Source organism: Amycolatopsis sp. cmx-4-54 (assembly GCF_046548895.1).
In the GTDB taxonomy this organism is placed as follows: Bacteria; Actinomycetota; Actinomycetes; order Mycobacteriales; family Pseudonocardiaceae; genus Amycolatopsis.
Window position 1 is genome coordinate 221,469 of record NZ_JAEBEJ010000010.1, and the last position, 54,823, is coordinate 276,291.

Below are 54,823 nucleotides of genomic sequence, written 5' to 3' on the forward strand. Positions count from 1 at the left end.
CGGTGGTCAGTTCGCTGGGGACGAGCGGACGGCGGGCCTGCTCGTCGGTGAGGCCGGAGCACTTCCACACGACGGTGGCGCGGAGGAAGTCGAGGAAGCCGTTCAGCTGCGTGCGCTCGTCGCCGGTGAGCGGCGGTTCGGGGCGCTTCGGTTCGTCGGTCATGGTGGTGCAGTCTGCCGGTTTCCTCGGATGACCCGCTAACGAGTTACCCGGGGACGCAGTGTCCACCATCTGCCGCAGAGCCGTGGTCCATGTCCGAACGTGATCCCATCGTTCGAGTGAAACCAGCGGTAGTTAGCGCCGAGGAAACATGACGACCACCCGCCCGTCATGTCAGGCTGGTGCAGTTGTGCCCATCGCCGCCGGTTCCGAGAAAGGTCACTATGTCAGGCCCCCAGCTGAGCGCACTCGATGTCGCTTTCCTTTGCCTGGAAAGCGAAACGACGCCCATGCACATGGGCGCGGTGGTCACCTTCCGGCCGCACGGGCAGGTGCACGCGCGTGAGCTGGTCGCGCTGCTGGCCGAGCGGGCCACACGGCTCCCGAAGCTGCGTCAGCGCCCGCGCACCGCGCTGTTCCCGCTCGGTGCCGCCGTCTGGGCCGAGGACCCGGATTTCGTTGCCAGTGAACATATTTCACATCACCACCTGAGCTCCCTGTACGAACCGGACCCACTCTCCGCCTACGCCTCTCGCTGGATGGGACGGCCGCTCGACACCGGAAAACCCTTGTGGGACTTGCATCTCGTCACCGGCCTGCCGGACGGCGAGTTCGCGCTGCTGCTGAAACTGCACCACGCCCTCACCGACGGGGCGGGCGCGTACGCCGTCGCCGTGGGCCTGCTCGACGAGCTCCCGCGCGCGCCGAGGCGTCCGCGCGGCGGGTGCGTGCCGCCCGCGCCCCGCTCCCCTGTGGACGCTGTCAAGGAGGCCGTCGGCTCGACGCTGGCCCAGGCCGGGATCGCCTCTTCGGTCGTCCGCGCGACCCGTTCGCCGCTGTCGCCGATCAGCGCGCCGCCGTCGACCGAACGACGGCTCGGCCTCGTCCGGCTGGACACCGCCGAGATCCGGCGGATCCGCCGCGCCCACGGCGGGACCGCCAACGACGTCGTGCTGGCGATCCTCAGCGGCGCGCTGCGCGACTGGATGATCAACCGCGGCCAGCGCGCCGACGACCGGACGCTGCGGGCGCTCATCCCGGTCAGCGTGCGCGGGCGCTCCGCCGAGCAACTCGGTGGGAACAAGCTGTCCGGCTATCTCTGCGAGCTGCCGGTCGGCCTCGACGACCCGGTCGAGCGGCTGCTGGCCGTCCAGCGCGAAATGAGCCGGAACAAGGCGGCGGGCCCGGCCCGGGGCGCGGGCGCGTTCCCGCTGCTCGCCGAGCGGATGCCGCCGATGCTGCACCGGCTCGGTTCGAAGGCCGCCGGGCTGGCCGCGCCGCTGCTGTTCGACCTCGTGATCACCACGGTGCCGGTGCCGCCCAACCGGCTCACCCTCGACGGGACGAAGGTCGCCGGCGTGTACCCGTTCGTGCCGCTGGCGCCGCGGCAGGCGATCGGGATCGCGGTGGCGACCTATCGCGACTCGGTCCACATCGGACTGCAGGCGAACGGGGCGGCGGTCTCGGACGTGGGTTCGCTGCGGGACGGCGTGCTCAAGTCGGCTGCGCGGCTGCTCGTCACCGCCTAGCGCGTGCTATGAAAGGCCCCTTCATTGCAAATTTTGCAATGAAGGGGCCTTTCATCTCAATCGTGAGACCGATCAGCCGCGCAGCATCTCCGCGACCAGGAACGCCAGCTCCAGCGACTGCTGCGTGTTCAGCCGCGGGTCGCACGCGGTCTCGTACCGGCCCGAAAGGTCCAGATCCGAGATCTCCTGCGCGCCGCCGAGGCATTCGGTGACGTCCTCACCGGTCAGCTCGACGTGGATGCCGCCCGGGTACGTGCCGAGCTTGCGGTGCACCTCGAAGAAGCCCTGCACCTCGTCCACGATCCGGTCGAAGTGCCGGGTCTTGTAGCCGGTCGACGACTCGTGCGTGTTGCCGTGCATCGGGTCGCACTGCCAGATGACCTTGTGCCCGGACGCCTCGACCTTCTCGATGATCGCGGGCAGCACCTCGCGGACCTTGCCGTTGCCCATCCGGGCGATCAGCGTCAGCCTGCCGGGCTCGTTGCGCGGGTCGAGGCGGCGGACGTACTCGACGGCCTGCTCCGGCGTGGTCGTCGGGCCGATCTTGAGGCCGATCGGGTTGGCCAGCAGTTCGGCGAAGGCGATGTGCGCGCCGTCGAGCTGCCTGGTCCGCTCGCCCACCCACAGGAAGTGCGACGACAGGTTGTACAGCTTGGGGTTCGCCGCGTCCGCGCGATCCATCCGCAGCATGGAGCGCTCGTAGTCCAGCAGGAGCGCCTCGTGGCTGGCGAAGATCTCGGTGGACTGAAGCGAGGCGTCGGTGACGCCGCAGGCCGACATGAACCGCAGGCCGCGGTCGATCTCCGCGGCCAGCGCCTCGTAGCGCTCGCTGGCGGGCGAGGACTTCACGAAGTCCTTGTTCCAGTCGTGCACCTGGTGCAGGTCCGCCATACCGGCGCCGGTGAGCGCGCGGACGAGATTCATCGCGGCGCCCGCGTTCGCGTAGGCGCGGATCATCCGGCCGGGGTCGGGCACGCGGAGTTCGGGCTTGGCGACGAGCGAGTTGATGATGTCGCCGCGGTACACCGGCAGGCCGAGCGCGTCGGTGGACGCCGAACGCGGCTTCGCGTACTGGCCCGCGATCCGGCCGACCTTCACCACCGGCAGGCTCGCGCCGTAGGTGAGGACGACGGCCATCTGCAGCAGGGTGCGCAGGTTGGCGCGGATATGCGGTTCGGTGTTCGACTCGAACGTCTCCGCGCAGTCACCGCCCTGGAGCAGGAACGCCTCACCGCGGGCGACCATGGCGAGCCGGTCGGAGAGGCGGTCGATCTCGGCGGGGACGGTGATCGGCGGCACGCTCTCCAGCACGCCGCGGACGCGCTTCGTCAGCTCCACGTCCGGCCATTCCGGCTGCTGCGCGGCGGGCCGGGAAAGCGCGTCGTCGAGCCGATCACGCAGCTCGGGCGGCAGGGGAGGCAGTTCGGGGAGCGTGTCGACGGGAACGTCCACTGTCCAGTTCACCGGACCAGGATATGCCGCGCCGAAAGCCGCCCGCCCACCGGGACGAAAGTCCCAAAAGGTGGACGGGCGGCGGGCTGATCAGGCGGCCTGCGCCTTGTTGTAGAGGTTCTGCGCGTCCGTGCCGAAGTACGGGCCGAACATGTAACCGGGCAGGAAGGTGTAGCCGAAGCTGTTCACCGAAGCCTGGACGCCCGCGCCGGTCGCCTCGCTGAAGTTGAGGAACCACGGGCCGCCGCTCGAACCACCGGTCATGTCGCAGCTCATCCCGTGGTCCTTGGTGAGCAGGAAGTCGGTGAACGTGCTCCCGCTGCAGTAGATCAGTTTCGAGCCGTCGTACGGTGCCGCCGCCGGATACCCGAACGTGTACATCGACTGGTTGCGCGCCTGGTTGAACGCGATCCCCTGCGCGCCGACCACGTCGGTCAGCTTCTGCCCGTTGAGCGGGCTGACCACGGCCGCGCCGATGTCGTAGTTCATGTCCTCGCTCGCTTCCCACTGCGGAGTGGTCAGCGTGCTCTTCGCGGCCCAGGTGCCGTAGGGCGTGTTGCCGTTGTCGTAGCCCGGCGCGAAGGTCCAGTTCGTGTGCCAGGCGCCCTGGTACTTCACGCAGTGTCCGGCGGTGATCACGACACTGCCGTTGGTGCTGGTGACCGCGTCACCGGAGCACGACGCGTTCCGCCCGCCCATGGTGAAGAACACCCGGCCCGCGGTCTGGACGACCTTGCCGGCCCCGGTCCACGCGCCGCCACCGTTGGGGATGCTCTGGATGATCGTGCTCTTGCCCTTCGCGACATCCTTCGGTGTGAAGGCGGGCGCCTGGACCAGCCGTTCGATCGGCACCGCCGACCGCATCCGCTCGGGCGTCCAGTAGGCCGCCACCGCCTGCGCGTCGACCGCCGCCTGATAGTGGACCGGTCCGGCGTGCGCCGGACTCGCGACGGCGGTCAGCGCCGTCACCGCCAGCCCCACGAGCGCCGCCAGGATCCCCGTCCGGGAAGCCGTCCTCTTCATGGCGTACCACCTTTCGCCACCGGTGAATTGCCGTATGACTTGCACGACATTTCGAAAGTATTTGTCCTGCTACCGGGCGTACAAGCGGCCGTTCGGCCCAACTACGGCGAAGGGCGGCGGGTTAACTTCGCTCGTGGGGATATCGACAGACGGCTTCGCCCGGCTGGGCACGCACGTGGTGGCTCCCGTCGCCTGGACACTCCTGGCACCGATCGCGATCTTCCTCGGCGACGACGGTGGCCTGATCTGGCCGTCACTTCTGACGCTGGCCGGATCGGTGCTCCTGGCATTCGCCGTGGGCTGGGTGATCAAACGAGGGACCGGTTTCGGGATTTCGCCGCACACGTCGCCCGAATCCGCCGCGGTCACCATCCTGGCGCTCACTTTCGGGCCGGTGATGCTCCTCGGCGGACTGCTGGTGGCCTGGGTGTGCTGGGCACGCGTCAGGCTGGGGGAAGACACCTTCGCCGAAGCCACCGCCGGGATCCTGCTGGGAATCCTGGTCGGCGGCCTCGGCTGGATCGGTTTGCTCGTCTTCCTGTTTTCCTGATCAAGCCGGGCACTGCGTGTCGGTGGCCGGGAGGGCCCCGTCCCGCAGATAGCGCACGACGGTGTCGTTGCCGCAGGCGTTCTCCTTGGTGAAGACGCCGTGCCCGCCGTCGTCCACGGTGACGAACTTCGCCCGCGCGCCCAGCGCCGACCGCAGTTCGCGGGCGCCGACGAGCGGCGTCGCCGGGTCGCGGAGGTTCTGCACCAGCAAGATGTTCGACGGGCCGCGGTCGTGGATCCGCACCGGAGGCTCGCGGCGCTCCACCGGCCAGAACGCGCACGGGGTGATGTTCGCCGCGGCCGGGCCGAACATCGGGTGCGTCACGCGGGCCCGTTCGACCGCCTTTTGGTAGTAGCGCACGCTTTCCGGCCAGTCGGAGTCGTTGCAGAGCACGTGGAGCTGAAGCGCGGCGTGGTTGTCGGAGTCGAGCGGGCCGCTCTGCGCCTTCGCCGGCGTAGCGGCCCACTTCTCGGCGAGGCCGGGGAAGTTCACGTCGTCGTACAACGCTCCCCAGGTGGCGGTCCGGATTCCCGGGTGCTTTTCGGCGAGTTCGAGGAACTTCGCCGTCACCTCGGCCTGCGTCCGCCCGAGGTGGTAGACGTCGTCCCGCGCCGCCGCCCAGGCCGTGAAGTCGCCGATGCGGTCGTCGAAGCCCTCCGCGAAGCGCTGGTGCGCGCGGACGTCCAGCCCGTCGGGACCGACGAGGCTGTCCAGGACGATCCGATCCGTGCGCGCGGGGAACATCGACGCGTAGGCGGCGCCGAGATAGCTCCCGTACGAGACGCCGTAGAACGAGATCTTCCGCTCCCCCAACGCCTCGCGGATCCTGTCCATGTCGCGCGCGGTGTTGGCCGTCGTCATCTGCGGAAGGAGTTCCGCTGTCTTCGACTCGGCGCATTGCTTCGCCACCACACGGGACTTCGCCGCCTTCTCGGCGACGTCGCGCGGACCCTCCGCGTACGGGCCGACGAGGATGAACTTCTGCTCCTCGGTGAGGTCGCAGGTCACCGGTGTGCTGTAGGTGGTCCCGCGCGGGTCGAAACCGATGACGTCGTAGCTTTCGAGCAGGCCGGACTGTCCCTGTCGCTCCGCGAGCTGGGTGGGCATCGCCAGGCCGGGGCTACCCGGCCCGCCGGGATTCATCAGCAGCACGCCGCGGCGCTTCGGCGAGTTGCTCGCCTTCCGGGAGACGGTGAGTTCGATGGTCCGACCACCCGGGTCGGCGTAGTCCAGCGGCACCTTGAGTCTCGCGCATTCGAGCCCCGCGGTCGGCGAGGGGGTGACGCCGTAGTCCGGACAGGGAGACGTCCAGCGCAGCGCCGGAGCCGCCTCGGCGGTCGCCGGGATGGCCATGGTCAGTGGCAGGAAAGCCAATATCGCCAACGTTTTTCTCATACGGAGAGCTTGGCGTGACCGGCCGCCCTACCGCGTCGGACCGCGGCCTGATCCGGACCCTCCACCTTGGGTGGGAGCGTCCCCTGCCGTTCGTCGCCCCCGCGGGGGCGTTGCGAAAGCCACTTTCGCAACGTTGAAGGTTGCGAAAGTGGCTTTCGCATCACCGCTTTCGACGCCTCGCGCAGGGAAGGCGCTTAAACGACCGCGAGCGGCAACGCCGTCGGGTGCACCGGAGCCGGCAGGTCCGAAGCACCGGTCAGGTAGGCGTCCACCGCGCTCGCCACCGAGCGTCCCTCGGCGATCGCCCACACGACCAGTGAGGCACCGCGATGCGCGTCGCCGCAGACGAACACGCCGGGCGAGGAGGTTTGCCAGTCCGCGCCGCACGAGAGCGTGCCGCGTTTGGTCAGCGACAGCCCGAGCCCGTCGAGCAGCGGCATGTGCTCGACACCCTCGAATCCGATCGCGAGCAGCACGAGGTCGGCGGGCAGCTCCTCGACCTCGTCGTTGACCGGGGTCACCATGCGCTTGCCGGTCTCCGGGTCCTTGACCACGCGGACCTGCCGGAGCTCGACCGCGCGCACGTTGCCCTCGTCGTCGCCGATGAACCGGGTGACCGCGACGGCGAACTTGCGCTCGCCCGCCTCTTCGTGCGCGGGGTAGGTGCGCAGGATGTACGGCCAGGTCGGCCACGGCGACCGCTCGTCGTCCCTTGTGGACGGTGGCGTCGGGTACTGGTCCAGCTGGGTCACCGAAAGCGCGCCCTGACGGGTCGCGGTGCCGTACGAGTCGGCCCCGGTGTCGCCGCCGCCGATGATGACCACGTGCTTGCCCGCCGCGTCCACCGCCGACGGGCCGTCACCCTCGACGTACTTGTTGGCCGGGACCAGGTGTTCCATCGCCAGGTGGATCCCGGCCAGCTCGCGGCCGGGCGTGATCTTGTCGTCGCGGCCGCGCAGCGCGCCCACGGCGAGGACCACCGCGTCGTAGCCTGCCCGCAGTTCCTCGACGGTCAGGTCGACGCCGACCTCGCAGCCGGTGACGAACTTCGTGCCCTCCTTGCGGAGTTGCGCGAGCCGCCGGTCGAGGACCTTCTTCTCCATTTTGAACTCGGGGATGCCGTACCGCAGCAGGCCGCCGAGCCGGTCGTCCCGTTCGTAGACGGTCACTTCGTGGCCGGCGCGGGTCAGCTGCTGCGCGGCGGCGAGCCCGGCCGGGCCGGAGCCGACGACCGCGACCCGCTGCCCCGACGACACCGCCGAGATCTGCGGCTGCACGTAGCCCGCTTCCCACGACTGGTCGGCGATCGTCTGCTCGACCCGCTTGATGGCGACCGGGCCGCCGGACAACGGCGAGACCGACAGGACACAACCCGCCTCGCACGGCGCGGGGCAGAGCTTCCCGGTGAACTCGGGGAAGTTGTTGGTGGCGTGGAGCCGGTCGCTCGCCGCGGCCCAGTCGCCGCGGCGCACGAGGTCGTTCCACTCCGGGATCAGGTTGCCCAGCGGGCAGCCGGAACCACTGGAATGACAGAACGGGATACCGCAGTCCATGCACCGTGTGGCCTGTTCGCGCACCTTTTCGTTGCGCTCGGCGGGTTCCACGTCGGCGTACACCTCGCCCCAGGTGGCGAGACGGTCCTGCGTGGACTTCTTCTTCGGCTCTTCGCGGTCGTACTTGAGGAAACCCGTCGGATCAGCCACGAGCGGCCTCCATGATCGCTTCGTCGACGTCGCGGCCCGCGGCACGCGCCGCCTTCGCCGCGTCAAGGACACGCTGGTAGTCGCGGGGCATCACCTTGGTGAACGCCGCCGAGCGACGCGGCCAGTCGCCGAGCAGCGACGCGGCCACGGCCGAACGTGTGAGGTCGTAGTGCTTCTGCACGGTCTTCTTGAGCCAGGCGAGATCCTCGGACCTGGGGGTCAGGAGATTCACCATCTCCTCGTTGACCTTGCCGCGGTCGAGGTCGAGCACGTAGGCCTCGCCGCCGGACATGCCCGCCGCGAGGTTGCGCCCGGTCGGGCCGAGCACCACGGCCTGCCCGCCGGTCATGTACTCGAAGGCGTGGTCGCCGACACCCTCGGCGACGACCACCGCGCCGGAGTTGCGCACGCAGAACCGTTCGCCGACCTGGCCGCGCAGGAACATCTCGCCACCGGTGGCGCCGTAAGCGAGCGTGTTCCCGGCGATGGTCTGGCCTTCCGCGGCGAACTTCGCGTCCGGATGCGGGCGCACGATGATCCGCCCGCCGGAAAGACCCTTGCCGACGTAGTCGTTCGCGTCGCCGACCATGTCGAGCGTGATGCCGCGTGGCAGGAACGCGCCGAGCGACTGTCCGGCGGAACCGGTCAGCAGCACGTGGATCGTGTCCTCGGGCAGGCCCTCGCCACCGTAGCGGCGGGTGATCTCGGAACCGAGCAGCGTGCCGACGGTCCGGTTCACATTGCGCACCGGCAGTTCGAGCCGCACCGGATGCGCGTCCTCCAGCGCCGCCTCGGCGAGCTGGATCAGCGTCCGGTCGAGCGCGTGCTCCAGACCGTGGTCCTGCGTCCGCGTGCGCCGCTTCGCCCCGCCGTACGGGGTCTCGGCCGGCATTTCGAAGATCGGCGCGAGGTCGAGACCGGAGGACTTCCAGTGCTCGACCGCCTCGTCGGTGTTCAGCATCTCGGCGTGCCCGATGGCCTCGTCGAGAGTGCGGAAACCGAGCGCCGCCAACGTTTCCCGCACCTCGTCGGCGACGAACCGGAAGTAGTTCACGACGTGGTCGGCCTGGCCGGTGTACCGCTTGCGCAGCTCCGGGCTCTGGGTCGCGACGCCGACCGGGCAGGTGTCGAGGTGGCAGACGCGCATCATGACGCAGCCCTCGACGATCAACGGCGCCGTCGCGAAACCGTACTCCTCCGCGCCGAGCAGCGCGGCGATGACGACGTCCTTGCCGGTCTTCATCGCGCCGTCGACCTGCACGGTGATCCGGTCGCGCAAACCGTTGAGCAGCAACGTCTGCTGCGTCTCGGCGAGCCCGATCTCCCACGGGGTGCCCGCGTGCTTGAGCGAGTTCATCGGGGAGGCGCCGGTGCCGCCGTCGTGGCCGGAGATCAGCACGACGTCCGCGTGCGCCTTGGACACGCCTGCCGCGACCGTGCCGACGCCGAGCGAAGACACCAGCTTCACGTGGATGCGGGCGTTCTCGTTGGCGTTCTTGAGGTCGTGGATCAGCTGGGCGAGATCCTCGATCGAGTAGATGTCGTGGTGCGGCGGCGGCGAGATGAGCCCGACGCCCGGCGTCGAATGCCGCGTGCGCGCGATCCACGGGTAGACCTTGTTGGGCGGCAACTGCCCGCCCTCGCCCGGCTTCGCGCCCTGCGCCATCTTGATCTGGATGTCGTCGGCGTTGACCAGGTACTCGCTCGTGACCCCGAACCGGCCGCTCGCGACCTGCTTGATCGCGCTGCGCCGCGCCGGATCGTAGAGCCGCTCGGGGTCCTCCCCGCCCTCACCGGTGTTGGACCGGCCGCCGATGCGGTTCATCGCGATGGCGAGCGTTTCGTGTGCCTCGGCCGAAATCGAGCCGTAGGACATCGCACCGGTGTTGAAGCGTTTGAAGATCGCCTCGACGGGCTCGACCTCGTCCAGCGGGACGTGCTCGCGTGTGCCCTCGCGGAAGGAGAACAGCCCGCGCAGCGCGCCACCCTGGCGGTACAGGCGGTGCACCTCGTCGGAGTACTTCTTGTACACCTCTTCGCGGCCGGTCTTCGTCGCGTGCTGCAACAGGAAGACGGTCTCCGGGGTGAACAGGTGCAGTTCGCCCTCGCGGCGGTACGCGTACTCGCCGCCGGTCTCGAGTCCACGGTGGACCCGGTCGGTCGGATTGTCCGGGTACGCCCGGCGGTGGCGTGTGGCGACCTCTTCGGCGAGCACGCTCAGCCCGACGCCGCCGAGCTTCGACGACGTCCCGGTGAAGTACTCGTCGAGCAGATCCTGGGCCAGGCCGAAGGATTCGAAGACCTGCGCCGCGGTGTACGCGCCGACGGTCGAGATGCCCATCTTCGACATGATCTTCAGGACACCCTTCACGAGCGCCTTGACGTAATTGCGGATCGCCTTGGCAGGCTCGATGCCGGTGACCGCACCGGTCGAGATCATGTCCTCGATGGTCTCGAAGGCCAGGTACGGGTTCACCGCCGCGGCGCCGTAGCCCAGCAGCAGCGCGATGTGGTGGACCTCGCGGGCGTCGCCCGTCTCGACGACCAGCGCGACACGAAGCCTTTCCTTGGTGCGCACCAGATGGTGGTGGACCGCGGAGACCAGGAGCAGCGACGGGATCGGCGCCATGCGGTGGTCGGAGTCGCGATCGGACAGTACGAGCGTGCGCGCGCCCGCCGCGATCGCCTCGGAGGCCTCGCGCCGGACCCGCTCGATCGCCGACGCCAGCGCGTCGGCCCCACCGTCCACTTCGTACAGTCCGGAAAGGACACTGCACGCGAAGCCGGGTAGGTCGCCGTCGTCGTTGATGTGGATCAGCTTGGCGAGCTCGTCGTTGTCGATCACCGGATACGGCAGCTGCACGTGACGGCAGGAGGCCGGGCCGGGGGCGAGCAGGTTCCGCTCCGGGCCCATGATCCGGCTCATCGAGGTGACGAGCTCTTCGCGGATCGCGTCCAGCGGTGGGTTGGTGACCTGCGCGAAGTTCTGCTTGAAGTAATCGTAGAGCAGCCGCGAACGCTGCGACAGCACCGCGGGCGGGGTGTCGGAACCCATCGAGCCGATCGGCTCGGCGGCCTTGAGCACCATCGGCGCGAGGAGGATCTTCAGCTCTTCTTCGGTGTAGCCGAAGGAAAGCTGGCGCCGCAGCACGGAATCGTGGCTCTGCACGATATGGTCGCGGTCCGGGAGGTCGGCGATCTGCAGCAGACCGGCGTGCAGCCAGCCCTCGTACGGGAGTTGCTTCGCCAGCTCCGACTTGACCTCTTCGTCGTCGACGATCCGGCCTGCCTCGGTGTCCACCAGGAACATGCGGCCGGGCTTGAGACGCCCCTTGGCCACGACGTCCGCGGGGGCGACGTCGAGCACGCCCGCCTCGCTGGCCAGCACGACCCGGTCGTCCGCGGTACGCCACCAGCGGGCGGGGCGCAGGCCGTTGCGGTCCAGTACCGCGCCGACGAGGGTGCCGTCGGTGAAGGTGACGCAGGCCGGGCCGTCCCACGGCTCCATGAGGCTGGCGTGGAACCGGTAGAACGCACGACGCTGTGCGTCCATCCCGGCGTGGTTCTCCCACGCTTCGGGGATCATCATCAGCACCGCGTGCGGCAGCGACCGGCCGCCGAGATGCAGCAGCTCCAGCACCTCGTCGAAGGAGGCGGAGTCCGACGCGTCGGCCGAGCAGATCGGGTACAGGCGGGTCAGGTCGCCGGGGATGAGGTCCGATTCGAGCAGCGCCTCACGGGCGCGCATCCGGTTGCGGTTGCCCCGGATGGTGTTGATCTCGCCGTTGTGCGCGACGAACCGGAACGGATGCGCCAGCGGCCACGACGGGAAGGTGTTGGTGGAGAACCGGGAGTGCACGAGCGCGATGGCGCTGGTGAGCCGGGTGTCGGTCAGGTCGGCGAAGAAGAGCGGGAGCTGCTCGGGGGTCAGCATTCCCTTGTAGACGATGGTCCGCGAGGACAGCGACGGGAAGTACGTGCCGCAGCCCGCGGTCACGCTCTCGTTCTCGACGCGTTTGCGGAGACAGAAGGCGAGGCGGTCCAGCTCGAGCCCGGAGGGACATCGCCCGTCGGCCTCGGCGCCCGCGACGAACAGCATCACGAAATGCGGCATCACCGAACGCGCCGTCGGGCCGATACCGGCGCGGTCGACGTCGATCGGGACCTCACGCCAGCCGAGGACGTCGAGGCCCTCTTCACCGGCGATCCGCTCGATCAGAGCGACGGCCTTGTTCCGCTCCTCGAGGTCCGAGGGCAGGAAACCGATCCCGGTCGCGTATGTCTGGTGACCGTCGGCGTCCGCCTCGGGCAGGATGAAGTCCACTTCGGCCCGCAGGAGCTCGTCCGGGAGCTGCAGCAGGATACCCGCGCCGTCACCACTGGTCGGCTCCGCGCCGGCGGCACCGCGGTGGTCGAGGTTCGTCAGCGCGGAGAGGCCGTCGGTGACGATGCCGTGCGAACGCCGCCCGCGAATGTCGGCCACCATGGCCACCCCGCAGGAGTCCTGTTCGGATTCGGGATCGTAGAGACCCTGTTTGCCTGGAATGGCGGAGAAGATCATGAAGGGACCTCCTTCGTCGTCTGTGCTCAGCGGCCGGACGGGGCCGGCCGGGGGAATGCGCACGGGACGACGATGGCCCGTTCGTTAGCGCGACTTTAACACCTGTGAAACACGTCGGCATCAGTTCGGCGGACGGGAAAGCCCGCCGATGGGTAACGATATGGACGCCCGGAACGACACAGTTCCTGATGAGGTCACAGTAGTTCGTTCCGCTAAGTATATGTCCCGTTCCGGGATGTCACGAGACGCGGTGAGGCGACCCTAGTCACTCCGGGCGCCGGGCGCGAGCCCCGATCCTGTTGGGCCGTCCGGCGCAATCCCGGACTTCACGGCAACCTGACACCGTCCCGGATCGACCTTGAGGTGAAATCACCTCTCCTCTGGGGGCTTGATGCTCCAGTCCATCCGAAGAACCGTGATTCTCGGCGCCGCCGCGCTCACGTCCTCCGCCTGCTCACGGCCACGCCCGCGCTGGCCACCTCCGAGACGGTCACTTCGGCGCCTTCATCGTGAACGGCTGGCCGGAGCCGGTCCCGCTCCTCGCGAGCGGGACCGGCTTCAGCTAGAACGTGTTACAGTTCCGCGCATGATCCTGGACCGTTTCCGGCTCACCGATCAGGTCGCCGTGGTCACCGGCGCCGGACGCGGGATCGGCGCGGCGACGGCCGTGGCGCTCGCCGAGGCCGGTGCCGACGTGGTGATCTCCTCCCGCACCGAAACCCAGCTCGCCGACGTGGCCGCCCTGGTCGCCGCCACCGGCCGCCGTGCGCACGTGGTGCCCGCCGACCTGAGCGATCCGGCGGCCGCGGGCGAGCTGGCGCGGATCGCGACGGCCGAGTTCGGGCGGCTGGACCTGGTGGTCAACAACCTCGGCGGCACCTATCCCCGGCCGCTGCTGGAAACCACCGCCGATTTCCTCGAAGAAGCCTTTCGTTTCAACGTCTCCACCGCCCACGCGCTGACCGTCGCGGCGGCCCCGTCGCTACTGGAGACGGGCGGATCGGTCGTCAACATCTCGTCGGTCATGGGCCGCGTGACCGGACGTGGCTTCGCCGCGTACGGGACGGCGAAGGCCGCGCTGGCGCACTACACCCGGCTCGCGGCGGCCGATCTCGCGCCGAAGGTGCGGGTGAACGCGATCTCGGTCGGCTCGGTGACGACGTCCGCGCTCGAAGTGGTGGTGGGCAACGACGAAGTGCGCGGCCGGACGGAGGCCGCCACTCCCCTGCGCCGGATCGGCGAGGCCGAGGACATCGCGGCGACCGTCGTGTTCCTGGCGTCGGGCGCGGGCCGGTACGTCACCGGCAAGATCATCGAAGTCGACGGTGGATTGCAGGCCCCGAACCTCGACCTTGGCCTGCCCGATCTGTAGGAAACCGTCGGCGGAGCCGAGAGATATCGGGAAAATGACCATACGTGTGAACCCGCCCCGGCCGTGACGTGGTCTTCCAGGCAGCGTCCTGCCGACGTCGATCGCGGACGCGGGTTCACCAACCAGACATCAGGAGGCGAACGCCGTGCGCGTGGTCCAGTGGAGTACCGGGAACGTCGGCCGACACGCGCTGGCGGGAATAGCCGCGCGGCCCGATCTCGAACTCGCCGGGGTCTGGGTCTCGAGCGAGGCCAAGGCGGGTGTGGACGCCGGGGAACTGGCCGGGCTCGGGCGCCCGCTCGGGGTCTCCGCGACGACCGACGCGGACGCGCTCATCGCGCTGAAGCCCGATTGCGTGCTGTACACGGCGATGGCCGACGACCGGCTGCTCGAAGCCGTCGAAGACCTGAAACGCTTCCTGCGCGCGGGGATCAACGTGGTGTCCAGCAGCCCCGTGTTCCTCCAGTACCCCGAAGGCGTCGTCCCGCCGGAGATGATCGAGCCGATCCGGGAGGCCGCCCGCGAAGGCGGCGCTTCGCTGTGGGTCAACGGTGTCGACCCCGGCTTCGCCAACGACTGGCTGCCACTGGTGCTCACCGGCGTGTGCGAGCGGATCGACGAGGTGCGATGCCTGGAGATCCTCGACTATTCGACATACGACAACGGCAAGGTGCTGTTCGACATCATGGGCTTCGGCCGGGAAATGGACGATCTGCCGCTTTTGCTCCAACCCGGCGTGCTGTCGCTGGCCTGGGGCAGCGTCGTGCGGCAGCTCGCGGCCGGGCTGGACGTCGAACTCGACGCCGTCGAGGAGGTCTACGAACGGCTTCCGGCTCCCGAGACGTTCGAGATCGCTTCGGGAACGATCAAAGAAGGCACCGCGGCGGCGTTGCGGTTCGAGGTGCGCGGCATGCGCGGCGGGCGGGCGGTATGCGTGCTGGAGCACATCACGCGCCTGCGTGGCGACCTCGGGCCGGACTGGCCGCAGCCGACCGGGCAGGGCTGCTACCGCGTCCAGGTGACCGGCGAACCTCGGTACGAACTGGACCTGCGCTTGGTCGGCACGGACGGCGACCACAACACGGCCGGGCTGAAGGCGACCGCGATGCGGCTGGTGAACGCGATCCCGGCGGTGGTGGCGGCTCCGCCCGGGCTGCTGACGGCGCTGGATCTGCCCTTGGTGACGGGGCGAGGCCTGGTCGCTCGCTGAGGTGCTCGGTCCGTGAAGGCCTCCTTGAGGGACTCTGGGTCCCTCAAGGAGGCCTTCACGGACTCGAGGCGCCCGGATGCTATGAAGGGGCCTTTCCTTGCGAAATTTGCAAGGAAAGGCCCCTTCATAGCGCTTGAGAGAGAGCTGGCAAGTCCGTGAAGGGGGCCTTCACGGACTTGGACCGGCCGGAGCGCTACTTCTCCGCGTCGGGCTTCGGGTCCTCGGTCGCCTTGTCGGCGGCCGAGTCCCGTACGGTGTCCGGAGCCGCCGCGACCTCCGCGTGCGTCTCCTCAGCGGAAGGGTCGGCGGCCGAGGAGTCCTCCCGCGGCACGTCCTTGCTCCACAACGTTTCCGGCGCTTCCCGCGGCCCACGCTTGGCCGCCAGCACGAAGTACACGATCGCCGCGGCGAACAGCAGGATCGAGGTCCACACGTTGACCCGCAGGCCGAAGATGTGGTTCGCGGTGTCGGTCCGCATCATCTCGATCCAGAACCGGCCCGCGGTGTACCCGGCGACGTACAGCGCGAACACGCGCCCGTGGCCGAGGCGGAACTTCTTGTCCGCCCAGATGATCAGCAGCGCGACACCGAGGTTCCAGATCAGCTCGTAGAGGAACGTCGGGTGCACCGGGCTGTCCGGCAGCGGGACGTGCCCGATCGCGATGCCGTTCAGGAAGTCGTCCGGGTTGGTCGGGTTGTAGCGCTGGTAGATCTCCAGGCCCCACGGCAGGTCGGTGTGCGCGCCGTAGAGCTCCTGGTTGAAGTAGTTGCCGACCCGACCGATCGCCTGCGCGATCACGATGCCCGGCGCGAGCGCGTCGGCCATCGCGGGCAGCGGGATCCCCTTGCGGCGGCAGGCGATCAGCGCGCCGACCGCGCCGAGCGCGATGGCGCCCCAGATCCCGAGGCCACCGTCCCAGATCTTCAGCGCGTCGAGCGGGTTCTTGCCCTCGCCGAAGTACAGCTGGTTGTCGGTGATGACGTGGTACAACCGCCCGCCGACCAGGCCGAACGGCACCGCGAAGACCGCGATGTCGATGACCGTGCCCTTGGTGCCGCCGCGGTTCACCCAGCGCCGCTCGCCCAGCCAGATCGCCACGATGATGCCGGCGATGATGCAGAGCGCGTAGGCCCGGATCGGGACCGGCCCGATATGCCAGACGCCCTGGTCGGGACTGGGGATGGTCGCGAGGAACGCTGCCGAGGCGGTATTCACGTCGGCCACCGTAGCGCTTCATCCGCTTCTTGGGGGCGTCAGCCCTCGACGGCGGCCAAATAGCCCGCGATCAGCGCGGACGCGACGTGCCCGATGGCGGCGTCGGGCGGCAGGAACACCTCGTCGTGGAGACTGGGCGCGCCCGCGGTGTCGCCGAGGCCGACGAACATCATCAGCCCGCGCGTCATCCCGCAGTAGTGCGCGAAGTCGTCGGCGCCGAACGACCGGAAATCGGTGTCGACGCGCACCCCGGTCCGGATGAGCCGCCGGTGCGCGCGCTGGGTGAGCCCGGCGTCGTTGTGCAACACCGGTTCGCACGGGCTGATCTCCAGCTCCGCCCGGCAGCCGTGTGCCTGCGCGGTGCCGTGGACGACCTCGGCGATCCCTTCCAGGGCGAGGTCGCGGTCTTCGGCGCGCATCAGCCGCAGCGAGCCCGACAGGCGGGCCTCGTTCGGCACGACGTTCGCCGTCGTCCCGGCTTCGATCCGCCCGACCGAGCAGACCGCGCCGAACACCGGGTCGACCCGGCGGCTCGCGAGCTGCTGCAGGCTCACCACGATCTGGCTGAGCGCGAGGATCGGATCCCGCAGCAGATGCGGGTAGCCGGCGTGCCCGCCCTGACCGCGGACGACGACGTCGAACTCGTCGGTGGAGGCGTTGACCGGCCCCGGTACCGCCGAAACCACCCCCGCCGCGAGCCTGGGCTGCACGTGGGCGCCGATGACCGACTCGACGCCGTACTCGGCGAGCACGCCGGAGTCGACGATGTCCAGCGCGCCGGACGGCGACGTCTCCTCTCGCGGTTGCAGGAGCGCGAGGAGCGGCCGGGGCACCCCGACGGCGGCGGCCGCGCGGCAGGTGGCGACGAGCGCGGCCAGGTGGACGTCGTGCCCGCACGCGTGCATCAGCGGTGTCTCCGAGGCCCACGGGATCCCCGTGCGCTCGGTGACCGGCAGCGCGTCCAGTTCGGCGCGCAGCGCCACGGCCGGTCCCGGCGCGGTACCGGGGAGCAGCACGGCGCGCCCGGTCTTGGCGACCGGGACCCCTTCGTCGAGGCCCAGCACCTCGGCGACGACCCGCGCGGTGTCCTCCTCGTCCCCCGACGCGCGCGGATCGGCGTGCACCCGGTGCCGCAGTTCGATCGCGGCCGGCAGTTCCGCCTCGACGGCGGCCTCCCACCGGTCCTGCAGTTCGTCCAGTTCCGTCATGTCCCCTCCAGCCCGTAAACCCGTTCGGCGTTGCGGTGGCCCACCAGCGCCGCTATCCGATGCGCGTCCACTTCGGACAGTACGTCCGAAGTGAGCCCCGCGTACAGGAAGTCGGACAGTCCTTGCCGGAACAGCGCGGTGCCGAGGTGGTACAGCTCGGCCAGCCCGAACGCGTCCGTGGAGAACAGCAGCTTCCCGAACGGCACGATCTCCATTGTCTCCGCGATGATCGCGGGCGCACGATGACCGGCGTTGTGCGTCGCGAGTCCCACGTCGACGAACACGTGCTCGAAGACCTGCGCCAGATACGCGGCGTTCCGGTGGAAGGGGTAGTTGTGCAGCAGCATGATCGGCACCCCGTGTGACCGGGTGGCCCGCAGCAGCGCGGTGAGCAGCAGCGGATCGCAGCGGTGCAGGTCCACGTCGGAATCGCCGAAGCCGACGTGGAACTGGATCGGCAGGGCCAGGTCGATCCCGGTCCAGATCAGGAACCGGTGCAGCACCTCGTCCGCGAGCCGGACCGGTTCACCCGCCTCGATCCGCGCGAGCCAGCGGCCCGCCGCCTCGGTGACTTCGGTGTCCGTCGGCCGCTCCCCCGCCAGGTCGAGGCCGACCCGGTAGGCGGCGATGGACTTGAACCCGACCGCGGTCGTGGCGCGTCTCGCCAGTTCCGTGGCGAACGACGGCGCGAAGCCGGCCGCGGTCGTGGAGCCGATCACCGTTTCGGCGACCTGTTCGAGCCGGACGATGTCCCGCGCGCGGGCGCCGGACAGGGCCGCGAACTGCTCGGTCGTGGTCAGCGTGTCCGGCAGGAAGCCGCCGTCGAGCAGGAACTCGGTCGTGCCGGTGGCGCGCAGGAACCGCGCGTTGACCTCGGTGGCGCCCAGTTCGGCGCGGCGGGCCAGGTAGACCTCGGCCGGGACGTGCGGCGGCAGGTCGAGCACCGGGGCGCAGCGGGCCCGGACCGCGAGCCCGATCAGCGAGTCGAACAGGGTCGTGCCCAGTGACGAGACGGTGTCGGCCTCGGTGAGCAGCTGTTCGAACTCGATCCGGCCCAGATCACCGGTGACGACGCCGTGGCAATGGTGGTCCACCAGCCTTGTCCGGGCGACGAACGGCAGGATCGGGGTTCCCGGCATGAGCGCGTCCCTTCTCGTGGTCGACGAGTGCGGCCTCACCCTATGACCGGATCCGGGCGTGGCAAGGGGCTCCGATCGGGGCCAGGATGAGGAACCATGGTGAACCGGGAAGCACTGACCGCCCGCGCGACCGCCCTCACCGGGGAGCTCCGGGCACGGGGTGTCGAGCTCGTGGCGCTGACCTTCGTGGACAACGCCGGGATCGCGCGCGTGAAGGCGGTGCCGCTGCGGACGTTGCCGTCCGCGGCGGCGTGGGGTGTCGGTGCTTCGAAGTCCTTCGACTTCTTCGGCTCGGACGACGTCATCACCGGCGGTGAGCATTCCCTCGGCCCGGTCGGTGACCTGCGGCTTCATCCGGACCTCGACGCGCTGACCGTGCTCGCCGGGCAGCCCGGCTGGGCCTGGGCACCGGTGACGAAATTCGACCAGGATGGCGAACCGCATCCGCAGGATCCGCGTGCTCTCCTGGCGAGGGCGGTGGATCGGCTCGCCGCCCGCGGGCACCGGGCACGGATGAGCTTCGAAATCGAATGGGTGATCACCGCGGCGGGCGCCCCGGACGATCCGACGTCGGCCACCGCGGGTCCGGCTTACGGCTACGCGAGACTATCCGAGCACGCGGACTATCTCCGTGCCCTGGTGTCCACTTTGGACCAACAGGGGGCCGGGGTGGAGCAGATCCATCCCGAGTACGCCGACGGTCAGTTCGAGCTGTCCGTCACCGCGGCCGACCCGGTCCGCGCGGCCGACGTCGCCGTCCTGACGAAGGAGACGATCCGCGCGCTCAGCCACCGGCACGGGCTGAAGGCGTCCTTCACCCCGAAGTTCGCGCCCGCCGGCGTCGGGAACGGCGGGCATGTGCATCTGAGCGTCTGGGACGGCGCGCGGAACCTTTTCTCCGGCGGGGAAAGGGTTTTCGGGCTGACGCCGGTCGCCGAGTCGTTCAGCGCGGGCATCCTGCGGCGGCTGCCGGCGCTGCTCGCGATCGGGGCGCCGTCGGTCGTCAGCTATCTGCGGCTGGAGCCGCACCATTGGGCCGGGGTGTACGCCGCGTGGGGGCTGGAGAACCGGGAGACGCCGCTGCGGCTGGTGCGCGGCGTCGCCGGGAACCGTCACTCGGCGGCGAACCTCGAGGTCAAATGCTTCGACCTGACCGCGAATCCGTATCTGCTGGCGGCCGCGCTGCTGTTCGCCGGAATGGCCGGAACCGACGAGGCAGCGTCACTACCGGAGCCGCTCGACGTCGACCCTGGCACCTTGACCGAGGAGGATCGCGCCGCCCGCGGGATCGAGCGGCTGCCCCAGCGGCTGGAGGAGGCCGTCGCGGCCTTCGAGGCGGACAAGGACCTGGCGGCCGCGTTCGGCGCTCCGCTGGCGACGACGATCGTGGACGTGCGGCGGGCGGAGATCGAGCGGTTCGCGCACGCGAGCCCGGCGGAGATCACCGAAGCGCAGCGGTGGCGGCACTGAGACCACCGCCGCGCCTTCGATCAAGCGGGGGCGACGGTCTTCCGCACACCAGCGGCCAGCTCGGCCGAAAGCTCCCGGACCGCGTCCAGGCCGCTCGCGGCGGCGGTCACCAGCGCGGAGCCGACGATGACGCCGTCCGCGAATCCGGCGACCTGCGCCGCCTGCTCGCCGGAACGGACGCCGAGCCCGACGCCGATCGGCAGGTCAGTGTGCGCGCGGGTGCGCGCGACCAGGTCCTCGGCGTGTACGCCGACCTGGTCACGGGCGCCGGTCACGCCCATCACGGCGGTCGCGTACACGAAACCCGAGGAGGCTTCGACGGTCTTGGCGATCCGCTCCTCCGAGGAGGACGGCGCGACCAGGAAGATCCGGTCCAGACCGTGCTGCTCGGAGGCGGCCATCCACTCGTCGGCCTCGTCCGGGATCAGGTCCGGGGTGATCAGTCCGAGCCCGCCCGCGGCGGCCAGGTCCCGCGCGAAGCGGTCGACGCCGTAGCGGTGCACCGGGTTCCAGTACGTCATCACGACGGCCTTGCCGCCACGCGACGACACCGACTCGACGACCTCGAACAGGTGCTTGAGCTTGAAACCGCCGGAGAGCGCGCTCACCGACGCGGCCTGGATCGTCGGGCCGTCCATGACCGGGTCGGAGTAGGGCACGCCCACCTCGACCAGATCGGCGCCGCCGTCGACCACCGCGGCCAGCAGGTCCTTGGACCCGTCGACCGTCGGGAAGCCCGCCGGGAGGTACCCGATCAGGGCTCCGCGACGCTCCTCGCGCGTCTTGGCGAAGAGTTCGTCCAACCCACTCATGCGTTCTCCACCAGGCCGAAGTACTTCGCGGCCGTGTCCATGTCCTTGTCGCCACGACCGGACAGGTTCACGATGATCAGCCCCTCGGGGCCGAGTTCGCGGCCGAGCACCAGCGCGCCGGCCAGCGCGTGCGCCGACTCGATCGCCGGGATGATGCCCTCGGTGCGCGACAGCAGCTTGAACGCGTCCATCGCCTCGGCGTCGGTCACCGGCCGGTACTCGGCACGGCCGCTGTCCTTGAGCCACGAGTGCTCCGGGCCGACGCCCGGGTAGTCCAGGCCAGCGGAGATCGAGTGCGACTCGACGGTCTGGCCGTCCTCGTCCTGCAGGAGGTACGTCATCGCGCCGTGCAGGTTGCCCGGGGTGCCCTTGGTCAGCGTGGCGCCGTGGCGGTTGCCCTCGATGCCCTCACCGCCCGGCTCGAGCCCGACCAGGCGCACGGAGGCGTCGTCGATGAAGCCGTGGAAGATGCCGATCGCGTTCGACCCGCCGCCGACACAGGCCGCGACGGCGTCCGGCAGGCGCCCGGCCTGCTCCAGGATCTGGACGCGGGCCTCCTCGCCGATGATCTTGTGGAAGTTCCGCACCATCATCGGGAACGGGTACGGGCCCGCCGCCGTGCCGAACAGGTAGTGCGTGGTGTCGGCGTTGGTGACCCAGTCGCGCAGGGCCTCGTTGATCGCGTCCTTGAGCGTGCGCGAACCGGTCTTCACCGGGACGACCTCGGCGCCGAGCAGCTTCATGCGCGCCACGTTCAGCGCCTGCCGCTCGGTGTCGACCTGGCCCATGTAGACGATGCATTCCAGGTCCAGCAGCGCGCAGGCGGTGGCGGTGGCCACGCCGTGCTGCCCGGCCCCGGTCTCGGCGATGACCCGCTTCTTGCCCATCCGTTTGGTGAGCAACGCCTGGCCAAGCACGTTGTTGATCTTGTGCGAACCGGTGTGGTTCAGATCTTCGCGCTTGAGGAAGATCCGGGCGCCGCCGGCGTGCTCACCGAAGCGCTTGGCCTCGGTGAGCAGCGACGGACGTCCGGCGTAGTCACGCAGAAGACGCCGGAACTCGTTGACGAATTCCGGATCGTGCCGCGCCTTGTCGTATTCGGCCGCGACCTCGTCGACGACGCCGATCAGGGCCTCGGGCATGAACCGGCCGCCGTACGGGCCGTAGTAGCCCCGGCCGTCCGGATCGTGCTCGCCGTGCGGTGTCTCGGTGTACTCCACGCTCATCGAGAAGGCCTCGGGCAAGCGGGGTGCGAACCGGCGGTGACCAGCTTGACCAGCGCGCCCTTCGGGTCACCCGAAGCGACGAGCCCTTCGCCCACGAGGACGGCGTCGGCGCCGTGACCCGCGTAGGACATCAGGTCGCCGGGGCCGCGCACGCCGGACTCGGCGATCTTGAAGACGTCCATCGGCAGGCCGGGGGCCAGCCGCGAGAAGACGTCCCGGTCGACCTCGAGGGTGTGCAGGTTGCGGGCGTTGACGCCGATCACCTTCGCGCCGGCTTCGAGGGCCTTGTCGGCCTCTTCGGCGTTGTGGATCTCGACCAGCGCGGTCATCCCGAGGGATTCGACCCGGTCCAGCAACGCGATCAGGGCGTTCTGCTCCAGGGCCGCCACGATCAGCAGGACCATGTCCGCGCCGTGCAGCCGCGCCTCGTGGACCTGGTACGGGCTGACGATGAAGTCCTTGCGCAGCACCGGGATGTCGACCGCCGCGCGGACCGCGTCGAGGTCGGCGAGCGAACCGCCGAACCGGCGCTGCTCGGTCAGCACGCTGATCACCCTGGCGCCGCCGTCGGCGTAGTCCTTCGCCAGCGCGGCCGGATCGGGGATCTCAGCCAGGTCACCCTTGGAGGGGCTGCGCCGCTTCACCTCGGCGATGACGCCGATACCGGACTCACGCAGGGCCGCGAGCACGTCACGTGGGGGCGCGACCTGGGTCGCGCGCTTCTTCAGTTCGTCGAACGGCAGAACCGCCTCGCGCTCGGCGAGATCGGCACGGACGCCGGCGACGATGTCTTCGAGCACGCTCACCGGAGTTCCTCACCGGCCGTCGTACTCACGGATTCCTTCGCAAGGTCGCTCACAAAAACCTTCCCCTTCCCGCCGAAACGATGCTAACCCCCGCACGGATACGGCCTGGTTCCGGGTATGTCCGTTACTCCGAATGCCAACCGTGTCATCTTTCGCGGCGAAGATCTCGAAAACGCGCGTTTTCCGCGGCCATCACCGGGTCGCGGTGGGATCTTCGCCTTCGGACAGCGCCTCCCACAGCTCGGTCTCCGGATCCTTGGCGGCCTTCTTCTTCGCCCCCGGCGCCGAGTACTTCGTGCCGAGGCGAGGCATCCGGCCCGCGCCCTTGATGGCTGCCAACCCGCCCGCCGTCACGAGAATTCCCCCGAGGATCGCGAGACCGCGGGCTCCCAGCATCTGGCCGACCGGGAGGCCCTCGGCGAACCCGCTCAGCGAGCCGCCGGCCACGCCGATCCACACCGCGGCGACACCGGCCACGGCGAGTACCACGCCGAGCACCCGGCGTGGCCAGCCGCCGGTGGCGATCAGCCCCGCCGTGCCGGCGAGCGCCAGCAACGCCAGGGGAATCAGCGCAACCGCACGCTGTGAACCGGTTTCCGTGTACAGCACCGTGCCGCGCACACCACCGTCGCGGAACTCCGCGAACCAGACGAGCTGCGAAGAACCCCACAGCGCGACCGCGCCCAGCAGCAGGCCCACCACGGCGATCCACAGTGGACGCTTGGCCTTCTTCGCGGGGGCCTCAGACACGAGTGCTGTCACCCGCCGGGTCGAGTTCGTCCGCCGCGATCATCGTCTGCGCCGCCGCGACGGCGGACAGCACGGTGCGGGCCTTGTTGAGCGACTCGTTGTCCTCGTAGTCGGCCACCGAATCCGCGACGACTCCCCCGCCTGCCTGGACGTACGCGGTGCCGTCCTTCATCAGCGCGGTGCGGATCGCGATCGCGGTGTCGGCGTCACCGGCGAAGTCGAGATACCCGACGACGCCGCCGTAGAGCGCCCTGCGGGTCGGCTCCAGTTCCTCGATCAGCTGCATCGCGCGGACCTTCGGCGCACCCGAGAGCGTCCCCGCCGGGAAGCAGGCGGTGACGGCGTCGAAAGCCGTCTTGTCGTCGAGGAGTTCGCCGGTGACCGTGGAGACGATGTGCATGACGTGGCTGTAGCGCTCGACGTCGAAGAAGTCGACGACGCGCACCGTGCCGGGCTTGCAGACCTTGCCGAGGTCGTTGCGGCCGAGGTCGACGAGCATCAGGTGCTCGGCGCGTTCCTTCTCGTCCGCGAGCAGGTCCTTGGCCAGCTGCGCGTCCTCCTCCGGGTCGGCGCCGCGCCAGCGGGTGCCCGCGATCGGATGCGTTGTCGCGCGGCCGTCCCGCACGGTGACCAGCGACTCCGGGCTGGATCCCACGATGTCGAAGCCGTCCAGGCGCAGCAGGTACATGTACGGGCTCGGATTGGACGTGCGCAGTACGCGGTAGACGTCCAGCGCGTCGGCCTGGGTCTCGATCTCGAATCGTTGCGACGGCACGATCTGGAACGCTTCGCCCGCCTTGATCGCCTCGACGGCCTTCTCGACGGCCGCGTGAAAGTCCGGCTTGGAGCGGCGGCGGGTGAATTCGGGCGCGGGACGGTCGAAGACGGCGGCCGTGGCCGGGGCCGCGACGTGCAGCTGCTTGGTCATCGCGTTCAACCGCGCGACGGCGTCGTCGTACGCGGCGTCGACACGCTCGGGCGAGTCGTCCCAGTTGACCGCGTTGGCGATCAGCGTGACGGTGCCCTCGTGGTGGTCGAAGGCGGCCAGATCGGTCGCCAGGAGCATGGTGAGCTCGGGGATGTCGAGGTCGCGCTCGGCGAGTTCGGGGAGCCGTTCGAGCCAGCGGACGGCGTCGTAGCCGATGTAGCCGACCATGCCGCCGGTGAGCGGCGGCATCCCGGGCAGCTGCTCGGTGTGGAGCGCGGCGACCGTCTCCCGCAGCACGGTGAGCGGGTCGCCTTCGGTCGGCAGGCCGACCGGCGGGGTGCCGGTCCACACGGCCTTGCCGTCACGCACGGTCAGGGCGGCGGGGCTGTCGACGCCGATGAACGACCATCGGCTCCAGGACGCGCCGTTCTCCGCCGATTCGAACAGGAACGTCCCCGGCCGGTCGGCGGCGAGCTTGCGGTAGACCCCGATGGGGGTCTCACCGTCGGCGAGCACGCGGCGGACGACGGGGATAACGCGACGGCCCTCGGCGAGCGCGCGGAACTCGTCGCGCGAAGGGCTGACCGAGCCGAGCCCCGACGGGCTGGCATTTGCGGCGCTGACCATGTCGCTCATTGTGCTGCAACGCCCGTGCGGGCGAGGACGCGGGGATGAATTCAAAGGATGTTGAATTTCGGGCCTGGTCCGTTCATGATGACGCCATGGCTGCTGACGACACTACCGCGCGGCGCCGGGGACGGCGCCCCGGCGGACAGGACACCCGCACCGCACTGCTCGAAGCGGCCCGCGCGGTGTTCGGCGAGAGCGGCTTCGACGGCGCGACGGTGCGCGCGATCGCGACGCGGGCCGGGGTCGACGCGGCGATGGTCAACCACTGGTTCGGCAGCAAGGAAGGCCTCTTCGGGCAAGCCATCCTGAAGCTCCCCTTCGACCCGCGCGAACTCGTCGCCGAGCTGAAAGACGGCCCCGACGACGAATTCGGGCAGCGGATCGTGCGGACCTTCCTCACCCGGTGGGACGGCGCGGGCGGCGACGTGTTTCAGGCGCTCGTCCGCAGCGTCGCCGGGCACGAGCAGGCGGCCCAGGTGCTGCGCGGGTTCTTCCAGAACTTCTTCACCAAGGTGATCGGCGACATCGGCTCCGACGACATCGAACTGCGGACGACCCTGTGCGCGTCCCAGCTGGTCGGCATGGGCATGGTCCGGTACGTCGCGAAATTCGAGCCGATGGCTTCGAGCGAGATCGAGCCGCTGGTGACCGCGATCGCGCCGACGATGCAGCGGTATCTGACCGGGAAGGTCGACTGAGCCGACGGACGACTCGCGTGTCGTCCGTCCGATCAGTCCGTGTCCGGCTCGTTCTCCTTGACGGGCACCGTGTGGAGCCTGCCCTTGAAGAACCGCCCGCTCGGGAAGATCACGATCATGTCGGTTTCCTCGCCGCCGACGAAAACGGGAGCCTTCCGGACCCGGGGAGCGATCCGCAGCGACCGTCGCGTCTGGAGCAACTTGTGGTCATGCTCGAGATGGACGTCGATCTTGGCGCCCAGGCACGCCGGAATGCTCAAAAAAGCGGAGAAAGACAGCGGAGTCGACGACGTGCCCATCGAACGCCACCAGCTTCGTGGGATCTCCTGGCGCGTAGGCCAGAGACCTGCCCGCGGATAGGTGAGCGTGATCTTGTCGCGCTTCGGTTTGGACGACAGCTCGACCTTTTCCACCGTGCCCTCCACGTGGATCCGGTCTTCGCCGGCTCCACGGCCGCCTTCCGGGAAAGATCGATACGTACCTGGTAAGCGACGAAGAAAGCCGGCCACAGCACCGTGAACGCCGGCGCGCGTACCTTGAAGTGCGACAGTTTCCTGATCAGCGGGCGGCCACGGCTTCGGGTATCAGCGGGCCATGCCTTCGGTGACGTCACCGTCCGAAGTGGACCGCGGCCGCCCGGCGACGTGCGGACGTCTTCTCGGCCGGTCGGGCTTACCCGGCCTTCTCTTCCCCCGCCCCGGTTTCATGCGGCGAGAATAACCGCCGGACACCGGCGTTTCCGGACAACGAGTTCACTGTCTCTCGGGGGGGGGGAACCGCGAGCCTCGGCCGAGCGTACGAGTGAGCGGGCCGGGAGGCCGCTATCAGACGGAGAGCACCCGGATCACGCGATCCCGGTAGTCCCAGTACCCAGCGGGCATGAGCACGACCACCCGGTTGCCGGAACCACCGACCTTGATCGGTTTCGGGGCGAGGTCCAGGTACTCGGTCACCTTTTTCGGCGAGACGCAGACCTCCAGCAGCACCCTGGTTCCATCGGCCCGAGCAGCCGTGATGTAGAGACCGCTGCCCATGGTTCCGAGGGTCGCCATGGCGTCGCTCCACCCCGTCGCCCGCACAGACCGGTACCGGCGCTGCCACATGATCAAGGAACAGAAGCCGTACCCGATCGCGCCCACCCCGGCGAGGATCGCGTACGCGCTGAAATCGTCGAGGATCGCGTAGGCCGCGTCAGTGAGGCCGGGGAGCACACCCTGCACGAAGACCCCCACACCGATCAGGACGGCTCCGGCGAAACCGATCACGGCGGCACAAGCCGACCGCGCCCGCATCACCACGAACGGATCTCGGACGGGGAACTCCTCGTCACCGGACGTGTCCGGCGACGAGGACCACATCGTCACTCCGTCAGGGCGCGCTCCACGCCGCCGTCTCAGCCCGGCCCGGTCACGTCGTTCGTCTTCTTCCCGCCCCAGATCCATCTGCCGAGTGTAGAGCCGGGGAAGCGACTCACCCGTCGGCCAGCAGCAGCCGTTCGCCGGTGTCGAAGCAGGTGTGCGTGCCGGTGTGACAGGCCGGACCGGTCTGGTCGACGCGGAGGAGGACCGTGTCGCCGTCGCAGTCGATCCGCACCTCGCGCACGTGCTGGACGTGGCCGGAGGTCTCGCCCTTGACCCACAGTTCCTTGCGGCTGCGCGAATAGTAGGTGCCGCGCCGCGTCGTGAGGGTGCGCTCGAGCGCCTCGTCGTCCATCCACGCCATCATCAGGACGTCTGAGGTGGAGTGTTCGACGACGACGGCCGCGATCAGCCCGTCGGCGTTGCGCTTCAAGCGATCCGAGAGGGCGGGGTCAAGCGTCATTCGTGGCTCCGAGAAGGTGCCGTTTCACCGGCGTCGAGTTGAGCAGGACCGCCGTGTAGATGTACCCGGCGAACAGCAGACCGGAGACGATCTTCACCCAGAAGAGTTCCGCCGCCAGCATGGACAGCGCGTGCAGCAACCCGAACAGGAAGCTGACGCCGAAACCGGCGAACCGCGCCGAAGACATCTTCAGCACCAGTCCCGCCACGACGAGTCCGCCGAGCACCAGCGACGTCCCCGGCAGCAGGAACGTCCGCGCGGTGGAGTACGGCGCGAACATCAGGATCGCGGCCATCGCGAGGTAGGCGAGGGCGAGCCCGAGCAGCAGCGCGCAGACGACCTTGACCTCGGCGGAGTCCTTCCATTTGGCCATGATCACCGGACCACGACTCCCCCGGCGCGCAGCGCGCCCTTGACCTCGCCGATCTTCAACTGTCCGAAGTGGAACACGCTGGCCGCGAGCACCGCGTCCGCGCCCGCCTCGACGGCGGGCAGGAAATGCTCGAGCGCGCCGGCGCCACCGCTGGCGATCACCGGGACCCGGACCGCCGCCCGCACCTGGGTCAGGAGTTCTAGGTCGAAGCCGTTCTTGGTGCCATCGGCGTCCATCGAGTTGAGCAGGATCTCGCCGACGCCGAGTTCCTCGCCGCGCGCGGCCCACTCGACGGCGTCGATCCCGGTGCCGCGGCGCCCGCCGTGCGTGGTCACCTCGAAACCGGACGGGGTCGGTTCGGTCCCCTCGGGAACCCGCCGCGCGTCCACCGACAGCACGACGCACTGCGCGCCGAACCGGCGGGACGCCTCGCGCAGGAATTCCGGCCGCGCGATGGCGGCGGTGTTGATGCTCACCTTGTCCGCGCCCGTGCGCAGCAACCGGTTGACGTCGTCGTTCGTGCGCACGCCGCCACCGACGGTGAGCGGGATGAACACCTGCTCCGCGGTCCGGCGCACGACGTCGAAGGTGGTCTCACGATCCCCGGAGGAAGCCGTGACGTCGAGGAACGTCAGCTCGTCCGCGCCCTCGGCGTCGTACAGGCGGGCGAGTTCGACGGGGTCGCCGGCGTCGCGCAGGTCGGCGAAGTTGACGCCCTTCACCACACGGCCCGCGTCGACGTCGAGACACGGGATGACCCTGACTGCGACTGACATGGGGACAAGCGTAGTCAAGGGCCGTTCTAAGCTCGCGGGATGGCACAGGCGGGGCGGCGGCCCGGGCCGACCGAGACGCGGGAGGAGATCCTCGACGCGGCGAGGCGCAGGTTCGCCGAACAGGGTTACGACGGGGCGACCGTACGCGCCATCGCGGCCGACGCCGGGGTCAACGCGGCGCTGCTGCACCATTTCTTCGGTACCAAGCAACGGCTCTTCGCCGCGTCGATGAACCTGCCGGTGGACCCGGGCGAGCTGGTCCCCCGGATCCTCGAAGGCCCCGAGGAGGAGATCGGCGAACGTCTCGTCCGCGCGTTCCTCGGCCTCTGGCAGGCGCCGGACGGCCGCGCGCCGTTCCTGGCGATGATCCGGTCCGCGACCACCAACGAGCAGGTCGCGACCATGATGCGGCAGTTCCTCGAACGGGCGGTGCTGGCGCGGGTCGCCGAAGCACGCGGCGTGCCGAAGGTGCGGGTGGCCGGGATCGCCGCGCAGATGATCGGGTTCGCGCTGCTGCGCTACGTCATCGGGCTCCCGCCGCTGGTCAACGCCTCGGAGGAGGAGATCGTCGCGATGCTGGCCCCCGTCGCGCAGTACTACCTGACCCCCGGCGCCGAGAAAGTTCGGCCGCCGATGCATCACGAGGGCGGTCTCGCGCGTCACTAGAGCGAGACCACCGGCTGAGGGGGACACGTGCCTGCGACCTTCGACGAGTTCGTCGCGGATCGCCTGGACGGGCTCCTGCGCTACGCGACCGTCCTGACCGACGATCCGTACCTGGCGCAGGACATCGTCCAGGAGGTGCTGCTGCGTGCTCAGCAACGCTGGCCGAAGATCGACTCGCCGCCGACGTACGTCCGCCGGATGGTGACCAACGAGTACCTCTCGTGGCGGAGGCGGCTGGCGGTCCGCCGGGTGACGCCGTCGTCACCGGAAGCGCTCGACCTGATGAGCCCGCCGGTCTCCGATCACGCCATCGAGTACGACGAACGCGACGCGATGCTGGGCCGGCTCGCGAAGCTCCCGCGCAAACAACGCGCCGCGATCGTGCTCCGCTACTACGAGAACTACTCCGACGAGGAGATCGGCGCGGTACTCCGCTGCGCGACGTCGACCGTGCGCAGCCAGATTTCGCGCGCGCTCGCGACGCTGCGGGAAACCGGTCCGTCCGTGTCCTCCCCGTCCGAGCAGCCCACGGGAGCCCGCAAATGACCCGACTGAGTGACGAGCACACCGAGGACCTGATCCGGGAGAGCCTCGAACACCTGGCGACGCGGGCACCCGACGGGGCCGAGATCCGCGACGCGCTGACCCAACGGTCGCGTAGCCGTCCGAGGATGGCTTTGGCGCTGGTCGCGGCCGCGGTCGCGGTCGCGATCATCGCGCTCGGCGTACCGCTGAGCCTGCGGGCCTACACCGCGGTCACGCCCGCGTCCCCGCGCGACGCGGACTGGTCGGTGCTGCCGTACAAACCGGGCTGGCTGCCCGACGGTTTCAAGGAGATGACCCGCTCCGCGAAGCCTTACCCCGCGCCTCAGACCAGGACGTGGAGTGGCGGCGACGCAGGCCAGATCCAGCTGACCACCACTCCGCTGGACGAGCGGCGCGGGCCGTGGACGATCGCCCCGGCGCCGAACCAGATCATCGTGCACGGCAGGGTCGGCATGGTCTCGGAGGTCTACGGCGACGCGACGATGCTGACCTGGTCGCCCGACGGCGCGTACGTGCTGAACCTGACCCTGCACGACGTGCGGGATCCGCGCGGCGTGGGCCAGCGGATCGCGGACGAGATGGTCAGGGACGGCCGCGCCCGGGTTTCGGGCGAACTGCGGTTCGGCAGGTTGCCCGCCGACCTGGAGCTGTCCGGCGTGAACCTGGCCATGATGGTCGACGGGGGCACGACCGAGCTCGAAGCCACCCGTTCCGGGCAACCCGGCGCGGCGGCGGTCGTCACGGCGAGGATCGGCGGCGCACGGCCGGACGCGGGCGACGCCGCGCCCGTGCCGCTCAAGATCCGGGGCCTCGACGGCCTCGCCCTTCCCACGCGCAACGGGCGGCTCGGACAGCTGGACGAAACGGTCGCCGTCCAGGTCGAAGGCGGACGCTGGCTCACCGTGTCGGGCGAACGGGACCGGGCCACGCTGGCCGACATCGCCGAGGGCCTGCAGCTCATCCCCGGTGACTACAGCTGGTTCGGGAAGCCGCCGGAATAGTGACCGGCGGGCGGCGGTTGTCGACGGCATGACGGACACCTACCGCTCCATCGCGTTCACCGAGTACGGCGACTCCGGGGTCCTGCGCGTCCTCGAACGGGAGCTTCCCGTGCCGGGGCCCGGCCAGGTCAGGGTCGCCGTCCGGGGCGCGGGCGTGAACCCGATCGACTGGAAGATCCGCTCCGGGCTGATGGCCGAGGTGTATCCGGCGAAGTTCCCCGCCGTCCCCGGCGGGGACATCTCAGGCGTGATCGACGCGGTCGGCGACGGGGTGTCCGGGTTCGCGGCCGGTGACGAGGTCCTCGGGTCCGGCATCGGCGGGTACGCGGAGTACGTCCTCGCGGATCCCGCGAACCTGATCCGCAAGCCCGGAAAACTCTCCTGGGAGCTGGCCGCGGCACTGCCGGCGGTCGTCAACACCGCCTACCGCGCCCTCGACCTTCTGGATCTCCAGAAAGGCGAGACGCTGCTCATCGACGGCGCGGCGGGTGGCGTCGGCACCATCGCCGTCCAGCTCGCCGTCGCACGCGGGCTCACCGTCGTGGGCACCGCCAGCGAAGCGAACCACGACTACCTGCGCTCGCTGGGTGCCGTCCCGGTGCAGTACGGCGAAGGGCTCGCCGAGCGCGTACGCGCCGTCGCGCCGCAGGGCGTCGACGCGTCCTTCGACACCTCCGGACGCGGCTCGCTCGCCACCCTCGTCGAGCTGACCGGTGGCCCGAAGCGGGTCATCACCATCGCCGCGCCGGACGCGGCCGACCACGGTGTCCGCTTCACGTCGGGTTCTCCGGCCGAGCAGGTCCCCGGCTCGCTGGCCGAAGGCGCCGCGCTCGCCGCCGAGGGCGAACTCGACTTGCCGATCGCCCGCGCGTACCCGCTCGCCGAAGCGGCCGCGGCCCAGGACGAGAGCGAAGGGGGCCATGTCCGGGGCAAGCTCGTCCTGGTCCCGTAAGCCTCTCCAGTACATGAAGGCCCCTTTCCTTGCGCCTGGCGCAAGGAAAGGGGCCTTCATGTACTTCGGCAAGGTGTGAGGGTCGAGTTTCCTCGGCTGAGCCGAGGGAAGGGGGCCTTCACGCGCACCTGCTGTGACTGGTGGGGCTGGTGGGGCTGCTGAGGCCACGGTGGCGGTCCAGGAGTCGCCGGACGCCCTAGACTCTCCACATGGGATCGGAGTTCGAGCGGATCGCCGCCGAGAAGTACGTCGTCCTGACCACCTTCCGCAAGAACGGCACCCCGGTGCCGACCCCGGTCTGGGCGGCGGGCGACGGCGGCGAACTGGTGATCTGGTCCGAGCGGAAGGCGGGCAAGGTCAAGCGCATCCGCAACGGCGGCCGGGTCGAGGTCCAGGCCTGCGACTTCCGCGGCGCCAAGACCCACGGCGACGTCGTCGCGGGTGAGGCACGGCTGCTGGACCTCGACGAGACCGAACGCGTGCGCAAGGTGATCGCCCGTAAGTACGGCATCACCGGGCGGGTCACGATGTTCTTCAGCAGGCTGCGGGGGCCGAAGGACCGGACCGTGGGCATCGCGATCGACCTCGCCGAGTAGCCCCTCGGCGATCAGGCGTTCCGCAGCGCCGCCGCCATCGCCGCCGAGTCGTGGTCCGGCCCGCAACCGCCCACCAGGATCAGATCGCCAGGGATGTGATCCGCCCGCAGACGCAGGATCTCCTGGTAGGCGGCCGACGCGTACCACTCGCGGGCCACGGCCAGGCTCGGGAAGCCGATCATCACCAGCGCTCCCGGCCACTCCCCTTCGAGGACCTCGACCTCGTTCCCGTGCACGAGGAACTTGCCGCCGAAGGGATCGAGCGTGTCCTGGATCCGCTCCAGGTACTCGAGAACCTCCTCGGTCGGCGCACCGGTGGGGCGAAGGTGGGCGATACCGTACGCGGTCATGATGTCCTCCCAGGTTTCGTTGTCCTGGAAGGAATCCTGACCGAGCCGGCGCGTGGCGTCGATTACCCGGGAGGTAAAGCTCAGAACTCCGCGACGGCCGCGAGCGCCTCGGGGAGGGTGAACGCGCCGGCGTAGAGCGCCTTGCCGACGATGGATCCCTCGACACCGTCGCGGGCCAGCGCGGCCAGCGCGCGGAGATCGTCCACACTGGACACACCACCGGAGGCGATGACCGGCGCGTCGGTGCGGGCGGCGACCTCGCGCAGCAGGTCGATGTTCGGCCCCTGGAGGGTGCCGTCCTTGCTCACGTCGGTGACGACGTAGCGCTGCGCGCCGTCGCGGTCGAGCCGGTCGAGGACCTCCCAGAGGTCACCGCCGTCCTGCGTCCAGCCGCGGGCGGACAGCCGGTGCCCGGCCTCGGTGATCCGCACGTCCAGCCCGATGGCGACGCGGTCGCCGTAGGAGGAGACGACCTTCGCGGTCCACTCCGGGTCCTCCAGCGCAGCGGTGCCGAGGTTGACGCGGCGGGCGCCGGTGGCCAGCGCGGCATCCAGCGAGGCGTCGTCGCGGATGCCACCGGACAGCTCCACCTGGACGTCGAGCTTCGCCACGACGTCGGCGAGCAGTTCGCGGTTGGAACCCTTGCCGAACGCGGCGTCGAGGTCCACCAGATGGATCCACTCCGCCCCGTCGCGCTGCCAGGCGAGCGCCGCCTCCAGCGGGCTGCCATAGGAGGTTTCGGTGCCGGCCTCGCCCTGGACGAGTCGCACGGCCTGGCCATCGGCCACATCAACGGCGGGAAGGAGCGTGAAAGTCACGCGCCCACTCTAAGACAGGCTCTTCAGCCAGTTGCGCAGCAGGTGTGCCCCGGCGTCCCCGGACTTCTCGGGGTGGAACTGGGTCGCCCAGAGCGGCCCGTTCTCGACGGCGGCGACGAAGTCCTGGCCGTGGTTCGCCCAGGTCACCTTGGGCTGCTGCCCGGCGAGGCCGGAGTCCAGTTCCCAGGTCCGCGCGGCGTAGGAGTGCACGAAGTAGAACCGCGTGTCCGCGTCCAGACCGGCGAACAGCTGCGAATCCTCCGGTGCGCGGACGGTGTTCCAGCCCATGTGGGGCAGGACGTCGGCCTCGAGCCGGTCGACCGTGCCCGGCCACTCCCCCGCGCCCTCGGCTTCCACGCCGTGCTCGACCCCGCGTTCGAACAGGATCTGCATGCCGACGCAGATGCCCAGCACGGGGCGGCCGCCGGCGAGGCGCTTGCCGATGATCTTCTCCCCCGACACCGACCGCAGCCCCTCCATGCAGGCGGAGAAGGCACCGACTCCGGGGACGACCAGGCCGTCGGCCTCGAGCGCGGCATGCGGGTCGGCGGTGACCTCGACGTCGGCACCGGCGCGCTGGACGGCACGTTCGGCGGACCGGAGGTTGCCGGACCCGTAGTCCAGGATCACCACGCGAGGATTAGCCACGCGCCCCAGGTTAGCGGACCGGATCTTTCCCCGATTTCCTGTTTCGACCTTCACTCTTCTGGGTAATAGCGACTCCGAGTGAAAGGCCGGCGCAGGACCGCCCTGCACTTGTGGAGGAACGATGCAGGACGCCGACGACCTGACCCGCCTGCTCAGCGCCTGGCGGGAAGACATCGAGAGCGTGCCTTTCCCTACCTTCGCGGAGCTGCTGATCCCGGCGCAGAAGCGGCGCTCCGCCCCCACCCGGACGGCCGCGGCATCGGTACAGGTGACGAAGACCACCGGATGGCGGGATCACTGACACCCGACTCCGGTCGTGTGTGTGGTTTTCTTCATGGGAAGATGCCCCACCGAGCCGACCAGGAGTGACCGCATGAGCAGCAGGCCGGATCCGCGCGACTTCCTCGATCTCGACGCCGAGCTCACCGCCGAGGACCGGGCCATGCGTGACGCCGTGCGCTCGTACGCGCAGGACCAGCTCCTGCCGAACGTCGCCGAGTGGTACGAGACGGGCGCGCTGCCCGCCGCCGAGCTCGCCAAGGGGTTCGGGCAGCTCGGACTGCTCGGCATGCACCTGGAGGATTACGGCTGCGCGGGCACCAGCGCCGTCGCCTACGGCATCGCCTGCCGGGAACTGGAGGCCGTCGACTCCGGGTTGCGCAGTTTCGTCTCGGTGCAGGGTTCGCTGGCGATGTACGCGATCCACAAATGGGGCACCGAGGAGCAGAAGCAGGAGTGGCTGCCCCGGATGGCCGCCGGTGAGGCGCTCGGTTGCTTCGGCCTGACCGAACCGGACGCCGGCAGCGACCCCGGCAGTATGCGGACCCGCGCGGTGCGCGACGGCTCGGACTGGGTGCTGAGCGGCACGAAGATGTGGATCACCAACGGAACCGTCGCCGACGTCGCGGTCGTCTGGGCCCAGACCGACGAAGGCGTGCGCGGCTTCGTCGTTCCCACCAACACGCCGGGCTTCAGCGCGAACGAGGTCAAGCACAAGCTGTCACTGCGGGCGTCGCTGACCGCGGAACTCGCGCTCGACGGCGTCCGCCTGCCTGATTCCGCGGCGTTCCCCGAGGTCAGGGGACTGCGCGGACCGCTGTCCTGCCTGAACGAGGCGCGGTACGGGATTCTGTTCGGCGTCGTCGGCGCCGCTCGCTCCTGCTATGAATCCGCGCTGGAGTACACGCTGAGCCGGGAACAGTTCGGCAAACCGCTGGCCGGGTTCCAGCTCACCCAGCGCAAGCTCGCCGATCTCGTCGTCGAGGTCAACCGCGCCGGTCTGGTCGCGCTGCGGATCGGACGGCTCAAGGACGCCGGGACGCTGCACCACAACCACGTCAGCTTCGGCAAGCTCGCCAACGTCCGCTCCGCGCTGGAGGTCGCCAGGACCGCGCGCGCCATGCTCGGCGCCAACGGGATTTCGCTGGAGTACCCGGTGATGCGGCATATGTCGAATCTGGAAACCGTGCTGACCTACGAAGGCACCGAAGAGATGCACGCGCTCTCGCTCGGCCAGTCGGTCACCGGTCTGGCCGCCTTCCGCTGAGCCCGGAATTGTCGGTGCGGGCATCTATCGTCCGCGCATGACCGTTTCCCCCGAGTTCCAGTCCGTCGTCGAGCTGCGCCGGTACACGCTGCGCCCCGGCCGCCGGGACGAGCTGATCGAGCTCTTCGAGCGCGAGTTCGTGGAGAGCCAGGAAGCCTGTGGCATGCGCCTGTTCGGGCTCTTCCGCGAGCCGGCGGAGCCGGACAAGTTCGCGTGGCTGCGCGGTTTCCGCGACATGGAGGCCAGGCGGGCCGCGCTCGCGTCGTTCTACTCCGGGCCCGTGTGGCGAGAGCACGGCCCGGCGGCGAACGAGACGATGATCGACTCCTCGGACGTCCTGTTGCTGCGTCCGTCCGGGCCGGGGTTCCCCGCGCCCGGCGGCGCCGGGGATTCCCGGGTGCTGGTGACGGTGTGCCATCCGGCCGTCCCGGTCAAGGAGTTCTCCGCCTACTTCGCGGACGACGTGGCGCCCGCCTTGCGGGAATCCGGCGTGGACACGTTCGGCCACTTCGAAACGGAGCCCGCGGAGAACACCTTCCCCCGTCTACCCGTGCGGGAAGGTGAGTCGGTGTTCGTCTGGTTCGCCAAGTTCACCGAAGAACACCGGGAACTCCTCGCCAGGACAGGCGCCGAACTCGCGGGCAAACTCGAACACCCTTGGCACCAGCGGGAACTGACGCCGACCGTGCGGTCAGCCCTGCGCTGAAAGGAGGTCCGCGAGTCCGTCCGGGTACAGGATCGCCCTGCCGCCGGCCACGTCGGCCATCGGCAGCCAGTGCACGCGTGCGCCGTCGTCGAGCACCACGCCGACCTCGTCACGCTCGTAAAACGTCTTGTCCGTCAGGTCCGCGGTGAACAGGAACACGATCTCGTGCCCTGGCCTGCCTTCGTAGGTGTAGACGTTCTCCAGCACCGCGATCTGCTCGACGGAGGTCAGCTCCGCCGCGAGTTCCTCCTGGAATTCGCGGTGCAGCGCCTCGGCGGCGGTCTCCCCGAACTCGATCCCGCCGCCGAGCGGGCGGTGGTAGGTCACCCCTTCGGTGTGATCGCGGCCTTCGAACACGAGAAGGTCTTCACCGCGGCGGATGACCCCGAGCGCGAGTGGGCGGATCTTCGTCATCCTGGTGACGCTAGCGTCCTGCGCCGGAAATTCGTAGGCCTTCTCGGCGGCCCGGCTTCCCGCTGGACGCACGGCCGAAAGCGCAGGTACAGCCAGTACAAGCTGCCGGCGCAGCACGCTAGCGGAGGAATTCCTTGACGGACAAGGCGATCGAGCCGGCGTCGAGGCCGTGCGCGAGGTCGTGATCGGCCATTTCGCCGTAGATGCGCACTTCCGCGTCGCGCCGGACGCCGAGGGAGAGCAGCCGGTGCGGCGTTTCCGACAACGCGTCCGTCACCGCGTGCGCCGACGTTCCCGCGAGGTACGGCTCGATCAGCACGACGTCGGTGGTCCCGGCGGCGGCGACGGCCGCGCGCAGCCCGGCGGCGTCGAAGGGCCGGATGGTCGAGGTGTAGAGCACGGTCACGTCGAGATCGGCGGTCGCCTCCAGCGTCCGGTCGAGCATCGGCCCGACGGCCACCACCACCCCTCGCCCGCCTTCGCGCAGCGTTTGCAGACCCGCGCCCAGATGCGCTTTCGCGTTCTCCTGCGCGGAAAGCCGGAGGTAGACGCGTCCGTCGCCCGGGATGGACTCGAGCAGCAGCCGCCTGGCCTCCTGGGGATGCCCCGGCACGTGCACGGTCCAGCCCGGCAGCGTGTCGATGAGGGCGACGTCCCCGGGCGCCTGGTGTGTCCGCCCGGCGGTCGGCATGTCGTAGGACGCGCCCGAGGACACCAGCACGGCCCCGACGTCCTGGTGCCCGAGGTCGAGTTTGACCTGCTCGAAAGCCCGCTCCACGAGGAACGACGAGAAGGTGTGGACGATCGGGCGCATCCCGGCCAGCGCGAGGCCGCCCGCGGTGCTCATCATCAATTGCTCGCGGATGCCGACGTTGAGCACCCGGTCGGGATGTTTCCGCGCGGCGAAGGCGAGTTGTGCCGCGGAGATGTCGGCGAGCACGACGGCGACGTTCGGGTCGGTGTCGAGCGCCTCGGCGGCGGCTTCGAGGAACGTTTCACGCATGTCCACGGGTTCAGGCCTTTCGCTCGACGGTCGCGACCACGGCGAGCGGCCGGTCCGGATGGGGGGTGGTGAAGGCTTCGTGGAGCGCGTCGTGATCGCGGCCGTCGACGGTGCGGGTCGTCCAGCCTTCGACCTCGAACCGGCGCGCGATCCCGCCGGGCCAGCCGTGCGTGGCCGAGGAGTTGTCGACGACGACGGCGGTGAGCTGCGGCATGCCGATCCGGCCGGCGACCGCGATGGCCTCGGAGTTGGAGCCCTCGTCGAGCTCCGCGTCACCGATGAGGGTGACGACCTTGGCGTCGCGGAATCCCTTGGCGCGCAGGCCGAAAACGGTGCCGATGGCCAGCGGGAGCCCGTGCCCGAGTGATCCGCTGGAGATTTCGGCGACGGGAAGCCTCGCCCGGTCGGGATGGTGACCGAGCCGGGACTCGGCCGAAGTCCAGTCGGCGAGTTCTTCCTCGTGGAAGAAACCCTTCTTCGCCAGCACCGCGTAGTAGGCCATCGGGCCGTGGCCCTTCGACAGCAGGAAGCGGTCGCGGCCCGGATCACGGACGGTCTCCGGAGTGATGTCGAGCACACGGTCGTAGAGCACCCACAGGACGTCCACTGTGGACTCCGCGGCCGCCTGATGCTTCTCGTCCCCGGTCATCAACGAGATCAGCCTCGGCAGATCCTCGTAGCCGGTCTTGGTGTCGGTGGTCATGAACCGAGGTTGCAACCTCGACTTAGGTCGAAGTCAAGGCTAATCTGGCGACGTGACGAGACTGGCTGAACACCTGAGCATCGGGCAGGTCGCCGACCGCAGCGGCGTGCCCCATACGGCTTTGCGTTTCTACGAGGACAAGGGACTGATCAGCTCCGAGCGCTCGGCGGGCAACCAGCGCCGGTACTCTCGTTCGGTGCTGCGCCGGATCGCCTTCATCCGCGCGGCGCAGCGGGTCGGGCTCAGCCTGGACGACATCAGCTCGGCACTGGAGACCCTGCCCAAGGACCACGCCCCCACCAAGGCCGACTGGGCCCGCCTGTCGCGGGGCTGGCAGGACGAGCTCGACGCGCGGATCGACGCGTTGCAGCGCCTGCGCGACAGGCTGACCGGATGCGTCGGCTGCGGTTGCCTCTCCCTGCGCAGCTGCGGGCTCTACAACGCCGACGACCAGATGTCCCGATTCGGCCCCGGCGCGGGGAAACTGCGCCCGGCTTCCGAGGGCGGCATCTGAATTCCGTTGCCACGCGGGGGCCGGATGTGCGTCACTGTGACTCGAAATGGACAAGAAGAATCTCATCCGAGTCTCGAAACGGCTCTCCCGGCACCTGCGGCACGCACCCGGTGACCTCGGCATCACCCTCACCCCGGACGGCTGGGTCGACGTCGACACGCTCTTGGCGGCCTTGCGGCGCAACGGTTTGCCGCTCACCCGCACCGAACTCGACGAAGTGGTCGAGGGCAACGACAAACGGCGCTTCGCCTTCGACGAGGCCGGCCTGCGGATCCGCGCCAGCCAGGGCCACAGTGTCGACGTCGACCTCGCACTGCCCGCCGCGATCCCGCCGGACGTGCTCTACCACGGCACGGTCTCCCGGTTCCTCGACGCGATCCTGCACGAGGGGCTCCGGCCGATGAAACGGCATGCCGTGCATCTCTCGGCGACCGTGGACACCGCGCGGGCCGTCGGGGCACGGCGCGGCGTCCCGGTGCTGCTCGCCGTGGACGCCCGGGAGATGTCCGCCGCCGGGCACGAATTCCAGGTGAGCGCGAACGGTGTCTGGCTCACGGCCGCCGTTCCGCCGCGATTCCTGCGCAGGCTCCCCTAGCGCGTGTTTCACAAGTCTGTTCGATGGGCTTCGTGATCCAGGTGGTTCCTGACGGTGCGGGCGGATCGGCCTCGTACCGGGTCGTACTCGGCCGCATCCGCCCGTGCCGTCAGGGGCCGCCTGGGCGCGAAGACCGCGAACCAGACTTGTGAAACACGCGCTAGACCAGGCCGTTGGCCCGCAGGAGCCCGAGCGTGCCCACGGTGAACAACCCGTTCCACTCCAGCGCGGCGGCGGGCGAATAGCTCGTGTAGTCGACACGCCAGCCGCCGTCGTCGTGCTGCCCGCCTGCCACCCGCCGCAGATCCGCTTCGACGACCTCCGGCCGGAAGAGCTTCCGTGCCGGGCCACCGGGTTCCGGCGCGAAGTCGAGCGGGCGCATCGCCTCGCCCTCGATCCCGCCGCCGACGGCGACCACACCGTCGTCCGGGACGAACCGGCCGAGCTTCTCGACCAGGCGCGTGTCGCCGAGCGCGTCCACCAGCTTCATCGCGAAGGCGAGCACGAGCGCGTGCGGGGCTTCGTCGAGCTTGTCGATCTCGCCGAGGCAGTAGCTCGTGGCCTTCGCCAACCAGGGATGCGCGGCGACCGCCGGATCGTGCGCGGCGACGCGATGCGCGGTCACCGCGACGATCGCGGTGATCTGCAGCGAGGAGACCGCCGGATCCGCGCTCGCCCAGAACGGTGCGCTGCCGGACGGATCCGGCATCGGCAACGCGAACGGGATTCCGCCGTCGGGCAGGGAGATCGAAGCGAGCCAGTCGCAGAGTTCGGCCGCACGGGGACTTGTCGACGAGCCGACATCGGCGAAGACCTCGAACGCGTGCAAGGCGCCGGCGGGCTGGCTGGTCGCCGAGCGGCAGTCGGGTTCGAGCCCGTGGCCGTAACCACCGTCGGGATTGCGGTACGCCTCGAGCGCGGCGAGCGCCGCGGCCGGGTCACCGTCGCGGAAGAGGACTTCGAAGCGCCGCCTGTCGAGCAGCCGTGCCTGGGTGGCCATGAACGTGGCCGCCGCCTTCAGATCGATGTTCATGCCGACAGGGTCGCGCGGATCGCGGCGCCTGTCTTGAACACATCGGTCACGAACGGCGGCGCGGGCGGTTGTAGAGCTTGCGGCCGACGCTGAGGAGCGTTTCGCGCAGCGTCTCGTCGTCGAGCGAGGCGACCTCCGGCGACCCGCCGGCGATGGCGATTCCCGCCAGGAGCACCTGGGCGGTGACGATCGCGGTGAGATCCGGGTCCGGGCCGACGAGGATCTCCAGCAGCCGGTTCTTGAACCGGTCCGAGCTGTGCACGGACTTCTCGATCGCGCGGGCGATGCCGGGGTCGCTGGAGAACAGCGCGACCAGCGCGCGGTGCCGCACCACGAGATCGACGAAACCGTCGAGCAGGTGGTCGATCTGCGCGCCCCGGGTGCGCTGGGCGCGGGCGTCGTCGACGATGCCTTCGAGCTCCCGCAGCACGGGGTCGGCGACGGATTCGGTGATCTCCGCCTTCGTCTTGAAGTGGTAGTACACGGCGGCCTTGGTGACGCCGAGGGCGTCCGCGATCATCTGCAGCGAGGTGCCTTCCACGCCGTGTTCGGTGAACAGCCGCAACGCCGTGCCCAGTAGTCGCGTGCGGGTGTCCTCCGCGTGGACGACGTCCATGTTCCCTCCTCGTTCAGCCGTCGGAGATTACGTCAAGCGTGGCCGCCTGGCCAAACGAGTACTAGCCGTGCGGCTAGTCACACACTTGCCGATCGGCTTGTCGACCCCTAGCCGATCGGCTAGCTTGAAATGAACCTGAACGAGTGAACGGGAGACTTTCGTGGCCAGCTTCCTGTACCGCCTGGGCCGGTTCTCGTTCCGGCGCCGGGCACTGGTGACGGCGGTGTGGGCCGCCATCCTGGTGGCCCTCGGCGCGGGTGCGCTGACCCTGTCCGGCCAGCTTTCGAACTCGGTGACCATCCCCGGCACCGAGTCGCAGAAGGCGATCGACCAGCTCGCCGACCGGTTCCCGGAAGCCGCCGCCGGTGGCGCGACGGCGCGCGTCGTCATCTCGACGCCCGGTGACATCACCGACGCCGGAGGACAGGCGGCGATCGCCCGCCTCGTCACCGGGCTCAAGGACGCGCCGAAGGTCGCCGGCGTGGTCGACCCGCTGCAGGCGCAGGCGATCTCGCCCGACAAGCACGTGGCGCTGGCGCAGGTCAGCTACCGCGTCCCGGGCTTCGAACTCACCGACGCCGACCGCGACGGCCTGATGGCGGCCGCGGATTCCGCCAAGGCCGCCGGGTACACCGTGGAATTCGGCGGTGACGCCGTCCAGGCGATGCCGGCCACGAACGCCACCGAAGGTCTCGGGGTCGCGGTCGCCGCCGTCGTTCTGATCATCACGTTCGGCTCGCTGCTCGCGGCCGGGATCCCGCTGCTGACCGCGCTCATCGGCGTCGGCATCGGCATGGCGGGGATCACGACGGCGTCCGGTTTCCTCGAACTGAACACGAACACGCCGGTGCTCGCGCTGATGATCGGCCTCGCCGTCGGCATCGACTACGCGCTCTTCATCGTTTCCCGCTACCGGCACGAACTCATGCTCGGACGAGATCCGGAGGAAGCCGCCGGACGCGCCACCGGCACGGCCGGCTCCGCGGTGGTGTTCGCCGGGCTGACCGTGATCATCGCGCTGGCGGGCCTGACCGTCGTCGGCATCCCGTTCCTCGGTGAGATGGGCATCGCCGCGGCGATCACCGTCGCCATCGCGGTCGTCATCGCGCTCACCCTGCTGCCCGCCGTGTTCGGCTTCGCGGGCGGCAAACTGGCGGGCGGCAAGATCCGCTTGCGCCGCAAGGAAAGCGCGACGACCCACGGCGAGCGCTGGGCCCGTTTCGTGGCCCGCCGCCGGATCCCGGTGCTGATCGCCGCGATCGCCGGTCTCGCGATCGTCGCCATCCCGGCCGCGAGCATGCAGCTCGGCCTGCCGAACGACAGCACCGCCGCGCCGGACACCACCCAGCGCAAGGCCTACGACACCGTCACCCGCAGCTTCGGCGAGGGCGCCAACGGCCCGCTGGTGATCGTCGTCGACCTGAGCGGCAGCACCGACCGGCAGGCCGCGCTCCAGCAGACGGCCGCGGGTATCGGCGGGCTCCCCGAACGCCCGATCGTCACGCCGCCGAAGACCAACCGGGCCGGTGACCTGGCGCTGCTGACCGTCATTCCGAAGAGTGGTCCGAGCAGCACCGCGACCGAAGACCTGGTCAGCGACATCCGCGGCCTGAACGCGGGTCTCGGCACGGCCACCGGCGCGTCGCTGGCGGTGACCGGCCAGACCGCGGCCAACATCGACGTCTCGGAGAAACTCGCCGACGCGATGCTGCCCTATCTCGCGCTGATCGTCGGGCTCGCGTTCCTGCTGCTGATGCTGGTGTTCCGGTCGATCGTCGTTCCGCTGAAGGCGACGCTGGGCTTCCTCGGTTCCGTGGTCGCGACGTTCGGCGCCGTGGTGGCGGTGTTCCAGTGGGGCTGGCTCACCGACCTGCTCGGGGTGAAGACGACCGGGCCGATCATGAGCATGCTGCCGATCCTGCTGATCGGTGTGCTGTTCGGGCTCGCGATGGACTACCAGGTGTTCCTGGTGACGCGGATGCGCGAGGAATACGTCCACGGCGCCGACCCGCAGCAGGCGATGGTCACCGGTTTCCGGCACGGCTCCCGCGTCGTGGTCGCCGCCGCGCTGATCATGATCAGCGTGTTCGCCGGGTTCGTCCTCGCGGAATCGTCGCTGATCCAGTCGATCGGGTTCGCGCTGGCCTTCGGGGTGCTCGTCGACGCGTTCGTGATCCGGATGACCATCGTGCCGGCGCTGATGTCGCTGCTCGGCCGCGGTGCCTGGTGGCTGCCGAAGTGGCTGGATCGCGTACTGCCCGATGTGGACGTCGAAGGCGAGAAGCTCGCGAAGCAGCTGGACGCGCCTGACGAGCGGGAGCTGGCCAACGCCTCGAAGTGAGCTGAGCGCCGCGACGTGTTGCGAAAGCCACTTTCGCAACCTTCAACGTTGCGAAAGTGGCTTTCGCAACGTCGGCGAAGACGGCGGCCCACGTGGCACCCGCACAAGTACGTGAAGGCCCCTTCATTGCGCTAGACGCAGTGAAGGGGGCCTTCATGTACTCCGGTCAGAGAAGCTGCGGCGCTCAGGCCAGCCAGGCGATGGCGCCGCCGATCGCCAGCACCGCGCCGATCCCCAGCACGACGGCCATGAACTTGACGCTCTTCCAGGTCGCGTAGACGCCGCCGATCAGGAAGCCGCCGAGCGCGAACAGCAGCACAGCGATGGTCGTGTTACTCACGACCGCCACCCTGCCACACGTCCGCCACCGCGACCGGGCCGGGCCTTGCCCTCGCGATCGGTCACGGCTAACGTACAACCACATGGTTGTACTTCGAGAGGAGAGCGAGGAGTCGCTCAACCGGCTCTTCCGCGCCTTGGCCGACGGCACCCGCCGCGACATCCTGGCGCGGGCGATCACCGAAGCGCCGTCGGTGTCCGATCTGGCCGCGCACTACGAGATGAGCTTCGCCGCCGTGCAGAAACACGTCGCCGTGCTGCAGCGCGCGGGTCTCGTCCAGAAGCGTGCCAACGGGCGCGAACAACTGGTCTCGACCGACCACGAGCGGCTCCAGCGCGCCACCGAGCTTCTCGACTCCTACGAAGTCCTTTGGCGCCAACGTGTGGCGCAGCTCGACGATGTACTGCGGGAAGGGGAATGACGTTGCCGATCACCTCTGTCACCAAGGAGCCCGAAAAGCTCAGCCTCACCGTCGTGGCGGACTTTGCCGTTTCGCGGAAACGCCTTTGGGAGGCCTGGGCCGATCCACGGCAACTCGAACGCTTCTGGGGACCACCGTTCGCACCGGCCACGTTCACCCATCACGATTTCCGGGCAGGCGGCCGCGCCGAATATTTCCTGACCGGGCCCCACGGGGAGAAGTGGCCCAATTCCTGGAAGTTCACCGAGGTGAGCCCCATCGACTCCTTCGAGGCGGAGGACGGTGACGACAACACCGAAGACGAGGCCATGCCCACCTCGATGACCTTCACCTTCGAGACGACACCCACGGGATCACGGATGATCCACGTCACGCGGTTTTCCAGTGTCGAAGCCATGGAGAAGACGATCCCGGGAATGGAAGAGGGCTTCCGCGCCGCGATGCCCCAGCTCGACGCACTGCTGGAGACGAAATGAGAAAACTCAAGATCATCGAACACATCTCGATCGACGGCGTGCTCCAGCATTCCGCCGACGAGAACGACTTCCCATACAGCGGCTGGAACATGCCCTACCGGACGCCCGAAGGGCGGGAAGCCATCCTGGCCGCGCATCCCGAGAGCTTCGACCTGCTGCTCGGCCGTCGCACCTACGACCTCTGGTCGGAATACTGGCCCGACGCGCCGAGCGATCCGCTCGCGGACCGGCTCAAGGCGGCGACGAAATTCGTCGTCACCCATCGCCCGGAAAGCCTGAAATGGGGCCCGTTCGAGGGCGTCGGCCCGGACCTCGTCGAAGGTGTTCGCCGTATCAAAGAACAGGACGGTCCGGACCTCATCCTCTCGGGCAGTTCCACGCTGACCTCGGCACTGCTCGAAAACGGGCTCGCGGACGAGGTCTTGCTGGCCGTCTATCCGCTCCTTTTGGGCACGGGCAAGCGTTTCTTCGCCGAAGGAACCCCGGCATGCTCCTTGGAGTTGGTCGGCACCACGAACACCCCGTCCGGCGTGCTCCTCAATACATACGAACCCACCGGACGCGTTTAGTCCTCTGGATGCGGTAGTTGCACACGCAAGGAACGCATCCAGAGGACTAAATGCGGGGGTTAGAGGACGCCCTTCGTCGACGGGATGCCGCCCGCCCGCGGGTCCGGCTCGGTGGCGGCGCGCAGCGCACGCGCGACGGCCTTGTACTCGGCCTCCGCGATGTGGTGCGGGTCGCGGCCGTGCAGCACCCGCACGTGCAGCGCGATCTGCGCGTGGAACGACAGCGAGTCGAACACGTGCCGCGTCAGCACGAACGGGTAGTTTCCGCCGATGGTGAAGCTGTTGAACTGCTCCGGCTCGCCAAGGTGCACGCAGTACGGCCGCCCGGAGACGTCGATCGCGGCGTGCGCGAGGGTCTCGTCCATCGGGATCCACGCGTCGCCGAAGCGGCGGATGCCGCTCTTGTCGCCGAGCGCCTGCCGCAGCGCCTGGCCGAGCACGATCGCGGTGTCCTCGACGGTATGGTGCGCGTCGATGTGCACGTCACCGGTCGCCTGCACCTTGAGATCGAGCGAGCCGTGCACGCCGAACGCGGTGAGCATGTGGTCGTAGAACGGGACACCGGTGTCGATCTCCACCTGCCCGGTACCGTCCAGGTCGAGCTGGACCGAAATGGACGATTCCTTGGTGGTGCGATCCACCTTGCCGACGCGACTCATCGCGGCACCTCCTTGCTGGCCTCGAGAAAGGCGTCGTTCTCTTCCGGCGTCCCGATGGTCACTCGCAGATGCCCTTCGATGCCGACGTCCCTGATCAGCACACCGTTGTCCAAATAGGACTGCCAGGTCGCGGGCGCGTCCGCGAACCGTCCGAAGAGGACGAAGTTCGCGTCGCTCGGGACCGGCGTGAATCCCAAGCCCAGCAACGCTTCCACCACGCGATCGCGTTCGGCCGCGAGTTTGGCGACCGAGGCGAGGGTGGCGTCCGCGTGCCGCAGCGCGGCTCGCGCGGCGGCCTGCGTGAGCTTCGAGAGGTGGTACGGCAGCCGCACCAGCTGCAGCGCGTCGACGATCGCGGGCGCGGCCGCGAGATACCCGAGCCGTCCACCCGCGAAGGCGAACGCCTTGCTCATCGTGCGCGACACGATCAGCTTCGCCGGGTGCTCCTCGATCAGCTCGACGGCGCTCGGCTGCGACGAGAACTCCGCGTACGCCTCGTCGACCACCACGATGCCCGGCGCCGCTTCGAGCAGCCCGTGCAGCTCGTCGAACGGGATCGACCCGCCGGTCGGGTTGTTCGGGCTGGTCACGAAGACGATGTCCGGACGGCGTTCGCGCACCAGCGCGGCCGCCTTCTCGGTGTCGAGCGTGAAATCGTCGCGACGCGGCACCGGCAGCCAGTCGGTGCGGGTGCCCGCCGAGATGATCGGGTGCATCGAGTACGACGGCTCGAAACCCAGCGCCGAGCGGCCAGGACCACCGAAGGCCTGCAAAATCTGCTGCAGGATCTCGTTGGACCCGTTGGCGGCCCACACGTTCGACTCCGACACGAGCACGCCGGTGGACACCGCGAGATAGTCCGCGAGGTCTTGGCGCAGCGCGACGGCGTCGCGATCCGGGTAGCGGTGCAGCGAAGCGGCCTCGGCGCGGACGGCCTCGGCGACGTCGGCGACCAGCGCGTCCGGCGGCGGGTACGGGTTTTCGTTGGTGTTGAGCCGGATCGGCACATCAAGCTGTGGTGCGCCGTACCGGGTCTTGCCCCGCAGGTCCTCCCGCAGCGGGAGCGAGCCGAGCGTGATCTCCTCGCCGATGCTCATGCGCGCTCCCCCTCGAACCTCGCCGTGATGGCCTCGCCGTGCGCGGGCAGGTCTTCGGCGTTCGCCAGCGCGACGACGCGGCCGGCGATCTCGCGCAGCGCGTCCTGGCTGTAGTCCACGACGTGCACGCCCTTGAGGAAGCTCTGCACCGAAAGCCCGGACGAGTGCCGCGCGAACCCGCCGGTGGGCAGGACGTGGTTCGACCCGGCGCAGTAGTCACCGAGCGAGACCGGCGCGTACGCCCCGACGAAGATCGCGCCGGCGTTGCGAACGCGGGCCGCCACCGTCGGCGCGTCCGCGGTCTGGATCTCCAGGTGTTCCGCGGCGTAGGCGTCCACGACGCGGATCCCGTCGTCCACAGTAGACACGAGGATGATGCCGGACTGCTTGCCGCCCAACGCCTCCGTCACGCGCTCGGAGTGCTTGGTCGCGGCGACGCGGCCGGTCAGCTCCTTGTCGACGGCGTCCGCGAGCTCTTCGGACGTGGTGACCAGCACGCTCGCGGCGAGCGGGTCGTGCTCGGCCTGGCTGATCAGGTCGGCGGCCACGTGCACCGGGTCGGCGGTCTCGTCGGCGAGGATGGCGATCTCGGTCGGGCCCGCCTCGGAGTCGATGCCGATGATGCCGCGCAGCAGCCGCTTGGCGGCGGTGAGATAGATGTTGCCGGGCCCGGTGACGACGTCGACCGGCTCCAGCGTCGCGCCGTCGGTGTCGGTGCCGCCGTACGCGAGCAGCGCGACGGCCTGCGCGCCGCCGGCGGCCCAGACCTCGTCGACGCCGAGCAGTTCGGCGGCGGCCAGGATCGTCGGGTGCGGGAGCCCGCCGAACGCGGCCTGCGGCGGCGAGCACAGCACGAGCGTGCCGACGCCGGCGATCTGCGCCGGGACGACGTTCATCACCACGGTCGAGGGGTACACCGCGAGCCCGCCCGGCGCGTACAGCCCGACGCGCTCCACCGGGATCCAGCGCTCGGTGACGGTGCCACCGTCGACGACCTCGGTCGTGACGTCCTGGCGGCGCTGGTCGCCGTGGACCTTGCGGGCGCGGACGATGGACTCCTCCAGCGCCTCACGGACGGCCGGATCCAGGTTCTCGAGCGCGCTGGTGAGCTCCGCGGCGGCCACGCGGACGCCACCGGGACGGACCTTGTCGAACTTTTCGGTGTACTCGAGAACCGCCTCGACGCCGCGATCGCGGACCGCCTCGACCACCGGCCGTACGTGATGCAGCGCCGCGTCCACGTCGTACTCGGCACGCGGGAGCGTGCGCCTGAGCTCGGCAACGGACGGGACCTGTCCACGCAGGTCGGTACGGTTCAGCATGGGTCAAGGGTACGAGGTGGCCGGATCGCCCCGAGCAGGCACACTGGGGTGGTGACCAGCGATCCCACGATGAGGGAGGCCTCCGTGCCGCGAATCGGGTTGTGCCAGCTCACGGCCGCCGAGGATCCCGAGACGAACCTGAAGCTGATTCGCGAGGGCGTGACGGCCGCGGCGGGCGAAGGCGCCCGGATCGTCGTGTTCCCCGAAGCGGCGATGGCGCGCTTCGGCATCCCGCTCGGGCCCGTCGCGCAACCCTTGGACGGACCGTGGGCGTCCACTGTGGCCGCGCTCGCGGACGAGCACGGCGTCGTGGTCGTCGCGGGCATGTTCACGCCGTCGACCGACGGGCGCGTGAGCAACACCCTGCTCGTCACCGGTGCGGGGCATCACTTCGGCTACGCCAAGATCCATCTGTACGACGCCTTCGGGTTCGCCGAGTCCGACACGGTCGCACCCGGCGCCGCGTCCGCCACCTTCGAGGTCGATGGGACCACGTTCGGCGTCGCGACCTGCTACGACATCCGCTTCCCCGAACTGTTCCGGAAGCTGGCCGACGACGGCGCCGACATCGTCCTCGTGCCGACGTCCTGGGGCGCGGGCGAGGGCAAACGCGAGCAGTGGGAGGTGCTGGTGCGCGCCCGCGCGCTCGACTCCGGCTGCTGGGTGCTGGGCTGCGGGCAGGCCGATCCGGCCACGACCTCGACCCCGGTGAACCCGAAGGCGCCCACCGGAATCGGCTACTCCACGGTGTCCGACGGTTTCGGCCGCGTCCACACCCAGCTGGGCCCCGGGCCGGAATTGGTGGTCGTCGACGTGGATCCCGCGGTCAGCGGGAAGGCGCGGGCGGCGACGGGCGTTCTGGCGAACCGTCGCCTCTAGCGTTCACGGAGCGCTCGAAGAAGGATTCGAGCACCACGATCGTCTGCGTCCCGGTGACGCCCTCGATCGCGTACAGCCTGCGCAGTGACGCCTGCAGTTCCTCGGTGGTCGGCGTGCGCACCTTCACCAGCAGCGAGGCCGGGCCCGCGATGATGTGCGCCTCGACGACCTCCGGCAACGCCTCCAGCGCGGCCTTGGTCGGCGCGTCGCCCATCCACGAGCCCGCCTCGACCAGCACGAACGCCATCACTCCCCGGCCGACCGCCGCCGGGTCGACGTCGACGGTCGTGCGCCGGATGACGCCCTGTTCGCGCAGTTTGCGGACCCGTTCGTGCGCGGCGCCCGCGGACAGGCCGACCGCCTTGCCGAGCGCGGCATACGCCTGAGTCGCGTCCTGCTGCAACGCGGTGAGCAGCATGCGATCTACGTCATCCATAGGTTGACCATATCAAGTTCGGCGGTTCATGATGATCGCAATATCTCATTCAGAGCACTGGGGTTTCCATGGACATGGTCAAGGCGCACTTCGAAGTCCTCGACGAACGGTTCGCCCGCGTCAACGGGGACGAGTGGATGCAGCGGATCCACACCGGCTGCCGGTGGACCGAGGGGCCCGCCTACTTCCCCGCCGGCCGGTACCTGGTGTTCAGCGACATCCCGAACGACCGTGTCCTGCGCTGGGACGAGACCACCGGCGCGGTCGGCGTGTTCCGCGAGCCCGCTGGATTCCACAACGGGCACACCGTCGACCGCCAGGGCAGGCTCGTCAGCTGCGAGCAGGGCGGCCGCCGGGTGACGCGCACCGAACACGACGGCACGACCACCGTTCTCGCGGAGTCCTATCAGGGCAAGAGGTTCAACAGCCCCAACGACGTCGTCGAATCCTCGGACGGCGCGATCTGGTTCACCGACCCCAGTTACGGGATCGACAGTGACTACGAAGGTCATCAAGCCGAGAGTGAGATCGGCGCCTGCCACGTGTACCGGGTCGATCCGGTGGACGGTTCGGTGCGGATCGTCGCGGACGATTTCTCGCGCCCGAACGGGCTCGCGTTCTCGGTGGACGAGTCGCTGCTCTACATCGCGGACACGGGGCAGAAACCCAGCCACCTCAGGGTTTTCTCGGTGGACGAAGGGCGGCTTTCCGGCGGCGAGGTCTTCGCGACCTGCGACGCGGGCGGTTTCGACGGCGTGCGCGTGGACGCCGCGGGCCGGGTCTGGGCCGCGGCGCACGACGGCCTGCACTGCTTCGCGCCCGACGGCACGCGGATCGGGAAACTGCGGATGCCGGAGGTCTGTTCGAATTTGACCTTCGGCGGGCCGCGGCGGAACGATCTGTTCATCACCGCGTCCAGTTCGGTCTACACGCTGCGGGTGAACTTCTCGGCGGCCCCCCGCGTTTAGAGGACTAACGGCGACGCGAAAGTGACCTTTACCGCGTCGTATGCCAGGGTCCCGGCAAAGACGCATAACCGCCGGCGGTGCCGCTCTTGATGATCAGAACTGGACCCTCCGACGGGGCAGGTGTCCGAGGGCCCGAAGGGGATAATGTCCACAAAGGACGCCAGAGGACGGATTGATGTACGTTTGATGCTTATCTGCACGGTTTCGGACGGGGGTCGTGAGTGTTAAGGGTGGTTCTAACGCTCCTTATCACTCACGACCCCTTCACAAACACGGACCCCCGAGAGTATCCCCTGTGGACGGTCGCGCAGGTGTCAGGCCACCGGACGAGCCCCTCCGCCACCACCTTGACCAGCGGATAGACGACTTTGCCGGGGCCTGGCATCGTATGCGGTGAAGGTGTCCTTCACGGACTACCCGGTCGGGCGCCCCGCAACATGCTTGGGGAACGTGCAATGAAGGGGCCTCTCATAGCAAAATTTGCTATGAAAGGCCCCTTCATTGCAGTCTTTCAGCCTGGGGTGCGGGTTTAGCGCAGCAGGCCTTCCCGGATCGCGACGCGCACGAATCCGGCCCGCCGCCGTTCCCCGGTCTTGTCCCGGATCCGGTCGAGGTAGGACCGCACGGTCCGCACGCTGATGTTCAGGATCTCCGCCACGTCGACGTCCCGTTCGCCCGCCGCGACCAGCCGCAGGACCTGTTTCTCCCGTTCGGACAGGACGATCTTGGGCCCGGCGTGGCGGTCTTCGCTGTCCTGGATGATCATTCCGGCCAGCGTCGGCGACACGTACGCGTTGTCCTCGGCGATGGTGCGGATGGCGCGCAGGAGTTCGTCGCCGTCGACGTCCTTGGAGAGAAAGCCTTTCGCCCCGGCCTGCATGGCGCCCAGCACCTCGGGCTGCTCGGCGTGCGCGGACACCACGAGCACCTTGTGCCCCATCTGTCCCACTTCGAGTACGGCGGCGGCGTCCTGGACGCCTCTCAGTTTGAGGTCGAGGACGACGACGCTGCCGGGCGGCTGCTCCTGGACGGCGAACCGCGCGACGGAGTCGGCGACGGCGCCCAGCGCGATGTCGGGCGCTTCGGTGAGAACACGCGCGACGGCGTCCCGGTACAGCGGATGATCTTCGATCACCCCGACGTTGATCGGCGTGGTGCGTTTCGGCTGCTGCTCGTCTGCGTTCACCGGCGTCCTTCGAATCCGCCCGCGTCGGCGCGAGGCGCGACCGGCCGAGACGGGCCGGGCACCTCCGGCGGAGACGCGAGCCCGAGCTGGATGGCCTTGCGGACCAGACCGGCCCGCCTTCTCTCCCCGAGTTTGTCACGGATCCGGTCCAGATAACCGCGGACCGTCCGAACTCCGATGCCCAGGATGCGGGCGATGTCGACGTCGCGTTCGCCCGCCGCGACGAGCCGCAGGACCTGCTTCTCCCGCGCGGAGAGCGCGACGTCCGGAGCCGCGGCGGGACGGTCGGCGTTGTCCTTGATGATCATTCCCGCCACCACCGCGGAAACGTAGGCCCGGCCCCGCGCGACCGTCCTGATCGCGGTCAGCAGCTCGTCGACGTCGACGTCCTTGGACAGGAATCCCTTGGCACCGGCGGCGATCGCGCCGAGCACCTGCTCGGGCTCGGCCTGCGCGGACACCACGAGCACGTGATGTCCCAGTTCGGCCACCTGCAGCACCGCGGCCGCCCCGGCGATCCCCGGCAGGCCGAGGTCGAGCAGCACCACACTGCCGGGCGGCTGCGGATGGACGTGGAACCGGGCGACCGAGTCGACGACCGCGCCCAACTCGATCCCTTCGGCCTCGGTGAGGACCCGGACAACGGCGTGCCGGTACAGCGGATGGTCTTCGATCACCGCGACGTCGACCCGGTCGGTCTCCGGCCTGTCTTCGGTCACCTGCACGTTCCGATCACCCCGTCCCACCCACCGCCGCGGACACCGCACGACCTGCCTGCGCCGGATCGAGCGCGGGCCCGCGCGGCACCAATGCCAGCAATCCATTCGGAACCGGTTGCCGTACGGCTTGGCCGTATCCGAGGGAAGCGAGGGCCTCAGTGCTCGCCACCGGGTACTTCAGGCCCGTGTCGGTGACGACGTAGACCGTGCCGGAACCGGATTCCGCCACCACCGCGCCACCGGACGGAGGCACGAAGACGGCGTCGGCGACGAGCGCGTCCGTGCGCGCCGTCACCGGGATCGCCTTCGCACCTTGCGGCAACGGGACCTGTGCGGAGATAACGATTCGAGAACCCTGGGCGCATAACGTCACGGACTGTCCGGTAACGGGCGCTTTTCGCGGGATGCGGTCCGGATACTCCGCGGGATCGGCCCCGCCCGTCCTCGCCGTGGCGACCTTCGGCACCGCGGCGACGTCGGCCGCGCGCACCGCGACGGGTGCCGGGACGCCGGTGTAGGCGTCCGCGTTCTCCGGGGTGTTGATCAGCAGGCTCGCCTCGGTCTGGCCGATCGGTTGGAGCCCTTCGGCGCGGACGAGATAGTACGACGTCGCGTCGTTGGGCGACGCCATCGCGTCGACGACGCCGAGCACCGAACCGACCTTCGTCGCCGTGCCGCCGACCTTCGGGCCGGGCCGTCCGGCGTCTTCGACCGCACGGTAGGCCAGATCGCGTCCGGCGGCGACGGTGCCGATCCACCGGGAGGACACCGCGATCACCGGATAGGTGTCGAACTGCAGCGCCGTGGCGGCTTCCGGGGTGAGCTTGTAGCGGCGTCCCGCCGTGACGAGGTAGCGCTCGCCGTCGGGGACGCGGACCACGACGGCCTGATCCCTCGGCAGGTCGACCCCGGCCGCGGGCGCGCCGAGGAGCACCGTCGTCTCCGGTTCGGCCGACGCGGGCGCGTCCTGGGTCGTCCGCGAACAGCTCGTCCACGGCGTGTTCACGAGCGCGGCCGCCGCGGGCAGCGAATCGGGGGCACCGGGAATGCCGATCTGCGAACCGCGCGGCGCCTTCGCGAGCTTGTCCGAAGGGACGGTCACAGTGGCCTCGCCGTTGCCGCCCGCCATCAACCGCGCGGAGGCGTAGTTGAGCACGGGGTGCAACGCGCCGTCCTGGCCGAGGATGTAGCGCGCCCCGGTGCCCTCTTCGACGATCACCTTGCCGCCCGCCAGCCAGTCCTTGCCGCCGGAGGGGTTCAGCAGGCCGATCACGCCGAACACCGCGGTGACCAGCAACGCGACGCCGAGGCCGCACAGGGTTCCGATGACGAGCCTTCTGCTCGGGGCGACCGGATGGTTGGCGTCAGCCGAGACCAGTGCCGAAACCAGTCTCCTGCGGAGGAATTGGTAGGCCTGGATCTGGTCCCGCTGCGTCCACACGCTCCCGTCCCCCGCCGTTCGTGCCCACCCGTTTCGAGGGTGCTCACGTTAGGTTCCGGCCAGGTTCGCGGTGAGGGTATTTTTTACGCCCCTCCCCCGCGCGGGGCGGGGCTACCGTCGTGCGCGTGCACGGAGGAGGGGAATTCCTTGTCGGTTGAAGCCCCGGCCCGCCCGGTCCCGGAACAGGCGCCCCCACGCGGGATCGCGGGCGCGGCGCCACTGCCCTGGCTGCTGCCGATCCGTCCGTTGCAGGCGGCGCTCTGGGAGGTCGCCGGGATCGCGATCCTGCTGGCCCTCACCATCGACGGGATCCCGCAGTCCGCGTGGATCAGCGTCGTCGCCGTCGCCGGCGTCCTCGTGCTGACGACTTCGGTTCGCTTCGCCGGCCGCCACGCCGCGGGCTGGATGCTCACTTGGGCCGCGTACCGGCTGAAACGCCGCGACAAACACGAAG

The 54,823-nt window shown here is 69.5% G+C and carries 58 protein-coding genes (2 of these 58 only partly in view); 23 read left to right on the plus strand and 35 right to left on the minus strand.

Annotation, left to right across the window (positions count from 1 at the left end):
- Positions 1–163, minus strand: the 5' portion of a protein-coding gene (locus tag ACLJQ7_RS30245) for a DinB family protein (protein WP_410651562.1). Its footprint begins 347 nt before the window's first position; only the first 163 of its 510 coding nucleotides appear in the window; its start codon is at positions 161–163; the stop codon falls past the left edge of the window.
- Positions 164–384: 221 nt separating this feature from the next.
- On the opposite strand from ACLJQ7_RS30245, the gene ACLJQ7_RS30250 reads away from it, so the two are divergent.
- The gene (locus ACLJQ7_RS30250) at positions 385–1,689 is read left to right on the plus strand and encodes a wax ester/triacylglycerol synthase family O-acyltransferase (RefSeq protein WP_410651563.1); all 1,305 of its coding nucleotides are present in this window, start codon (positions 385–387) and stop codon (positions 1,687–1,689) included.
- A gap of 72 nt (positions 1,690–1,761) precedes the next feature.
- On the opposite strand, the gene ACLJQ7_RS30255 is transcribed toward ACLJQ7_RS30250, so the two are convergent.
- Complete coding sequence (locus ACLJQ7_RS30255) at positions 1,762–3,153, minus strand: class II 3-deoxy-7-phosphoheptulonate synthase (protein ID WP_410651564.1); 1,392 nt, start codon at positions 3,151–3,153, stop codon at positions 1,762–1,764.
- A gap of 78 nt (positions 3,154–3,231) precedes the next feature.
- Entirely contained in the window at positions 3,232–4,164 is a 933-nt protein-coding gene (locus ACLJQ7_RS30260; RefSeq protein ID WP_410651565.1) for a trypsin-like serine peptidase, read from the minus strand.
- A 133-nt stretch (positions 4,165–4,297) separates the two neighbouring features.
- On the opposite strand from ACLJQ7_RS30260, the gene ACLJQ7_RS30265 reads away from it, so the two are divergent.
- Positions 4,298–4,714, plus strand: a complete 417-nt coding sequence (locus ACLJQ7_RS30265) for a hypothetical protein (protein WP_410651566.1) — start codon at positions 4,298–4,300, stop codon at positions 4,712–4,714.
- On the opposite strand, the gene ACLJQ7_RS30270 is transcribed toward ACLJQ7_RS30265, so the two are convergent.
- The 3 genes from ACLJQ7_RS30270 to gltB all read right to left on the minus strand — a co-directional run bounded on the left by ACLJQ7_RS30270 (position 4,715) and on the right by gltB (position 12,373).
- Positions 4,715–6,109 (minus strand): alpha/beta hydrolase, encoded by a 1,395-nt coding sequence (locus tag ACLJQ7_RS30270; RefSeq protein ID WP_410651567.1) that lies wholly within the window; start codon positions 6,107–6,109, stop codon positions 4,715–4,717.
- Between the two features lie 194 nt (positions 6,110–6,303).
- Entirely contained in the window at positions 6,304–7,812 is a 1,509-nt protein-coding gene (locus tag ACLJQ7_RS30275) for a glutamate synthase subunit beta (RefSeq protein WP_410651568.1), read from the minus strand.
- Positions 7,805–12,373: a glutamate synthase large subunit gene (gltB, locus tag ACLJQ7_RS30280; protein WP_410651569.1), complete on the minus strand. Its 4,569-nt coding sequence runs from the start codon at positions 12,371–12,373 to the stop codon at positions 7,805–7,807. Before gltB ends, ACLJQ7_RS30275 begins: the two co-directional genes overlap by 8 nt.
- Positions 12,374–12,959: 586 nt before the next feature.
- Here gltB and ACLJQ7_RS30285 point away from each other — a divergent pair.
- Positions 12,960–13,745 carry an SDR family oxidoreductase gene (locus ACLJQ7_RS30285; protein ID WP_410651570.1) on the plus strand — a complete coding sequence of 262 codons (786 nt, stop codon included), beginning with the start codon at positions 12,960–12,962 and terminating at the stop codon, positions 13,743–13,745.
- A gap of 145 nt (positions 13,746–13,890) precedes the next feature.
- Complete coding sequence (locus tag ACLJQ7_RS30290; RefSeq protein WP_410651571.1) at positions 13,891–14,955, plus strand: diacylglycerol kinase; 1,065 nt, start codon at positions 13,891–13,893, stop codon at positions 14,953–14,955.
- 193 nt (positions 14,956–15,148) lie between these two features.
- On the opposite strand, the gene lgt is transcribed toward ACLJQ7_RS30290, so the two are convergent.
- The 3 genes from lgt to ACLJQ7_RS30305 are packed head-to-tail and all read right to left on the minus strand — an operon-like array spanning position 15,149 to position 18,518.
- Complete coding sequence (lgt, locus tag ACLJQ7_RS30295) at positions 15,149–16,180, minus strand: prolipoprotein diacylglyceryl transferase (RefSeq protein WP_410651572.1); 1,032 nt, start codon at positions 16,178–16,180, stop codon at positions 15,149–15,151.
- Positions 16,181–16,209: 29 nt separating this feature from the next.
- A complete protein-coding gene (locus ACLJQ7_RS30300; RefSeq protein ID WP_410651573.1) occupies positions 16,210–17,379 on the minus strand; it encodes a M20 metallopeptidase family protein in 1,170 nt (389 codons plus the stop codon).
- Positions 17,376–18,518, minus strand: a complete 1,143-nt coding sequence (locus tag ACLJQ7_RS30305; protein ID WP_410651574.1) for an amidohydrolase family protein — start codon at positions 18,516–18,518, stop codon at positions 17,376–17,378. The genes ACLJQ7_RS30300 and ACLJQ7_RS30305 overlap by 4 nt, the downstream gene beginning before the upstream one ends.
- A gap of 96 nt (positions 18,519–18,614) precedes the next feature.
- Between ACLJQ7_RS30305 and ACLJQ7_RS30310 the strand changes: the two genes are divergently transcribed.
- Positions 18,615–19,988, plus strand: coding sequence for a glutamine synthetase family protein (locus ACLJQ7_RS30310; RefSeq protein ID WP_410651575.1), 1,374 nt, complete (start codon positions 18,615–18,617; stop codon positions 19,986–19,988).
- Positions 19,989–20,008: 20 nt separating this feature from the next.
- Here ACLJQ7_RS30310 and trpA read toward each other — a convergent pair whose 3' ends face one another.
- The 5 genes from trpA to ACLJQ7_RS30335 all read right to left on the minus strand — a co-directional run bounded on the left by trpA (position 20,009) and on the right by ACLJQ7_RS30335 (position 25,137).
- Positions 20,009–20,800, minus strand: coding sequence for a tryptophan synthase subunit alpha (gene trpA, locus ACLJQ7_RS30315; RefSeq protein ID WP_410651576.1), 792 nt, complete (start codon positions 20,798–20,800; stop codon positions 20,009–20,011).
- Complete coding sequence (gene trpB, locus ACLJQ7_RS30320) at positions 20,797–22,026, minus strand: tryptophan synthase subunit beta (protein WP_410651577.1); 1,230 nt, start codon at positions 22,024–22,026, stop codon at positions 20,797–20,799. The genes trpA and trpB overlap by 4 nt, the downstream gene beginning before the upstream one ends.
- The gene (trpC, locus tag ACLJQ7_RS30325) at positions 22,023–22,832 is read right to left on the minus strand and encodes an indole-3-glycerol phosphate synthase TrpC (RefSeq protein WP_020630310.1); all 810 of its coding nucleotides are present in this window, start codon (positions 22,830–22,832) and stop codon (positions 22,023–22,025) included. Before trpC ends, trpB begins: the two co-directional genes overlap by 4 nt.
- A gap of 192 nt (positions 22,833–23,024) precedes the next feature.
- Positions 23,025–23,582 (minus strand): Trp biosynthesis-associated membrane protein, encoded by a 558-nt coding sequence (locus ACLJQ7_RS30330; protein WP_410651578.1) that lies wholly within the window; start codon positions 23,580–23,582, stop codon positions 23,025–23,027.
- Positions 23,575–25,137, minus strand: a complete 1,563-nt coding sequence (locus ACLJQ7_RS30335) for an anthranilate synthase component I (protein WP_125789630.1) — start codon at positions 25,135–25,137, stop codon at positions 23,575–23,577. Before ACLJQ7_RS30335 ends, ACLJQ7_RS30330 begins: the two co-directional genes overlap by 8 nt.
- 95 nt (positions 25,138–25,232) lie before the next feature.
- Between ACLJQ7_RS30335 and ACLJQ7_RS30340 the strand changes: the two genes are divergently transcribed.
- Complete coding sequence (locus ACLJQ7_RS30340) at positions 25,233–25,838, plus strand: TetR family transcriptional regulator (protein WP_410651579.1); 606 nt, start codon at positions 25,233–25,235, stop codon at positions 25,836–25,838.
- 32 nt (positions 25,839–25,870) lie between these two features.
- On the opposite strand, the gene ACLJQ7_RS30345 is transcribed toward ACLJQ7_RS30340, so the two are convergent.
- From ACLJQ7_RS30345 to hisF, 5 genes are all read right to left on the minus strand, one after another.
- Positions 25,871–26,251: a hypothetical protein gene (locus tag ACLJQ7_RS30345; protein WP_410651580.1), complete on the minus strand. Its 381-nt coding sequence runs from the start codon at positions 26,249–26,251 to the stop codon at positions 25,871–25,873.
- Between the two features lie 411 nt (positions 26,252–26,662).
- Positions 26,663–27,196, minus strand: coding sequence for a hypothetical protein (locus ACLJQ7_RS30350; protein WP_410651581.1), 534 nt, complete (start codon positions 27,194–27,196; stop codon positions 26,663–26,665).
- A 112-nt stretch (positions 27,197–27,308) separates the two neighbouring features.
- The gene (hisI, locus tag ACLJQ7_RS30355; RefSeq protein ID WP_410651582.1) at positions 27,309–27,659 is read right to left on the minus strand and encodes a phosphoribosyl-AMP cyclohydrolase; all 351 of its coding nucleotides are present in this window, start codon (positions 27,657–27,659) and stop codon (positions 27,309–27,311) included.
- On the minus strand, positions 27,649–28,032 hold the full coding sequence (locus ACLJQ7_RS30360; protein ID WP_410651583.1) for a hypothetical protein: 384 nt from the start codon (positions 28,030–28,032) through the stop codon (positions 27,649–27,651). Before ACLJQ7_RS30360 ends, hisI begins: the two co-directional genes overlap by 11 nt.
- 2 nt (positions 28,033–28,034) lie before the next feature.
- Positions 28,035–28,808, minus strand: a complete 774-nt coding sequence (gene hisF / locus ACLJQ7_RS30365) for an imidazole glycerol phosphate synthase subunit HisF (protein WP_026466775.1) — start codon at positions 28,806–28,808, stop codon at positions 28,035–28,037.
- A 39-nt stretch (positions 28,809–28,847) separates the two neighbouring features.
- Here hisF and ACLJQ7_RS30370 point away from each other — a divergent pair, with 39 nt between their 5' ends.
- The 5 genes from ACLJQ7_RS30370 to ACLJQ7_RS30390 all read left to right on the plus strand — a co-directional run bounded on the left by ACLJQ7_RS30370 (position 28,848) and on the right by ACLJQ7_RS30390 (position 32,569).
- Positions 28,848–29,474, plus strand: coding sequence for a TetR family transcriptional regulator (locus ACLJQ7_RS30370; RefSeq protein WP_410651584.1), 627 nt, complete (start codon positions 28,848–28,850; stop codon positions 29,472–29,474).
- A 27-nt stretch (positions 29,475–29,501) separates the two neighbouring features.
- Positions 29,502–30,020, plus strand: coding sequence for an RNA polymerase sigma factor (locus ACLJQ7_RS30375; protein ID WP_410651585.1), 519 nt, complete (start codon positions 29,502–29,504; stop codon positions 30,018–30,020).
- Positions 30,017–31,021 (plus strand): hypothetical protein, encoded by a 1,005-nt coding sequence (locus ACLJQ7_RS30380; RefSeq protein ID WP_410651586.1) that lies wholly within the window; start codon positions 30,017–30,019, stop codon positions 31,019–31,021. Before ACLJQ7_RS30375 ends, ACLJQ7_RS30380 begins: the two co-directional genes overlap by 4 nt.
- A gap of 28 nt (positions 31,022–31,049) precedes the next feature.
- A complete protein-coding gene (locus ACLJQ7_RS30385; protein WP_410651587.1) occupies positions 31,050–31,973 on the plus strand; it encodes an NADP-dependent oxidoreductase in 924 nt (307 codons plus the stop codon).
- A 209-nt stretch (positions 31,974–32,182) separates the two neighbouring features.
- Positions 32,183–32,569, plus strand: a complete 387-nt coding sequence (locus tag ACLJQ7_RS30390) for a PPOX class F420-dependent oxidoreductase (protein WP_410651588.1) — start codon at positions 32,183–32,185, stop codon at positions 32,567–32,569.
- An 11-nt stretch (positions 32,570–32,580) separates the two neighbouring features.
- Here ACLJQ7_RS30390 and ACLJQ7_RS30395 read toward each other — a convergent pair whose 3' ends face one another.
- The 3 genes from ACLJQ7_RS30395 to hisH form a co-directional block, all read right to left on the minus strand.
- Entirely contained in the window at positions 32,581–32,919 is a 339-nt protein-coding gene (locus tag ACLJQ7_RS30395; protein WP_410651589.1) for a DUF1330 domain-containing protein, read from the minus strand.
- 80 nt (positions 32,920–32,999) lie between these two features.
- Positions 33,000–33,737: a bifunctional 1-(5-phosphoribosyl)-5-((5-phosphoribosylamino)methylideneamino)imidazole-4-carboxamide isomerase/phosphoribosylanthranilate isomerase PriA gene (gene priA / locus ACLJQ7_RS30400; protein ID WP_410651590.1), complete on the minus strand. Its 738-nt coding sequence runs from the start codon at positions 33,735–33,737 to the stop codon at positions 33,000–33,002.
- A gap of 9 nt (positions 33,738–33,746) precedes the next feature.
- Positions 33,747–34,370: an imidazole glycerol phosphate synthase subunit HisH gene (gene hisH / locus ACLJQ7_RS30405; RefSeq protein ID WP_410651689.1), complete on the minus strand. Its 624-nt coding sequence runs from the start codon at positions 34,368–34,370 to the stop codon at positions 33,747–33,749.
- A 136-nt stretch (positions 34,371–34,506) separates the two neighbouring features.
- Here hisH and ACLJQ7_RS30410 point away from each other — a divergent pair, with 136 nt between their 5' ends.
- The 3 genes from ACLJQ7_RS30410 to ACLJQ7_RS30420 all read left to right on the plus strand — a co-directional run bounded on the left by ACLJQ7_RS30410 (position 34,507) and on the right by ACLJQ7_RS30420 (position 36,637).
- Entirely contained in the window at positions 34,507–34,686 is a 180-nt protein-coding gene (locus tag ACLJQ7_RS30410; protein WP_410651591.1) for a hypothetical protein, read from the plus strand.
- Positions 34,687–34,758: 72 nt separating this feature from the next.
- A complete protein-coding gene (locus ACLJQ7_RS30415; protein WP_410651592.1) occupies positions 34,759–35,931 on the plus strand; it encodes an acyl-CoA dehydrogenase family protein in 1,173 nt (390 codons plus the stop codon).
- Between the two features lie 37 nt (positions 35,932–35,968).
- Positions 35,969–36,637 (plus strand): NIPSNAP family protein, encoded by a 669-nt coding sequence (locus ACLJQ7_RS30420; RefSeq protein ID WP_410651593.1) that lies wholly within the window; start codon positions 35,969–35,971, stop codon positions 36,635–36,637.
- Here ACLJQ7_RS30420 and ACLJQ7_RS30425 read toward each other — a convergent pair.
- From ACLJQ7_RS30425 to ACLJQ7_RS30435, 3 genes are all read right to left on the minus strand, one after another.
- Complete coding sequence (locus ACLJQ7_RS30425; protein ID WP_410651594.1) at positions 36,623–37,051, minus strand: NUDIX hydrolase; 429 nt, start codon at positions 37,049–37,051, stop codon at positions 36,623–36,625. The genes ACLJQ7_RS30420 and ACLJQ7_RS30425 overlap by 15 nt on opposite strands.
- A gap of 118 nt (positions 37,052–37,169) precedes the next feature.
- A complete protein-coding gene (locus ACLJQ7_RS30430; RefSeq protein WP_410651595.1) occupies positions 37,170–38,060 on the minus strand; it encodes a transketolase family protein in 891 nt (296 codons plus the stop codon).
- Between the two features lie 4 nt (positions 38,061–38,064).
- On the minus strand, positions 38,065–38,757 hold the full coding sequence (locus ACLJQ7_RS30435) for a transketolase (protein ID WP_410651596.1): 693 nt from the start codon (positions 38,755–38,757) through the stop codon (positions 38,065–38,067).
- A 52-nt stretch (positions 38,758–38,809) separates the two neighbouring features.
- Here ACLJQ7_RS30435 and soxR point away from each other — a divergent pair, with 52 nt between their 5' ends.
- Both soxR and ACLJQ7_RS30445 read left to right on the plus strand, forming a co-directional pair.
- Positions 38,810–39,271: a redox-sensitive transcriptional activator SoxR gene (gene soxR, locus ACLJQ7_RS30440; RefSeq protein WP_016335982.1), complete on the plus strand. Its 462-nt coding sequence runs from the start codon at positions 38,810–38,812 to the stop codon at positions 39,269–39,271.
- A 46-nt stretch (positions 39,272–39,317) separates the two neighbouring features.
- Positions 39,318–39,866 carry an RNA 2'-phosphotransferase gene (locus ACLJQ7_RS30445; RefSeq protein WP_410651597.1) on the plus strand — a complete coding sequence of 183 codons (549 nt, stop codon included), beginning with the start codon at positions 39,318–39,320 and terminating at the stop codon, positions 39,864–39,866.
- Between the two features lie 160 nt (positions 39,867–40,026).
- On the opposite strand, the gene ACLJQ7_RS30450 is transcribed toward ACLJQ7_RS30445, so the two are convergent.
- A complete protein-coding gene (locus tag ACLJQ7_RS30450) occupies positions 40,027–40,899 on the minus strand; it encodes a hypothetical protein (RefSeq protein ID WP_410651598.1) in 873 nt (290 codons plus the stop codon).
- A 46-nt stretch (positions 40,900–40,945) separates the two neighbouring features.
- The gene (locus tag ACLJQ7_RS30455; protein WP_410651599.1) at positions 40,946–41,515 is read right to left on the minus strand and encodes a TetR/AcrR family transcriptional regulator; all 570 of its coding nucleotides are present in this window, start codon (positions 41,513–41,515) and stop codon (positions 40,946–40,948) included.
- Between the two features lie 160 nt (positions 41,516–41,675).
- Between ACLJQ7_RS30455 and ACLJQ7_RS30460 the strand changes: the two genes are divergently transcribed.
- Entirely contained in the window at positions 41,676–43,856 is a 2,181-nt protein-coding gene (locus ACLJQ7_RS30460; RefSeq protein WP_410651600.1) for an MMPL family transporter, read from the plus strand.
- Between the two features lie 184 nt (positions 43,857–44,040).
- On the opposite strand, the gene ACLJQ7_RS30465 is transcribed toward ACLJQ7_RS30460, so the two are convergent.
- Entirely contained in the window at positions 44,041–44,196 is a 156-nt protein-coding gene (locus ACLJQ7_RS30465) for a hypothetical protein (RefSeq protein WP_167373564.1), read from the minus strand.
- 82 nt (positions 44,197–44,278) lie between these two features.
- On the opposite strand from ACLJQ7_RS30465, the gene ACLJQ7_RS30470 reads away from it, so the two are divergent.
- From ACLJQ7_RS30470 to ACLJQ7_RS30480, 3 genes are read left to right on the plus strand one after another with little or no spacing between them, the layout of a single operon-like run.
- Positions 44,279–44,617: an ArsR/SmtB family transcription factor gene (locus tag ACLJQ7_RS30470; protein WP_410651601.1), complete on the plus strand. Its 339-nt coding sequence runs from the start codon at positions 44,279–44,281 to the stop codon at positions 44,615–44,617.
- Positions 44,614–45,093 (plus strand): SRPBCC family protein, encoded by a 480-nt coding sequence (locus tag ACLJQ7_RS30475; protein ID WP_410651602.1) that lies wholly within the window; start codon positions 44,614–44,616, stop codon positions 45,091–45,093. Before ACLJQ7_RS30470 ends, ACLJQ7_RS30475 begins: the two co-directional genes overlap by 4 nt.
- The gene (locus ACLJQ7_RS30480; RefSeq protein WP_410651603.1) at positions 45,090–45,662 is read left to right on the plus strand and encodes a dihydrofolate reductase family protein; all 573 of its coding nucleotides are present in this window, start codon (positions 45,090–45,092) and stop codon (positions 45,660–45,662) included. Before ACLJQ7_RS30475 ends, ACLJQ7_RS30480 begins: the two co-directional genes overlap by 4 nt.
- 59 nt (positions 45,663–45,721) lie before the next feature.
- On the opposite strand, the gene hisB is transcribed toward ACLJQ7_RS30480, so the two are convergent.
- Genes hisB through hisD form a run of 3 tightly spaced genes read right to left on the minus strand, consistent with a single transcriptional unit; the run spans position 45,722 to position 48,740 of the window.
- Positions 45,722–46,321: an imidazoleglycerol-phosphate dehydratase HisB gene (gene hisB, locus ACLJQ7_RS30485; protein ID WP_007029930.1), complete on the minus strand. Its 600-nt coding sequence runs from the start codon at positions 46,319–46,321 to the stop codon at positions 45,722–45,724.
- Positions 46,318–47,418, minus strand: a complete 1,101-nt coding sequence (locus ACLJQ7_RS30490) for a histidinol-phosphate transaminase (protein ID WP_410651604.1) — start codon at positions 47,416–47,418, stop codon at positions 46,318–46,320. The genes hisB and ACLJQ7_RS30490 overlap by 4 nt, the downstream gene beginning before the upstream one ends.
- Positions 47,415–48,740: a histidinol dehydrogenase gene (gene hisD, locus ACLJQ7_RS30495; RefSeq protein WP_410651605.1), complete on the minus strand. Its 1,326-nt coding sequence runs from the start codon at positions 48,738–48,740 to the stop codon at positions 47,415–47,417. The genes ACLJQ7_RS30490 and hisD overlap by 4 nt, the downstream gene beginning before the upstream one ends.
- Positions 48,741–48,824: 84 nt before the next feature.
- On the opposite strand from hisD, the gene ACLJQ7_RS30500 reads away from it, so the two are divergent.
- Positions 48,825–49,619: a carbon-nitrogen hydrolase family protein gene (locus ACLJQ7_RS30500; RefSeq protein WP_410651690.1), complete on the plus strand. Its 795-nt coding sequence runs from the start codon at positions 48,825–48,827 to the stop codon at positions 49,617–49,619.
- Here ACLJQ7_RS30500 and ACLJQ7_RS30505 read toward each other — a convergent pair.
- Positions 49,567–50,055, minus strand: coding sequence for an Lrp/AsnC family transcriptional regulator (locus tag ACLJQ7_RS30505; RefSeq protein WP_410651606.1), 489 nt, complete (start codon positions 50,053–50,055; stop codon positions 49,567–49,569). The genes ACLJQ7_RS30500 and ACLJQ7_RS30505 overlap by 53 nt on opposite strands.
- A gap of 68 nt (positions 50,056–50,123) precedes the next feature.
- Here ACLJQ7_RS30505 and ACLJQ7_RS30510 point away from each other — a divergent pair, with 68 nt between their 5' ends.
- On the plus strand, positions 50,124–51,023 hold the full coding sequence (locus ACLJQ7_RS30510; RefSeq protein WP_410651607.1) for an SMP-30/gluconolactonase/LRE family protein: 900 nt from the start codon (positions 50,124–50,126) through the stop codon (positions 51,021–51,023).
- Between the two features lie 529 nt (positions 51,024–51,552).
- On the opposite strand, the gene ACLJQ7_RS30515 is transcribed toward ACLJQ7_RS30510, so the two are convergent.
- From ACLJQ7_RS30515 to eccB, 3 genes are read right to left on the minus strand one after another with little or no spacing between them, the layout of a single operon-like run.
- Positions 51,553–52,209 carry a response regulator transcription factor gene (locus tag ACLJQ7_RS30515; RefSeq protein ID WP_034319368.1) on the minus strand — a complete coding sequence of 219 codons (657 nt, stop codon included), beginning with the start codon at positions 52,207–52,209 and terminating at the stop codon, positions 51,553–51,555.
- Positions 52,206–52,934 (minus strand): response regulator, encoded by a 729-nt coding sequence (locus ACLJQ7_RS30520; protein WP_410651608.1) that lies wholly within the window; start codon positions 52,932–52,934, stop codon positions 52,206–52,208. Before ACLJQ7_RS30520 ends, ACLJQ7_RS30515 begins: the two co-directional genes overlap by 4 nt.
- A 7-nt stretch (positions 52,935–52,941) precedes the next feature.
- The gene (gene eccB, locus ACLJQ7_RS30525; protein WP_410651609.1) at positions 52,942–54,369 is read right to left on the minus strand and encodes a type VII secretion protein EccB; all 1,428 of its coding nucleotides are present in this window, start codon (positions 54,367–54,369) and stop codon (positions 52,942–52,944) included.
- 147 nt (positions 54,370–54,516) lie between these two features.
- On the opposite strand from eccB, the gene ACLJQ7_RS30530 reads away from it, so the two are divergent.
- Positions 54,517–54,823: the start of a type VII secretion protein EccE gene (locus ACLJQ7_RS30530; protein ID WP_410651610.1), read on the plus strand. The gene runs 767 nt beyond the window's last position; 307 of the gene's 1,074 nt are visible here — the first part of the coding sequence; its start codon is at positions 54,517–54,519; its stop codon lies off the right edge, out of view.

Bases quoted from the DNA above. Each gene is read 5' to 3' on its own strand.
- ACLJQ7_RS30250 (WP_410651563.1), top strand. From the start codon at position 385: ATGTCAGGCCCCCAGCTGAGCGCACTCGATGTCGCTTTCCTTTGCCTG.
- ACLJQ7_RS30260 (WP_410651565.1), bottom strand. From the start codon at position 4,164: ATGAAGAGGACGGCTTCCCGGACGGGGATCCTGGCGGCGCTCGTGGGG.
- ACLJQ7_RS30270 (WP_410651567.1), bottom strand. From the start codon at position 6,109: ATGAGAAAAACGTTGGCGATATTGGCTTTCCTGCCACTGACCATGGCC.
- gltB (WP_410651569.1), bottom strand. From the start codon at position 12,373: ATGATCTTCTCCGCCATTCCAGGCAAACAGGGTCTCTACGATCCCGAA.
- ACLJQ7_RS30285 (WP_410651570.1), top strand. From the start codon at position 12,960: ATGATCCTGGACCGTTTCCGGCTCACCGATCAGGTCGCCGTGGTCACC.
- ACLJQ7_RS30300 (WP_410651573.1), bottom strand. From the start codon at position 17,379: ATGACGGAACTGGACGAACTGCAGGACCGGTGGGAGGCCGCCGTCGAG.
- ACLJQ7_RS30305 (WP_410651574.1), bottom strand. From the start codon at position 18,518: ATGCCGGGAACCCCGATCCTGCCGTTCGTCGCCCGGACAAGGCTGGTG.
- ACLJQ7_RS30310 (WP_410651575.1), top strand. From the start codon at position 18,615: ATGGTGAACCGGGAAGCACTGACCGCCCGCGCGACCGCCCTCACCGGG.
- trpA (WP_410651576.1), bottom strand. From the start codon at position 20,800: ATGAGTGGGTTGGACGAACTCTTCGCCAAGACGCGCGAGGAGCGTCGC.
- trpB (WP_410651577.1), bottom strand. From the start codon at position 22,026: ATGAGCGTGGAGTACACCGAGACACCGCACGGCGAGCACGATCCGGAC.
- ACLJQ7_RS30335 (WP_125789630.1), bottom strand. From the start codon at position 25,137: ATGGTCAGCGCCGCAAATGCCAGCCCGTCGGGGCTCGGCTCGGTCAGC.
- ACLJQ7_RS30340 (WP_410651579.1), top strand. From the start codon at position 25,233: ATGGCTGCTGACGACACTACCGCGCGGCGCCGGGGACGGCGCCCCGGC.
- ACLJQ7_RS30350 (WP_410651581.1), bottom strand. From the start codon at position 27,196: ATGTGGTCCTCGTCGCCGGACACGTCCGGTGACGAGGAGTTCCCCGTC.
- hisI (WP_410651582.1), bottom strand. From the start codon at position 27,659: ATGACGCTTGACCCCGCCCTCTCGGATCGCTTGAAGCGCAACGCCGAC.
- ACLJQ7_RS30360 (WP_410651583.1), bottom strand. From the start codon at position 28,032: ATGGCCAAATGGAAGGACTCCGCCGAGGTCAAGGTCGTCTGCGCGCTG.
- hisF (WP_026466775.1), bottom strand. From the start codon at position 28,808: ATGTCAGTCGCAGTCAGGGTCATCCCGTGTCTCGACGTCGACGCGGGC.
- ACLJQ7_RS30370 (WP_410651584.1), top strand. From the start codon at position 28,848: ATGGCACAGGCGGGGCGGCGGCCCGGGCCGACCGAGACGCGGGAGGAG.
- ACLJQ7_RS30380 (WP_410651586.1), top strand. From the start codon at position 30,017: ATGACCCGACTGAGTGACGAGCACACCGAGGACCTGATCCGGGAGAGC.
- ACLJQ7_RS30385 (WP_410651587.1), top strand. From the start codon at position 31,050: ATGACGGACACCTACCGCTCCATCGCGTTCACCGAGTACGGCGACTCC.
- ACLJQ7_RS30390 (WP_410651588.1), top strand. From the start codon at position 32,183: ATGGGATCGGAGTTCGAGCGGATCGCCGCCGAGAAGTACGTCGTCCTG.
- ACLJQ7_RS30395 (WP_410651589.1), bottom strand. From the start codon at position 32,919: ATGACCGCGTACGGTATCGCCCACCTTCGCCCCACCGGTGCGCCGACC.
- ACLJQ7_RS30410 (WP_410651591.1), top strand. From the start codon at position 34,507: ATGCAGGACGCCGACGACCTGACCCGCCTGCTCAGCGCCTGGCGGGAA.
- ACLJQ7_RS30415 (WP_410651592.1), top strand. From the start codon at position 34,759: ATGAGCAGCAGGCCGGATCCGCGCGACTTCCTCGATCTCGACGCCGAG.
- ACLJQ7_RS30420 (WP_410651593.1), top strand. From the start codon at position 35,969: ATGACCGTTTCCCCCGAGTTCCAGTCCGTCGTCGAGCTGCGCCGGTAC.
- ACLJQ7_RS30425 (WP_410651594.1), bottom strand. From the start codon at position 37,051: ATGACGAAGATCCGCCCACTCGCGCTCGGGGTCATCCGCCGCGGTGAA.
- ACLJQ7_RS30435 (WP_410651596.1), bottom strand. From the start codon at position 38,757: ATGACCACCGACACCAAGACCGGCTACGAGGATCTGCCGAGGCTGATC.
- ACLJQ7_RS30445 (WP_410651597.1), top strand. From the start codon at position 39,318: ATGGACAAGAAGAATCTCATCCGAGTCTCGAAACGGCTCTCCCGGCAC.
- ACLJQ7_RS30450 (WP_410651598.1), bottom strand. From the start codon at position 40,899: ATGAACATCGATCTGAAGGCGGCGGCCACGTTCATGGCCACCCAGGCA.
- ACLJQ7_RS30455 (WP_410651599.1), bottom strand. From the start codon at position 41,515: ATGGACGTCGTCCACGCGGAGGACACCCGCACGCGACTACTGGGCACG.
- ACLJQ7_RS30470 (WP_410651601.1), top strand. From the start codon at position 44,279: ATGGTTGTACTTCGAGAGGAGAGCGAGGAGTCGCTCAACCGGCTCTTC.
- ACLJQ7_RS30475 (WP_410651602.1), top strand. From the start codon at position 44,614: ATGACGTTGCCGATCACCTCTGTCACCAAGGAGCCCGAAAAGCTCAGC.
- ACLJQ7_RS30480 (WP_410651603.1), top strand. From the start codon at position 45,090: ATGAGAAAACTCAAGATCATCGAACACATCTCGATCGACGGCGTGCTC.
- hisB (WP_007029930.1), bottom strand. From the start codon at position 46,321: ATGAGTCGCGTCGGCAAGGTGGATCGCACCACCAAGGAATCGTCCATT.
- ACLJQ7_RS30490 (WP_410651604.1), bottom strand. From the start codon at position 47,418: ATGAGCATCGGCGAGGAGATCACGCTCGGCTCGCTCCCGCTGCGGGAG.
- hisD (WP_410651605.1), bottom strand. From the start codon at position 48,740: ATGCTGAACCGTACCGACCTGCGTGGACAGGTCCCGTCCGTTGCCGAG.
- ACLJQ7_RS30505 (WP_410651606.1), bottom strand. From the start codon at position 50,055: ATGGATGACGTAGATCGCATGCTGCTCACCGCGTTGCAGCAGGACGCG.
- ACLJQ7_RS30510 (WP_410651607.1), top strand. From the start codon at position 50,124: ATGGACATGGTCAAGGCGCACTTCGAAGTCCTCGACGAACGGTTCGCC.